The 57671-nt window shown below is 64.9% G+C and carries 53 protein-coding genes, 1 tRNA gene and 1 pseudogene (1 of these 55 running past the window's edge); 24 read left to right on the forward strand and 31 right to left on the reverse strand.

The annotated features are described in order from the left end of the window. From QX073_RS24145 to QX073_RS24155, 3 genes are all read right to left on the reverse strand, one after another. Positions 1-904 (reverse strand): hypothetical protein (locus tag QX073_RS24145; RefSeq protein ID WP_410052386.1); only part of this gene is annotated, 904 nt, incomplete at its 3' end. A gap of 490 nt (positions 905-1394) precedes the next feature. Further along, the gene (locus QX073_RS24150) at positions 1395-2753 is read right to left on the reverse strand and encodes a cytochrome c3 family protein (RefSeq protein ID WP_316226495.1); all 1359 of its coding nucleotides are present in this window, start codon (positions 2751-2753) and stop codon (positions 1395-1397) included. A 12-nt stretch (positions 2754-2765) separates the two neighbouring features. Beyond that, on the reverse strand, positions 2766-3644 hold the full coding sequence (locus tag QX073_RS24155; RefSeq protein ID WP_316165079.1) for a pyridine nucleotide-disulfide oxidoreductase: 879 nt from the start codon (positions 3642-3644) through the stop codon (positions 2766-2768). Between the two features lie 358 nt (positions 3645-4002). On the opposite strand from QX073_RS24155, the gene QX073_RS24160 reads away from it, so the two are divergent. The 8 genes from QX073_RS24160 (at position 4003) to QX073_RS24195 (ending at position 13546) form a co-directional block, all read left to right on the forward strand. Next, positions 4003-5304, forward strand: coding sequence for an NAD(P)-binding domain-containing protein (locus QX073_RS24160; RefSeq protein ID WP_316226496.1), 1302 nt, complete (start codon positions 4003-4005; stop codon positions 5302-5304). 46 nt (positions 5305-5350) lie between these two features. Further along, entirely contained in the window at positions 5351-6793 is a 1443-nt protein-coding gene (locus QX073_RS24165) for an ankyrin repeat domain-containing protein (RefSeq protein WP_316226497.1), read from the forward strand. Between the two features lie 299 nt (positions 6794-7092). After that, a complete protein-coding gene (locus QX073_RS24170; protein ID WP_315717736.1) occupies positions 7093-9081 on the forward strand; it encodes a heme lyase CcmF/NrfE family subunit in 1989 nt (662 codons plus the stop codon). Positions 9082-9089: 8 nt separating this feature from the next. Continuing rightward, on the forward strand, positions 9090-9626 hold the full coding sequence (locus QX073_RS24175; RefSeq protein ID WP_315717735.1) for a DsbE family thiol:disulfide interchange protein: 537 nt from the start codon (positions 9090-9092) through the stop codon (positions 9624-9626). Further along, complete coding sequence (locus QX073_RS24180; RefSeq protein WP_315769962.1) at positions 9623-10135, forward strand: cytochrome c-type biogenesis protein; 513 nt, start codon at positions 9623-9625, stop codon at positions 10133-10135. The genes QX073_RS24175 and QX073_RS24180 overlap by 4 nt, the downstream gene beginning before the upstream one ends. Further along, positions 10132-11451 (forward strand): c-type cytochrome biogenesis protein CcmI, encoded by a 1320-nt coding sequence (ccmI, locus tag QX073_RS24185; protein ID WP_316188485.1) that lies wholly within the window; start codon positions 10132-10134, stop codon positions 11449-11451. The genes QX073_RS24180 and ccmI overlap by 4 nt, the downstream gene beginning before the upstream one ends. 63 nt (positions 11452-11514) lie before the next feature. Beyond that, on the forward strand, positions 11515-12168 hold the full coding sequence (locus QX073_RS24190) for a response regulator transcription factor (protein ID WP_315717732.1): 654 nt from the start codon (positions 11515-11517) through the stop codon (positions 12166-12168). Between the two features lie 4 nt (positions 12169-12172). Then, the gene (locus tag QX073_RS24195; protein WP_315754755.1) at positions 12173-13546 is read left to right on the forward strand and encodes a HAMP domain-containing sensor histidine kinase; all 1374 of its coding nucleotides are present in this window, start codon (positions 12173-12175) and stop codon (positions 13544-13546) included. 180 nt (positions 13547-13726) lie between these two features. On the opposite strand, the gene QX073_RS24200 is transcribed toward QX073_RS24195, so the two are convergent. Further along, positions 13727-14098 carry a c-type cytochrome gene (locus QX073_RS24200; protein WP_315717730.1) on the reverse strand — a complete coding sequence of 124 codons (372 nt, stop codon included), beginning with the start codon at positions 14096-14098 and terminating at the stop codon, positions 13727-13729. 213 nt (positions 14099-14311) lie between these two features. On the opposite strand from QX073_RS24200, the gene QX073_RS24205 reads away from it, so the two are divergent. Beyond that, positions 14312-15484 (forward strand): FIST N-terminal domain-containing protein, encoded by a 1173-nt coding sequence (locus tag QX073_RS24205; RefSeq protein ID WP_315827882.1) that lies wholly within the window; start codon positions 14312-14314, stop codon positions 15482-15484. Further along, positions 15481-16833, forward strand: coding sequence for a hybrid sensor histidine kinase/response regulator (locus QX073_RS24210; protein ID WP_315717728.1), 1353 nt, complete (start codon positions 15481-15483; stop codon positions 16831-16833). Before QX073_RS24205 ends, QX073_RS24210 begins: the two co-directional genes overlap by 4 nt. Here the strand turns inward: QX073_RS24210 and QX073_RS24215 are convergent. From QX073_RS24215 to QX073_RS24240, 6 genes are all read right to left on the reverse strand, one after another. After that, positions 16787-17521, reverse strand: coding sequence for a response regulator transcription factor (locus QX073_RS24215; RefSeq protein ID WP_316226498.1), 735 nt, complete (start codon positions 17519-17521; stop codon positions 16787-16789). The genes QX073_RS24210 and QX073_RS24215 overlap by 47 nt on opposite strands. 207 nt (positions 17522-17728) lie before the next feature. Beyond that, on the reverse strand, positions 17729-18418 hold the full coding sequence (locus tag QX073_RS24220; RefSeq protein WP_315769973.1) for a response regulator transcription factor: 690 nt from the start codon (positions 18416-18418) through the stop codon (positions 17729-17731). A gap of 70 nt (positions 18419-18488) precedes the next feature. Then, positions 18489-19700 carry a c-type cytochrome gene (locus tag QX073_RS24225; RefSeq protein WP_316226499.1) on the reverse strand — a complete coding sequence of 404 codons (1212 nt, stop codon included), beginning with the start codon at positions 19698-19700 and terminating at the stop codon, positions 18489-18491. A gap of 142 nt (positions 19701-19842) precedes the next feature. Next, entirely contained in the window at positions 19843-21534 is a 1692-nt protein-coding gene (locus tag QX073_RS24230; protein ID WP_316226565.1) for a PQQ-dependent methanol/ethanol family dehydrogenase, read from the reverse strand. Between the two features lie 466 nt (positions 21535-22000). Then, the gene (locus tag QX073_RS24235; RefSeq protein ID WP_316226500.1) at positions 22001-22705 is read right to left on the reverse strand and encodes a Crp/Fnr family transcriptional regulator; all 705 of its coding nucleotides are present in this window, start codon (positions 22703-22705) and stop codon (positions 22001-22003) included. Positions 22706-22876: 171 nt separating this feature from the next. After that, positions 22877-23173 (reverse strand): putative quinol monooxygenase, encoded by a 297-nt coding sequence (locus QX073_RS24240; protein WP_315717722.1) that lies wholly within the window; start codon positions 23171-23173, stop codon positions 22877-22879. Positions 23174-23525: 352 nt separating this feature from the next. Between QX073_RS24240 and QX073_RS24245 the strand changes: the two genes are divergently transcribed. Genes QX073_RS24245 through QX073_RS24255 form a run of 3 tightly spaced genes read left to right on the forward strand, consistent with a single transcriptional unit; the run spans position 23526 to position 25659 of the window. After that, entirely contained in the window at positions 23526-24314 is a 789-nt protein-coding gene (locus QX073_RS24245; RefSeq protein ID WP_316226501.1) for an SDR family NAD(P)-dependent oxidoreductase, read from the forward strand. Then, entirely contained in the window at positions 24311-25165 is an 855-nt protein-coding gene (locus tag QX073_RS24250) for an SDR family NAD(P)-dependent oxidoreductase (protein ID WP_316188482.1), read from the forward strand. The genes QX073_RS24245 and QX073_RS24250 overlap by 4 nt, the downstream gene beginning before the upstream one ends. Continuing rightward, positions 25162-25659 carry a nuclear transport factor 2 family protein gene (locus QX073_RS24255; RefSeq protein ID WP_316226502.1) on the forward strand — a complete coding sequence of 166 codons (498 nt, stop codon included), beginning with the start codon at positions 25162-25164 and terminating at the stop codon, positions 25657-25659. Before QX073_RS24250 ends, QX073_RS24255 begins: the two co-directional genes overlap by 4 nt. Before the next feature lie 1071 nt (positions 25660-26730). Here QX073_RS24255 and QX073_RS24260 read toward each other — a convergent pair. The 9 genes from QX073_RS24260 to QX073_RS24300 form a co-directional block, all read right to left on the reverse strand. Next, complete coding sequence (locus QX073_RS24260) at positions 26731-27222, reverse strand: GlcG/HbpS family heme-binding protein (protein ID WP_172109395.1); 492 nt, start codon at positions 27220-27222, stop codon at positions 26731-26733. After that, positions 27219-28418 (reverse strand): amidase, encoded by a 1200-nt coding sequence (locus QX073_RS24265; RefSeq protein ID WP_316192203.1) that lies wholly within the window; start codon positions 28416-28418, stop codon positions 27219-27221. The genes QX073_RS24260 and QX073_RS24265 overlap by 4 nt, the downstream gene beginning before the upstream one ends. 65 nt (positions 28419-28483) lie before the next feature. Next, positions 28484-30097: an ABC transporter substrate-binding protein gene (locus QX073_RS24270; RefSeq protein ID WP_316192205.1), complete on the reverse strand. Its 1614-nt coding sequence runs from the start codon at positions 30095-30097 to the stop codon at positions 28484-28486. Positions 30098-30134: 37 nt separating this feature from the next. After that, the gene (locus QX073_RS24275) at positions 30135-31589 is read right to left on the reverse strand and encodes an amidase (protein ID WP_316192206.1); all 1455 of its coding nucleotides are present in this window, start codon (positions 31587-31589) and stop codon (positions 30135-30137) included. Next, positions 31579-32571 (reverse strand): ABC transporter ATP-binding protein, encoded by a 993-nt coding sequence (locus QX073_RS24280; RefSeq protein ID WP_316192207.1) that lies wholly within the window; start codon positions 32569-32571, stop codon positions 31579-31581. Before QX073_RS24280 ends, QX073_RS24275 begins: the two co-directional genes overlap by 11 nt. Further along, positions 32568-33530: an ABC transporter ATP-binding protein gene (locus QX073_RS24285; RefSeq protein ID WP_316192208.1), complete on the reverse strand. Its 963-nt coding sequence runs from the start codon at positions 33528-33530 to the stop codon at positions 32568-32570. The genes QX073_RS24280 and QX073_RS24285 overlap by 4 nt, the downstream gene beginning before the upstream one ends. After that, positions 33530-34381, reverse strand: a complete 852-nt coding sequence (locus QX073_RS24290; RefSeq protein WP_316192209.1) for an ABC transporter permease — start codon at positions 34379-34381, stop codon at positions 33530-33532. The genes QX073_RS24285 and QX073_RS24290 overlap by 1 nt, the downstream gene beginning before the upstream one ends. Positions 34382-34384: 3 nt before the next feature. Next, positions 34385-35401, reverse strand: coding sequence for an ABC transporter permease (locus QX073_RS24295; protein WP_316192212.1), 1017 nt, complete (start codon positions 35399-35401; stop codon positions 34385-34387). Between the two features lie 332 nt (positions 35402-35733). Next, entirely contained in the window at positions 35734-36309 is a 576-nt protein-coding gene (locus tag QX073_RS24300; protein WP_316192210.1) for a cupin domain-containing protein, read from the reverse strand. A 480-nt stretch (positions 36310-36789) separates the two neighbouring features. Between QX073_RS24300 and QX073_RS24305 the strand changes: the two are divergent. Then, positions 36790-37049 (forward strand): annotated as a pseudogene (locus tag QX073_RS24305) (IS110 family transposase); the annotation flags it as partial. Here QX073_RS24305 and QX073_RS24310 read toward each other — a convergent pair. Continuing rightward, positions 36974-37393 carry a hypothetical protein gene (locus QX073_RS24310; RefSeq protein WP_316217526.1) on the reverse strand — a complete coding sequence of 140 codons (420 nt, stop codon included), beginning with the start codon at positions 37391-37393 and terminating at the stop codon, positions 36974-36976. The pseudogene QX073_RS24305 and the gene QX073_RS24310 overlap by 76 nt on opposite strands. A gap of 861 nt (positions 37394-38254) precedes the next feature. Between QX073_RS24310 and QX073_RS24315 the strand changes: the two genes are divergently transcribed. From QX073_RS24315 to QX073_RS24325, 3 genes are all read left to right on the forward strand, one after another. After that, a complete protein-coding gene (locus tag QX073_RS24315; RefSeq protein ID WP_316192107.1) occupies positions 38255-38983 on the forward strand; it encodes a hypothetical protein in 729 nt (242 codons plus the stop codon). 239 nt (positions 38984-39222) lie between these two features. Further along, positions 39223-39447 (forward strand): hypothetical protein, encoded by a 225-nt coding sequence (locus tag QX073_RS24320; RefSeq protein ID WP_316192106.1) that lies wholly within the window; start codon positions 39223-39225, stop codon positions 39445-39447. Positions 39448-39567: 120 nt separating this feature from the next. Next, positions 39568-41028, forward strand: a complete 1461-nt coding sequence (locus QX073_RS24325; protein ID WP_316192104.1) for a hypothetical protein — start codon at positions 39568-39570, stop codon at positions 41026-41028. A gap of 26 nt (positions 41029-41054) precedes the next feature. Here QX073_RS24325 and QX073_RS24330 read toward each other — a convergent pair. After that, positions 41055-41139, reverse strand: a tRNA-Leu gene (locus QX073_RS24330). A gap of 135 nt (positions 41140-41274) precedes the next feature. Further along, positions 41275-41523 carry a FliM/FliN family flagellar motor switch protein gene (locus QX073_RS24335; RefSeq protein ID WP_315717718.1) on the reverse strand — a complete coding sequence of 83 codons (249 nt, stop codon included), beginning with the start codon at positions 41521-41523 and terminating at the stop codon, positions 41275-41277. A gap of 65 nt (positions 41524-41588) precedes the next feature. On the opposite strand from QX073_RS24335, the gene lipB reads away from it, so the two are divergent. Continuing rightward, complete coding sequence (gene lipB, locus QX073_RS24340; protein ID WP_315717717.1) at positions 41589-42311, forward strand: lipoyl(octanoyl) transferase LipB; 723 nt, start codon at positions 41589-41591, stop codon at positions 42309-42311. Positions 42312-42313: 2 nt separating this feature from the next. On the opposite strand, the gene QX073_RS24345 is transcribed toward lipB, so the two are convergent. After that, the gene (locus QX073_RS24345) at positions 42314-42742 is read right to left on the reverse strand and encodes a 4-oxalocrotonate tautomerase family protein (protein ID WP_315717716.1); all 429 of its coding nucleotides are present in this window, start codon (positions 42740-42742) and stop codon (positions 42314-42316) included. A 108-nt stretch (positions 42743-42850) separates the two neighbouring features. Here QX073_RS24345 and QX073_RS24350 point away from each other — a divergent pair, with 108 nt between their 5' ends. Both QX073_RS24350 and QX073_RS24355 read left to right on the forward strand, forming a co-directional pair. After that, entirely contained in the window at positions 42851-43708 is an 858-nt protein-coding gene (locus QX073_RS24350) for a LysR family transcriptional regulator (protein ID WP_315717715.1), read from the forward strand. Between the two features lie 59 nt (positions 43709-43767). Further along, positions 43768-44814, forward strand: coding sequence for an AraC family transcriptional regulator (locus QX073_RS24355; protein ID WP_316226503.1), 1047 nt, complete (start codon positions 43768-43770; stop codon positions 44812-44814). A gap of 16 nt (positions 44815-44830) precedes the next feature. Here QX073_RS24355 and QX073_RS24360 read toward each other — a convergent pair whose 3' ends face one another. The 3 genes from QX073_RS24360 to QX073_RS24370 are packed head-to-tail and all read right to left on the reverse strand — an operon-like array spanning position 44831 to position 47500. Beyond that, entirely contained in the window at positions 44831-46267 is a 1437-nt protein-coding gene (locus QX073_RS24360) for a TIGR01777 family oxidoreductase (protein ID WP_316226504.1), read from the reverse strand. Beyond that, entirely contained in the window at positions 46264-46923 is a 660-nt protein-coding gene (locus QX073_RS24365) for a DUF4166 domain-containing protein (RefSeq protein ID WP_316226505.1), read from the reverse strand. Before QX073_RS24365 ends, QX073_RS24360 begins: the two co-directional genes overlap by 4 nt. Positions 46924-46939: 16 nt before the next feature. Then, positions 46940-47500 (reverse strand): GbsR/MarR family transcriptional regulator, encoded by a 561-nt coding sequence (locus QX073_RS24370; RefSeq protein WP_315717711.1) that lies wholly within the window; start codon positions 47498-47500, stop codon positions 46940-46942. Positions 47501-47649: 149 nt separating this feature from the next. Here QX073_RS24370 and QX073_RS24375 point away from each other — a divergent pair, with 149 nt between their 5' ends. Beyond that, positions 47650-48459, forward strand: coding sequence for a class I SAM-dependent methyltransferase (locus tag QX073_RS24375; protein WP_316226506.1), 810 nt, complete (start codon positions 47650-47652; stop codon positions 48457-48459). A 24-nt stretch (positions 48460-48483) separates the two neighbouring features. Here the strand turns inward: QX073_RS24375 and QX073_RS24380 are convergent, their stop codons facing one another. The 5 genes from QX073_RS24380 to QX073_RS24400 all read right to left on the reverse strand — a co-directional run bounded on the left by QX073_RS24380 (position 48484) and on the right by QX073_RS24400 (position 53426). Further along, positions 48484-48786: an acylphosphatase gene (locus tag QX073_RS24380; protein ID WP_315717709.1), complete on the reverse strand. Its 303-nt coding sequence runs from the start codon at positions 48784-48786 to the stop codon at positions 48484-48486. Continuing rightward, a complete protein-coding gene (locus QX073_RS24385) occupies positions 48783-49649 on the reverse strand; it encodes an isocitrate lyase/PEP mutase family protein (protein ID WP_316170834.1) in 867 nt (288 codons plus the stop codon). Before QX073_RS24385 ends, QX073_RS24380 begins: the two co-directional genes overlap by 4 nt. Positions 49650-49830: 181 nt before the next feature. Continuing rightward, positions 49831-51846: an acetyl/propionyl/methylcrotonyl-CoA carboxylase subunit alpha gene (locus QX073_RS24390; protein WP_315717707.1), complete on the reverse strand. Its 2016-nt coding sequence runs from the start codon at positions 51844-51846 to the stop codon at positions 49831-49833. A 156-nt stretch (positions 51847-52002) separates the two neighbouring features. Next, entirely contained in the window at positions 52003-52230 is a 228-nt protein-coding gene (locus QX073_RS24395; protein WP_315754780.1) for a hypothetical protein, read from the reverse strand. A 68-nt stretch (positions 52231-52298) separates the two neighbouring features. Continuing rightward, positions 52299-53426 carry a putative zinc-binding peptidase gene (locus tag QX073_RS24400; RefSeq protein ID WP_316165053.1) on the reverse strand — a complete coding sequence of 376 codons (1128 nt, stop codon included), beginning with the start codon at positions 53424-53426 and terminating at the stop codon, positions 52299-52301. A gap of 226 nt (positions 53427-53652) precedes the next feature. Between QX073_RS24400 and QX073_RS24405 the strand changes: the two genes are divergently transcribed. The 3 genes from QX073_RS24405 to QX073_RS24415 form a co-directional block, all read left to right on the forward strand. Beyond that, positions 53653-56118 carry a PAS domain S-box protein gene (locus tag QX073_RS24405; RefSeq protein ID WP_315827871.1) on the forward strand — a complete coding sequence of 822 codons (2466 nt, stop codon included), beginning with the start codon at positions 53653-53655 and terminating at the stop codon, positions 56116-56118. A gap of 116 nt (positions 56119-56234) precedes the next feature. Further along, complete coding sequence (locus QX073_RS24410) at positions 56235-57515, forward strand: MFS transporter (RefSeq protein ID WP_316203026.1); 1281 nt, start codon at positions 56235-56237, stop codon at positions 57513-57515. Between the two features lie 22 nt (positions 57516-57537). After that, positions 57538-57671, forward strand: partial view of an arsenic transporter gene (locus QX073_RS24415; RefSeq protein ID WP_316226507.1) — the 5' end (the start) only. It continues 1117 nt past the right edge of the window; 134 of the gene's 1251 nt are visible here — the first part of the coding sequence; its start codon is at positions 57538-57540; its stop codon lies beyond the right edge, outside the window.

Raw genomic sequence — 57671 nt, forward strand, 5'->3', positions numbered from 1 at the left:
AGTCGGCGCCGCCGGTGGCGACGTGGTTCGGGTACGACGCCGTGCCCATGGCGCCCTTGGTGCCCTGGCCGGTGTAGTTGCCGTTGTGACAGCTGTCGCAGCGCGCCGTCGCCACCGCGGCGTGGTTCATGGTGTAGGTGGCGAAGCTCGCCGCGGTGTTGCTGTGACAGTTCGAGCACTGCAGCGTCCCGGTCGGGATGTGCGGCGGCGTCGTCATGCCCTGTGCGGTCTTGCCGTTGTGGCAGGTGGCGCAATTGGTGTCGGTCGCCGCGTGCTTGAACGCCGCGCCGCCGAAGCTCGCCGTGCTGGTGTGACAGGACTCGCACGGCAGATTGGTCTGGAGATGGTTGCTGGACTTGCCGCGCGCCGTCGTCCCGTTGTGGCAGTTGGCGCAACCGGCGACAATGCCGGCGTGGTCCATCTTCATTCTGATGCGAAAGCTCGCCGTCGACCTGTGGCACACATCGCATGGCGCCGTCGTCGTGATGTGATTCTTCGACTTGCCTCGTGCCATCACGCCGTTATGGCAGGTCGTACATGACGCCTTCGCCTGGGTATGATCGATCGCCCGAACGTCCTTCCATGTCGAGGTCTGGTGGCAGCTCTCACATCGCCTCGTGGACATCGGGTGGTTGACCGACATGCCCGCCGTCTGCGCGCCGTTGTGGCAACTGGCGCACTGCGTCTGCGTGCCCTTGAACCGCCCGCCGACGTGACAGGACGAGCACTCCACCCCGACATGGCTTCCGGTCAGCGGAAAACCTGTCGAGGCATGGTCGAATGAGCTCTGCGCGGCAGCATGCCCTGCCAACACGAGAGCGAGCAGCATACAGGCGAGCAGCCACTGCACCATACGGTGCGAGGCTCGCGCCACCAGCCCCAGCTTGCTGTAGCAGCTGCTCAACTCCAACTCCGCTCTTCACTCTCGACTCGATCGCCAGCCGGACATCCGACGGAGACCGGCCGACCCCAACCCAGCCGAGACCGTTGAGCGTCCGCTGCTCGGCGGTCGCCCCGACAAATCCAAGACACCCTTGCGGATTTCCCCTACGGCCCGGCGGCACGTCTTCCCCAGCCACCGAATACTCGGAACGCTCCGTGCTCCCTTGATCGAGCGCTGCATCGATCGGGCGACGACGGAGTCATCGGCCAGATCACGCAGCCTTCGCTACGCCTACGACAGGGCTTCCAGAGACGCGCAAAGCTGGCCCAAAACTGGGCCAAGCTGAACTCAAGCTGAATGGAGGTTAAGGTTTCTGACGTCGCGCGCGCGCAATGGTCCCGCAAGCTCATCACGCAAGCCATTGATCTGCATGCGAACTGATAGCCGCTGCGAGCCGATGTCAGCTCGACACGATCTCAGACGCTGTGTGCGGCCAACGCAGCCGTTCGAATCAGTTCCTGATCTGAACGTTGCGCCATCCCGTTGCGACATGGCAGCGCTCGCACGTCTGACCGAAGGTGCCATTGTGCACGTCCGAGCTGCGATGACAGCTGAAGCAATCCATCGGCAACTTCAGATCCGGCGGCGACTTGGCCTTGTGACAGGCCTCGCACGTGATCTTCTGGTGGACACCGACCAGCGGGAATCGTGTCTGCCGCGCGTGATCGAAACGCCAAAGCCGCCACCCATTCGGATTGTGACAGCTGGCGCACCGCCCTCCAAGCTTCCCCTGGTGGAAATCCTTGTGGCAGCTTTCGCAGGCCATCGGCGTATTCTTGTAGGTCGGCGTCCGGTGGCACTCCTCGCAAGGCACCGACTTGTGCAGACCTATCAACGGAAAACGCGTAATCTCGTGATCGAAGGTGAGCTTCTTCCGCCAGCCCGTATCGCTGTGGCACGTCTCGCAGCGTTCGCCGAGCTTGCCCTGATGCGGATCCTGCTTGCGGTGACAGGACACGCATGACGTCGCGAGTTTGTCCCGATAGAGATCACCCGTATGGCAGCTCTCACACTTCACCTTGGCATGAGCATTTCGCAGCGGGAAGCGGGTCTTGTCGTGATTGAAGCGGACCGTCTTCCATTTCTCCTGATCGTGACACGTCTCGCACTTGTCGCCGAAGCGGCCGCCGTGGACGTCCTGAAGACGGTGGCATGAGCCGCACGACGTCTGCAGATCCTTGTATTGCTCGCCGGAGTGGCACGTCGCACAAGCGACCGACTTGTGGGCGCCCACGAGGGGAAACCGGGTCTTCGTGTGGTCGAACTCCTTGGTCGCGCGCCATTTCACCGCCGTGTGGCAGTTCTCGCAGCGTTCACCAAGCCGGCCGCGATGCGGATCGAGCGCCTTGTGACACTCGAAGCAGGTCGAGGGCGTGTTGCGGAACTTCACCTTCGCGACGTGACATCCCGCACAAGGCACGGTCTTGTGCGCATCGACCAGCCGGTAGTTCGTCACGTCGTGGTTGAAGGTTTCCTTGTCGAGTTGGACGATGTCGGTTCCACGCCCCTTGTGGTCGGAGTGACACTGCCTGCACTCCTGGCTCAGCGCCGCCTGGTCGCGTCCGTGCAGGCGCTCACGCTGCCTGCGATCGACGGCAATCTCCTTGTGGCAATCGAGGCAGAGGCCCGACTGTGCCTTCCGGGTATAGGCTTCGTGGCACTTTCCGCACTCGCTCTCGAGCTTGGCATGCTTCTCGGCCAGCGGGCCGGGCATGACCAGCTTTTCCAGCAACGTCTGTGCTCGAACTCCGGCCGATAGCATGGCAACGCCGGCCAGGACGGCGACAACGACCGCAACACGCCACCGCATCACGCAACTCCGTCAATAGTGATGGACGGCCCAGACATGAACGACGCCCGCCAGCAGCATGAGAAAAAACAGCGGCAGATGAAGCACATGCCACAGCGAAAACAATCGTTCGAAGAACGTCAGCTCAGCGGCCTTGCGCACTGCGGCGGCGTAACGCCGCACCACCTCCTCGATTCGCTTCTCGCGACGCCGTCGCTCGGACCACGACCATCGCGCGCGCTTGGCTTCGGCGCGAATGAGCCGGCGCGCTTCCGCAACCACATTGGCGCGCAGCCGTCTCGTCCGCGCTGCGATGACCGCGCCGGTCCGCAGGCTGCCCAACGCAGTTCGCGGCACCTTGTTGTCGAGCCCCTTGCTGAAGGCAGCCAGCTCCCGCGACACGAACGAGACGGCCTGCATCTCCTCACCGAGCTCCGTTCGCATTGCCTCGGCCTCGGCGAGCAGCTCCTTGACACGCGCTCTCCCGCCATGGAGGCCCATATGGATCTTGCCATAGATGTAACGGCCGATCACGCCGCTGATCGCCACGATCAGCATGGTGAAGAATGCCACGTTGCTGTTGAGCGCCCCCAGTTGGAAATTCGCATGGAATAGGATGAGCACGGGACCAATGACCCCGAGCAGCATGTGGGTCCTGAACCAGAACGGCACCGAGCCGATGCCGCGCAGCGACTTGAAGCGCTTACGCATCGAATAGGCCAGCAGCGACAGCATGGCGACGCTGCCGTAGATCCCGAGCCAGTATCCGGTGCCGGAGCCCGGCGTAATATACTCCTCCTCCTTCTGCAGCCACCCGACGGCAATCGCTCCGAGGACGATGACCGTGATGACGACCGGAATGGTTCCTCGAAGAGGATTGCCGCTCGCGCGAGCGACCGCTGCTCTGCTCATGACCTCGACGTTTCCTGTGAATCCCGAATGCCGGATCGGCGGAAGCCAGACCCGTTCGCGGAGCCCCGGATCTCAGTCGAGAGAGAACTTAGTGATAACCACTTGCAACAACCCTCTCCGTCTTCCGACACCGACGTCATTAGTCCGAAATCAGTGCGAGCCATATTTCCGCCGACGGCATCTGTTCAACGAATGATCCAATCCTGGTCTCCAAGACGTCAGATCATTCTGGAATTTCTATGTCGGCATCTCTTGAGAGGAATTTGCATCTAGCACCGCATCCGACCTTTTCACGCGGAGTTCGCGGTCGGCGACTCTCTATCTTCCGCTGTTAGTTCGTAAGAAAGAGAGAGACGACATGGCGATCGATCTCCTGATTGTCTACGCCGCGCCAATGCTCGGCGTCTGGGCCACTTACATGGCCGTGCGCAAGCGGAAGGAAATAAAGAGCGTCGCGAAGCTCTCGGCCGCCAAGGACGCCGGTCTTCTCGAGCCGGCATCGCTCCATCCCATCATCGATCCTGCCTTGTGCATCGGCTGTGGCTCATGCGTCAGGGCGTGTCCGGAGGGCGACATTCTCGGCCTGATCGGCGGCAAGGCGTCGCTGGTCGAGCCTTCGCATTGCATCGGACACGGCGCCTGCAAGGCGGTGTGCCCCGTGAACGCCATCACGCTGGTGTTCGGCACCGAAACGCGCGGCATCGACATTCCGAACGTGGACGAGGCGTTCCAGACCAACGTGCCCGGCATCTTCATCGCCGGAGAGCTCGGCGGGATGGGGCTGGTCCGCAACGCCATCGAGCAGGGACGCCAGGCGATCGACTCCGTCCGCAAGGTCAAGAACATCGGCAAGTCCGATATGCTCGACGTCGTGGTCGTCGGCTGCGGTCCGGCCGGACTCTCCGCCAGTCTCGCCTGCCTGCAGCATCGGCTGCGCTTCGTCACGCTCGAGCAGGACTCGCTCGGCGGCACCGTCGCGCACTTTCCCCGCGGCAAGCTGGTGATGACGGCACCTTTCACGCTGCCGCTCGCGGGCAAGTTCAACTTCAGAGAGCTCAGCAAGGAGCAGTTGATCGCCTTCTTCATGAGCATCGTGCGCAAATCCCGCCTCAAGGTGAACGTCGGCGAACGCGTCGAGGCCGTCACGCGAGTCGGAGAAGGCTTCGACGTCAGGACGAACCGCGGCAGCTACAGAACGCATGCCGTGCTCCTGGCGATCGGGCGCCGCGGAACGCCGCGCAAGCTGGAGGCTCCAGGCGAAGAGCAGACCAAGGTCGTCTATCGACTGGTCGACCCCGAGCAGTATCGCGGCCAGCACGTGCTCGTCGTCGGCGGCGGCGACGCTGCATTGGAAGCCGCATGCTCCATCGCCGATGAGCCTGGAACGACGGTGACCCTGTCGCATCGCAGCGAGTCGTTCGGTCGCGCCAAGCTGAAGAACCGTCAACGGACGGAAGCAGCCGCGCAATCGGGCCGGCTCCGCGTCATCTACAATTCGTCAGTCAAACGGATCGGCGATGACGACGTCGAGATCGATGCCAATGGCAGCACGAGCACGATCCGAAACGATGCCGTCATCGTGTGCGTCGGCGGCATTCTGCCCACCGCATTCCTGAAGAGCATGGGTATCGAGGTCGAGACGAAATATGGCACGGCTTAAGTCCTCTTACGTCATCATCCCCCTGATCTGTCTCGTCGGCTCGACCGTGCCGTCGGTCGCCCCGGCCGGCGAAACGCCGGCCGGCGTGAGCTCCGAAGCATCCGCGAGCCAGGCGGCCGATGCCGCGATCCGCGCCGGACATCCCGAGGACGCACTGAAGCTGCTCGAGCGCGCCGCCAGCGCCGGCAATCCGGAGGCGCAGTACCGACTTGCATCACTTTACCGCGCCGGTCTCGGCACCAGAGCAGACGACACGCTGGCGTTCAAATGGATGGAGGCAAGCGCAAGGAAGGGACACGTCAAGGCGCAGTATAATGTCGCAGCGATGTGGCTTGCGGGCCGTGGAACGCCGGCCGATCCCGACCGGGCGCGGGACTGGCTACGCAAGTCGGCGGCGGCCGGCTATCAGCCCGCCGAGCAGTTGCTGGCCGACATGGTCAACCGAAATGCGCGCCCGCGCGCCGGGGAGCCGGCGCGCGAAGCTGCGCGCAGGCCGCCCCCGACGCTCGATGCGCAGGCCGCCATGCGAAACGGCCATCCGGCCATCATCGACGCCGCGCTGCGCGGCCAGTTCGATCCGATGCGCCAGCTCATCGCTGCGAAGGCTGACGTCAACGCGGTCAACGAGGACGGCGATACGCCTCTGGCGATCGCCGCGGCCGCCGGGCATCTTCGGCTGGTGGAGCTCCTGCTCGCCTCGGGAGCCAATCCGAACACCAGCAATCGGCGCGGCGACACGCCATTGATGCTGGCAGCGGACAAGGATCATGGAGACATCATCAAACTGCTGCTGACCAAGGCGGCCGACCCGTCTGCAGCGCGTGGAGATGGCGCGACCGCACTACTGATGGCGCTCAGCCGCTGCAACGGCGCCGCTATCGCCGCGCTCCTCGACGGCGCCTCCGGCAGTCTGCCCGCGTTGGCAGACGGCCGGACCCCACTCATGATCGCGGTCGCGTCGTGCCCAAATGGCCCGCTCGATCGGCAACTCGTTCAGAGATCCGACCTCAACGCCGCCGATGGGCGGGGCCGCACCGCACTCTGGCACGCGGCCGGCAATGGCAATACGCACGCGATCGGACAACTGATCCGCGCAGGTGCGGACGTCAACCGCGCGGACACCGACGACAAGACGCCGTTGCTGAATGCCATCGAGGGCCGCAGCGCCGCGGCCTCGCTGCTTCTGTTGGACCATGGGGCCGACCCGAAACGCGCGACAAGAGGCGGAAATACCGCTCTCATCCTCGCCGCGCGCGCCGGGCTTGCGGATGTCGTCAGTGAGCTTCTCAGGCGCAAGGCCGACCCGAACATGCGCAACGGCCAGGGCATGAGCGCGCTGATGATGGCGGCCCATGAGGGGAATATCGGCATTGCGCACAGCCTTCTCGCCGCCGGTGCCGAAAAGCAGTTGAGGAACAAGCGCCGCGAACGTGCCACGGACATCGCCGCTGCCAGCGGTCACGGCGATATCGCCAAGCTTCTGGAATAGCGGACGATTTCGTTTCGCCACCCTGCCTATCATGCGGTCGACGTCGCGTTCGTTGCTCGACGGCGCGGCAGATGATTCGGGCGCTATATCTCAATAAATATAACACTAAGTACCAAGACGCCCCGATGATACCGTTCTCCGGCCGTGAGTGCGAATGAGTTGCAGTTACACTACGATGCACGTCGATGGATCATCATCATTCCGTACGAATGATGCCTCATTCGGCGCATTGATTGTCGGCGCATCACAGACACTTGATAGTTAGCTGCAGGAATATCCGCTGCAGTCGGAGATACCACATGACAGCGGAGGTCGGATCGTTTGCGCTCATTCTCGCGCTCCTCGTATCGCTGGTGCAGTCGATCGTTCCGTTCGCAGCGCTGCGCCGCCAATCCGCGATGATCGCCGGCTTCGTTCGTCACGCTGCCTTGACTCAGTTTCTGTTCGTCGCGATCGCATTCGCATGCCTGACGTCGCTGTTCGTCCACTCCGACTTTTCAGTCCAGGTCGTCGCAGCGAATTCGCACACGCTGAAGCCGCTGCTCTACAAGGTCTCCGGAGTCTGGGGAAACCATGAGGGATCCATGCTGCTGTGGGTCCTGATCCTCTCCTTGTTCGGCGCGGCAGTTGCATTGTTCGGAACGAACCTTCCGGAGCGGCTGCAGAGCAACGTTCTCGGCGTGCACGGCATGATCGGCCTCGGCTTTCTGGCGTTCATCGTCTCGACGTCGAATCCGTTCGCGCGGCTGGTCGATGCTCCCCTCGAAGGCAACGGACTGAATCCGATTTTGCAGGATCCTGGCCTCGCCTTTCATCCACCGTTTCTGTATCTGGGTTACGTCGGCTTCTCGATGGCGTTCTCGTTCTCGGTCGCCGCGCTGATCGAGGGAAAGGTCGATGCCAGCTGGGCCCGCTGGGTCCGACCGTGGGTGCTCGCGGCCTGGTGCTTTCTCACGATTGGAATCACGCTGGGCAGCGCATGGGCGTACTACACGCTCGGCTGGGGCGGCTGGTGGTTCTGGGACCCCGTCGAGAACGCCTCCTTCATGCCGTGGCTTGCGGGGACTGCGCTCCTGCATTCCGCCCTGGTGGTCGAACGACGGAGCGCCCTCCAGAGCTGGACGATCCTGCTGGGGATCGTGACCTTCTCATTGAGCCTGATCGGGACTTTCCTGGTGAGGTCCGGCGTGCTCACCAGCGTTCATGCCTTCGCACAGGACCCGTCGCGTGGCGCATTCATCCTGGCGCTCATCCTGGTGGCGACCGGCGGGGCGTTGACGCTGTATGCGATCAGGGCCCCAAGCCTGAAGCACGGTGCGCTGTTCGCAGCCGTCAGCCGCGAGAGCGGCCTCGTCCTCAACAATGTGCTGCTCACGGCAGCCGTGGCCACCGTGTTTCTCGGCACGTTCTACCCGCTCCTCGTCGACATGCTTGGAAACGACAAGATCTCCGTCGGTCCTCCCTACTACAACTTGACGTTCGTTCCGATCATGGTTCCGCTGCTGCTTGCCATGGTGATCGGCCCGGTTCTGAAATGGAAGCGCGATCTCCTCGTTGCGGCCCTGCAACGACTCCGCCTGGCCGGGGGACTTGCGGCATTCATTGCCGTCGCGATCCTCGTCGCGACGTTCGGACAGCGTTTCCTGGTTGCGTTCTTCTTCGGCATCGCCGTCTGGCTCGTGATCGGCTCGCTGATGGTGCTGGCTCATCGCGTCCGCCTCGGCATGACGACTCCCTTGGCGACCTCGCTCAACCTCGCGCGCACCACCCCGCTCGCGGTCTACGGCCTGGTGCTGGCCCATGCGGGAATGGGCGTCACCGTCGCAGGCATTACCGGGATGACCGCGTGGGCCAGCGAGAAGGTGCAGATGCTGCGGCCGGGCCAGAGCCTGCAGCTCGCGGGCTACGACATCAAGCTGCGCTCGATCGGAAAATTTCCAGGCCCCAACTACGAAGCCGAGCGTGGCACGTTCGACATCACGCGGAACGGCAAGCCGTTCACGCAGCTTTCCAGCGAGCGCCGCTTCTATCCCGTCAGACAGCAGCAGACGACCGCCGCTGGCATTCGAACCAACCTGATCTGGAACGTCTACGTGACGCTCGGTGATCCCGACGACAAGGGCGCGTGGGCGGTGCGCTGCTACTATCACCCTCTGGTGCCGCTGGTCTGGATCGGCGCACTGATGATGGCTTTCGGCGGCTTCATCTCGCTGGCCGACCGGAGATTTCGTGTCGGTGCTCCGCGACGGGCGATGCGGGCCGTACCGACTGCCGTTCCTGCTGAATAGGACGAGATATGCCGCGCCTCCCCTATCTCATACCTCTCGTGGCTTTCGCCGCACTGGCCGCTGGACTGGCTTTCAGCCTGACCAACGATCCGCAGCGAATGCCCTCGACCCTGATCGACAAGCCGACGCCGCGTTTCCAGCTCGCGTCGCTCGACGGCAAGGGCGGCGGTCTTGCCAATACCGACCTGCAGGGCGACGTGGTCCTGCTCAACGTTTTCGCATCCTGGTGCCCTGGATGCCGCGTCGAGCATCCCATGCTGCTCAAGCTCGCAGAGAGCTCCGCGATCCCGATCTATGGGCTGAACTGGAAGGACGATCGGAACGACGGCAAACGTTGGCTTGCCAAGCATGGCAGTCCCTATGCCCGTGTCGGCTCCGATGAGTCCGGCCGGGCCGGCATCGATCTTGGCGTGACCGGCGTTCCCGAAACCTTCGTGATCGATCGGGCCGGCCGCATCCGCTTCCGCTATCCCGGCCCGCTGACCGAAGATGTATGGCGTGACGATTTCGAACCTCTGCTGAAGGCACTCAGGAGCGAGTCATGAACTGCCGGCGGATCAAGCGCGCGGCCGAAGCGCTGCTCGTCAGCTCGCTCGTGCTGACGGCGACATGGTCGCCATCTCGTGCGGTGCTTCCCGACGAAATGTTGCGCGACGAGGGACTGGAGGCCCGCGCGCGCGCGCTGGGCCAGGAGCTGCGCTGCGTCGTTTGTCAAAATCAGAGCATTGACGACTCCAACGCTCCATTGGCGCATGATCTGAGGGTGCTGCTGCGCGATCGCCTGCAGGCCGGCGACAGCGACCGGCAGGCGGTGGACTTCCTGGTCGCACGCTACGGCAACTTCGTCCTGCTCAAGCCTCCCTTGCAGTGGAATACCATCGCGCTGTGGATCGGTCCCCTGCTCGCCCTGCTCACGGCCGCCGTCGGCTTCGGCCGCTACGTGCGCCGGGCGGCAGCCAATGCGAGTGCGCCCGAGGCGGAGCACGTCGCTCCGCTCAGCGCCGACGAACTCGAAGCCATCGAGGCGATCCTCGATCGACGGAGCCTTTCATGATGCTGTGGCTGATCCTGACGGCGATGATTTCCGTGGCCGCCGTGCTCATATCGACGCCATTCATCCGCAGCTACGAGCGGAGACGGTTGGCTTCGGCTCAGGGACTTGCCGTCCACCACGACCAGCTCCGCGAGATCGAGAACGAAACCGCACGCGGCCTGATCGACAAGTCGGATGGCGAGAACGCGGCCAGCGAGATCAAGCGGCGCATTCTCGCCGCAGCGGCCGCCGAACAGCCGCCGGCGCCCTCCCTCGCCAGCTCCGAACGAAAATTTGCGCTCAGTGTCGTCACGCTGACGGTGGTGTTCGGCTCCGTCGGTCTGTATGCGGTTGTCGGAAATCCGGATGTCCCCGCGGCCGGACCGGGCCAGACCGCCAGCAGCACCACGGCGAGGTCGGTTGGCGAGGCGCGATCCGACGCCGGCACCCAGGCCATTGCCTCGCTGGAGCAGATGACCAGCCAGGACGGTCGCGACCGACCGCAGCAGAGCAGCGGACTGCCGCCGGTCGAAGAGATGATCCAGCGTGTGCAGACGAGACTGGAGCGGAATCCCAAGGATGCCGACGGATGGCGGCTGCTGGGCTGGTCGCTGTTCAACATCGAGCGCTTTGCAGAGGCGGCACAGGCCTATGCGCGCGCAATGGAGCTGCGGCCAAGCTCGGCAGAATACCGCAGCGCACGCGGCGAAGCGCTGGTGCGGGCGGCGGACGGCACCGTCACGTCCGAAGCCCGCGCGGACTTCGACGAAGCACTCAAACTGGATCCCAAGGACGCGCGCGCCCGCTTCTTCATCGGCGTCGTGAAAGAACAGGAGGGAGACAAACGGGGTGCGATGGCCGACTGGGCGGCGATCGTATCGGAGGCCGATCCGAACGAGCCGTGGCTGCCCGATCTCAAGCAGCGGCTCGGCGCGCTTCGTCGCGAGCTCGGAGAGGACGGCGGCTCGCCATCGCCTGCCCGGCCGAACCTGTCCGCCGAGCGCATGCAGGAACTCCTGCGCTCCGGCAAGACCTCCGCGACCGAGCCGGCGGAGCCGCGCGGCCCCCGCGCCGAGGACATCCGCAAGGCGGAAAGCATGTCCACACAGGACCGCAACCTCATGATCCGGGGCATGGTGGATGGCCTTGCGAGCCGACTCGAGCAATCACCGCGCGATGCAGAAGGCTGGATCAAGTTGATCCGCTCGCGGGTGGTGTTGGGCGATGTCGAGGCGGCGAAACAGTCGCTGCAACGCGCACTGTCGGTCTTTGCGGAGGACGTCCCGGAGCGCACGCGCATCGCTGACGCAGCCAGAGAGCTCGGGATCAATCCATAGCGTTCGAGGCCCGATCAGCGTGTCCGCATCGTCGGAACCCGTTCGGCAACCGGAGGAATGGCAATGCGCATTCTGCTCATAGAGGACGAGCCCATCTACGCGGAGCGCATCAGGGAAAGCCTGGCCGATGCCGGTTTCGAGGCGGATCTCGCCACCGATGGCAAGCAGGGCTGGATGCTGGGCAACAGCCAGCCCTATGATGCCGCGGTGCTCGACCTCGGCCTGCCGTGCATTTCGGGCCTCGACGTGCTGCAACGCTGGCGTCATACCGGGCACACGCTGCCGGTGCTGATCCTGTCCGCCCGCAGCGGCTGGGTCGAGCGTGTGAACGGCCTGAACGCAGGCGCGGACGACTATCTCGAAAAGCCCTTCAAGGCGCAGGAGCTCGTCGCGCGGGTCAAATCGCTGCTCCGTCGGGTCTCCAGCAGACCGGACGCCGTGCTCCGCCTCCGGCAGATCGAATTCAACGCGGCGGCCGGCCTGGTCAAGAAGGACGGGGAGATCGTCGACCTGACTGCACTCGAGTTGCGCGTTCTCGAACTCCTCATGCGCCGCGCCGATCATATCGTGTCGCAGACCGAGCTGCTGGAGCACATCTATCCGAGCAGCGACCATCGCGACTCCAATACGGTCGAAGTCTACATTGCCCGGCTCAGGAGGAAGCTGGGGCGTGACTGCATTCGCACCGTCAGAGGCATGGGATATCGCTTCGGGTAGAGCAATGTTCAGCCGCAACTTCCGAGCCCGGATGCTCGCGGTCGCCGCGATCTGGATTTCCATCGTCTTGTTCGCCAGCGGGCTCGGGCTCTCGATCGTCATTCGCCGTGTCGTCGAGGCCCACTTCGATCATGACCTGCTGGATCACGCCCGCGAGCTCGCCGATCTCGTGGAACTCGACGCCACGCAGCGGCTGTTCATCGCCCGCGATCTGAGCGATCCGCGTTTCTCCCCTGCCCGGTCCGGAATGTATTGGCAGGTCATCCTGCAGAACGGCGAAAGCGCGCGCTCGCCGTCGTTGCAGGATGACCTTTTCCTTTCATTCACGCCCGACCAGAGTCGCGAGGGTTCCCTGCCCTCCTCCACGGCGCTTAGTGTGGAGGGACCGACTGGGCCGATGCGCATGGTCCGAAACATCAGCGAGCCGTCTCGCCTCGGGCAACCCGTCGAAATCCGTGTCGGTGCAGACGAGCGACTGATTAGTGACGAGATGCAGCACCTCAATCTGACGCTGATAGCGACGCTTGGTATCATGGCCCTCGCCATGGTTGGCACCGCCTACGCTCAGGTCGTTTACGGCCTGCGGCCGCTCCAGCGCATGAGTCGCGCCATCGTGGACGTGCGTAGCGGCAAGACCTCAAGGCTGCCTGAGGACCTGCCGGAGGAAATCATGCCGCTCGTCACCGAGCTGAACGGAATGATTGCGGCAAATCTCAACATGGTCGATCGCGCTCGCGTACTCGCAGGAAGTTTTGCACACGCGCTGAAGACACCTCTGGCAATTCTCGACGAGGAGGCAGCACGGCTGAAAGCGTCCGGTCAGGAGATCCACGCTCAGATTCTGTCGGAGCAGTGCTCGCGAATGGCGCTGCTCATCGACTACCAGACGGCGCGCGCAAAGGCCTCCACGATCGCGAATGCAGGTGCGTTTGCGGTCGTCGCAGACGTCTTGAGGAGCGTCATCAATACCTACTCGCGATTCAGCCCAGGGCACGACCGGCGGTTCGAAGTCGAAGGAGCAGCGGACGTCGTCGTTGCCTGCGACACCAACGATCTGACCGAACTCATCGGCAACCTGCTCGACAATGCGGCAAAATGGGCACGTGACCGCGTCGTGATTTCGATCGAGGATCTCGACAGCACCGTCTTGATCACGGTTGAGGACGACGGGCCCGGCATTCCAGTGGAACACCGAATGCGCGTGTTCGACGTGGGCACGAGACTTGACGACGCGAAGCCCGGCACTGGGCTCGGTCTGGCGATCGCCCGCGACCTGACCAGCCTCTATGATGGCCGACTGTGGATCGAGGATTCGAGAATTGGGGGCGTCGCCCTGAAGCTTTCGCTTCGAAAGAAGGGTGATCCAAGCTCATCGTGACATGCCTGGTACCCGCAGCCTCAAAACCGCTTGCAGAAAACGCTGGCCCGACACCCAACCCGCTCATAGCGATGATGCCCTGGGCCAGCGCGCCAACGATGCCAGTCGGAATCGGCGAACGGCTCTTTTCCAACGGCGCGGCCTGCAGCGTCGGCAAAATCGCCAGCTTCCCCGGCTACGCTATTTCAGAGTCGAGAGATAGGCGACGACGTCGGCCCGCTCCTTCGCGTCCGCCAATCCTTTGAAATACATCTTGACGCCGTGAACGTCCCCGCGAGGATCGGCGATATAGGCATCCAGTGCCGTCGCGGTCCAGGGCGCATTGTTCTTTTTCATGCTCTCCGAATAGGCGTAGTCCGGCACAGCCGCTGGCTGCCGTCCAACGATGTTCCAGAGGCTCGGGCCGACCTTGTTGACGCCGATCTCGGCAGAGTGGCAGTTCTGGCAGATGCGCTGGAAGATGCTTTTCCCGGCGGCCGGATTTCCGTCGAGCGCGCGGGCGCTCGGTGCCAGGCAGGCGAGAACGGCGACAAGAGCGATGCGGCGGAGCATGCGAAATCTTTCCCTTTTCGATCCGGAGCGGGCGCGGGCCAGCCCCCCGCGACAGGCCGGTGAGCAGATCCGCGCGGATGATCGGACGACAGCCCGGTCCGAGTCCTTGTCCTGGATCAAGCCGCGCGGTTGCCGTTGCTGCTCAATTGGCCTAATCTTCTAAAAAAACGAACGATCGCCAACAGCCCAAAGTGTCGTTCTGGGAGGTGCCCGATGGGAGACGCCGATCCTCGGCCCCCGCGTCCGTCTGGCGTGACTGCTGCAAAGTCCAAGGCTGCGACGGAGGCCGCTGCGGCGGCCGACATCTGCGGCCAGTTGCCGGCCGACGGGTTGGCGATGGTGCTGATCTTCCTGTCGCCCCACTACGATCCAAACGAGTTCATGGTGGAGGTGACGACCCGTCTTGCGGACGTCCCCGTATACGGCTGTACGACGGCCGGAGAGCTGTCGCCCGATGGCTGGGACGACAACAGCGTCGTCGCTCTCGGATTTGCCGCCGAGGATTTCACGGTATTCGCACAGCCCATCTTCGGGTTGTCGGGCTTTCGCGTCGATGAAGGACGTCGCCTCGGCAACCAGATGAGGCAGGACCTGTCGCGGCACGGTGGTCGCGACGACGACGGCGTGTTCGGGCTCGTCCTGATCGACGGCATGTGCCAGCGCGAAGAGGCGATCATGTCGGCGATCTACGCCTCGCTCGACAATATTCCCCTGGTTGGCGGATCGGCCGGCGATGGTCTGCGGTTCGAGCGCACCTGGGTCTTTCACGACGGCAAGGCCCACACGGACATGGCCGTGCTGATCCTGATCAGGACGTCATTGCCGTTCCGGCTGTTCAAATGCGACAATTTCGAGCCGACCTCGACCAAGATGGTGGTGACGGAGGCCGATCTCGAGCAGCGTATCGTCAAGCAGCTCAATGCCGAGCCGGCGGCGGAGGAATATTGTCGCGCGATCGGAATAGCCGATTCCGAGCTCGACCCGTTCCTGTTTGCGGCCCATCCGGTCCTGGTGCGCGTGGGAGGCTCCTATTTCGCGCGCTCGATTCAGCGCGTCAGCCCTGACGGCTCGCTCCGGTTCTTCTGCGCGATCGACGAAGGAATGGTGCTGACGGCGGCGAGGTCACGCAACTCCGTGGCGGCCGCCCGCGAGATGCTGGCCGAGGTCCGCGACGAGATCGGCGAGGTCTCGATCTTCATCGGTTTCGAGTGCATCCTCAGGCGTCTTGACGCAGAGCAGCATCAGTTTGCGCGGGAAATGTCCGATCTCTATCGCGACAACCGGATCGTCGGATTCCATACCTATGGCGAGCAGTACGGTTCAATGCACGTCAATCAGACGCTGACCGGGGTCGCGATCGGCAAACGTGGAGCGGCGCAGCCATGACCGCCGCGGGGTCTCCGGAAGACCTGCAGCGCGAGGCGGCCAAGCTCAGGAAGATCAACGCCGCGCTGATGTCCCGGGTCGAACGCTCGATGGACCAGCAGTTCAATGCGTTCTCGCTGTTCGAAACGGCGATCGCGCTCGATCAGCAGGTGCGCGAGCGGACGCGCCAGCTGCGTGATGCGCTGCGTTCGATCGAAACCGCCAACAAGGACCTCTTTCGGGCCAAGCAGCAGGCTGAAGCGGCCAGCTCCCTGAAATCCTCGGTTCTCATCTCCGTTACGCATGATCTGCTTCAGCCGCTCAACGCCGCGCGGCTCACGCTCTCGACCTTGGCGGACGAAGTCTCGTCTGATCGCGGAACGGCCATGGTCGGCCAGGTCGACCATTCGCTGGCCATGCTCGAGGATCTGCTGCGGTCCCTGCTGGAGATTGCCAAGCTCGATGCCGGAGCCCTGCGCCCCGATGTCAGGCCCGTTCTGCTCTCGACCCTGTTCGAGCCGCTCGAACGCGAATTCGCCCCGATCGCGGCCAAACGCGGGTTGTCCCTGCGCATTTGTCCGTGCTCGATCGCCGTGGTCTCGGATGCCATGATGTTGCGGCGCATCTTGCAGAACCTCCTCGCCAACTCTCTGCGCTACACGCGGCGAGGCGGCGTCGTCATGGGATGCCGGCCGGGGCCGGGAGCAGGCCGGGTTCGCATCGAGGTCCACGACACCGGTCCGGGCATTCCCAAACCGCAACAAGAAGCGATCTTTCTCGAATTCCAGCGCGGTCAGCCGAGCGCCGAGGATCAAGCCGGCTTCGGGCTGGGCCTGTCGATCGTCCGTCGCTTCGCCAAAGCATTGGACCATGAGGTCGGGCTGGCTTCGCGGGTTGGACATGGGTCCACATTCAAGCTCGAGCTCGACCGCGCCGACCCGGCAGCCGTACTGCCGGATCCGCATCCTGCGGATCACGTCGACCACGACTATGGCGGGCTCGAAGGCGCCAAGATCCTGCTGATCGAAAACGACCTGGCCACCGCCGAGGCCATGGTCAGTCTGTTGGAAAAATGGGGCTGCGACGTCGTGGCGACGGCGTCGTTGAATGACGCTTTGCAGCGTTTGAGTGCGCTCGGGGCGGTCCCCGAGACGATCATCGCGGATCTCCACCTGGATGGCGACGAGAGCGGGCTTGCCGCCATCCGGGACATCAGGCAATTCCTCGGCCGAGATGTTGCGGCCATGATCGTGACCGCCGACTATTCCGAGGACGCAGCCAGGGAAGCAAGCCAATACGGGCTCGAGATCTTGACCAAGCCGGTCAGGCCTGCGGAGCTTCGCGCGCTGTTGTCGTTCTTGCTGTCATGAGCGCCTCAGCGCCGTTTGCCCGAGCCGGCGTGCGCGGCTCGCCGATGAGGTTCACGAAGTCGATCTTTTCCATCTCGATGATGGCCTTGGTCCTGCTCATGACGCGAAGCTTTCGCAGGATCTCCGAGACGTGGACCTTCACCGTCGTCTCGCAGATCCCGAGCTCATAGGCGATCTGCTTGTTCTGCAGTCCGCGGCGGATCAGGTCGAGCACGCGCAGTTGCTGCGGCGTCAGCTCGTGAAGACGCTTCAGGAGGTCCTGAGCAGGAAGTCGGCCACGGCGCGCGCTGGCGCAGAGGGAGCCGCCTTCAACATGGACCTCGCCCCCCAGCACGGCCTTGATCGCGTCGGCAAGTTGCTGCTTCGAAGTCGATTTCGAGATGTAGCCGGAGACACCCAGCGCGAGAACATGGGCGACGAGGTCCGGGTCCCGATGCGCGGAAACCACCAGGATCGGTGTGCGCGGCGCGGTCTTGCGGATGCGGATGACGCCGGAGAGTCCGGTCGTTCCGGGTGTCGAGAGGTCGAGCAGGATCAGGTCGAATCTCGGCGGAGATGAAAGAAGCCCGACGGCCATGTCGACGGACGTCGCCTCGCGCATCTCGGCATCAGCCAGAGCGGCGCGGATCGCGCTCTCCAGCGCCTCCCGAAACAGCGGATGGTCCTCGACGATGAGCAATCGAGCCACGTGCCTGCCTCCCCCGGCCGGATCGAAGATCCGGATCATTCAGTGTCGCGGATCCGACATTCAACCAGCGTGCGGGCTGCGTCTTCGAAGGAACGTCAGAACCGGAGCATCAGCGATACCGCGTTGGTTGGCATCAATCAACGACCAAGACGCCATCGACGTCGCCACGCCTGCGGTGGCCGTGGAGTCGTGCGGCGCAACAATTCGCTACGGGTGCTTTCGACTCGAAGCGGTGCGCGATCCCTGCCGGTCGGCCGGCACGTTCAGCGCGATCTTGCCGATCTCGATGACGGCCTTGTTGCGGCTGAACAGACGGAGTTTTCTCAGGATCTCGGTGATGTGCGCCTTGACGGTCGACTCCGCAAGCTGAAGCTCGCCGGCGATTTCCCGGTTCTGATAGCCACGCCTGATCAGGTCGAGGACGCGAAGCTGTTGTGGCGTCAGCTCCTCGAGACGCGCCTGCAGCGCGCGAGATGACCCCTTCCCGGGGCGCTCGACGACGGGCACGAAGTCTTTCGGGACCGAGATCGAGCCGCTGAGCACGCGCTCGATCGCCGACGTCAGCTCGCGCTTCGAGGTCGACTTCGGCAGATAGCCGGCCGCGCCGAGCGAAAGCGCCTCGCGCACGACGTTCTGGTCCTCTTCACTCGAGACGATCGCGACCGGAAGCCGCGGATACGCGGCGCGAAGCCGCTGGAATCCCGAGAAGCCCATGGCATCGGGCAGCGTCAGGTCGAGCAGCGCCAGGTCGATGTCGGGTTTCATTGCGAGGGTGGTGAGCGCATCGGCAATCGACAGCGCCTCGAAGATCTCGGCGTCGGGATGCGCCAGACGCACCGCATTGCCGAGAGCTTCGCGAAACAGCGGATGATCGTCGATGATCAGAAAGCGCGTCATGTCCGACCTTCACTCGCCGCCAGCACGTGCCGGGTGGATCCGGCAGATCGTGTCGGCCGGTGCCCCTCCTTCAATTTGCCGTTTCTGACGACTGCACGGTCAGCAGGAACGTATAGATGCTCTCGAACTGGTCGTCGGTAAAGACCTCCTTCCAGGCGGGCATGCCCTTGGAGGGACGGCCTTCATGCACGGTGGTCCAAAATTTGTCGCGCATGTCCTCGCCGTAGCGGGTCCGCAGCCGTCGCAGGTCGATGCGCCGTTCCGCCTGCACGGCGTCGGGTCCGTGACAATGCGCGCAGGTGCCGTTGAAGATCTCTTTGCCCAGCGTCACCGCCTCGGTCTTCGACTCGCTCGCAGTCGAGTCCGAAACCCTCATCACGGCGGCCTCGGCGACCGGCTGGCGGAGAAGCTGAGCAGGGTCAGTCGCCGACGCCAGCTTGATCGGGCGCGGCACGGCGCCGAGCCTGATCGACGGCTCGCTCGGCAGCCCGTATTTGACCGCCAGCTCGGCGATCCGCGGTGCGAGCTGCGGCAGCGCGGCGTCGATCTGATCGCGCAATTGCGTGGAGCTCTTGGCAAGGCCGATCGCGGCATCCCAGGACAGACCGTCGCCCTCGACCGGCTGGATCCGGAAACTGCTCTGGTAGATCGTCTTGTTCAGCCAGCCTGCAACCGGCCCCCAGATGAAGGCGATGTCGGCCTTGCCGTGGGCCAGCGCCGCCAAGCCTTCGTTCGGTGTCAGCACCGTCACCTTCTCGATGTCGTCGCGCTGGGCCAGCAGATTTTGCGGCGTGGTCTGGTATTGCACCGCAACCCGCTTGCCTCGGAGGTCGTCGATGCCATGGACGAGCAACGTTCCGCGGCTGACGAGCGCGTAGGTTTCGGTTGCGATCTTCTGCGAGAAGATCACGGCCGGTCCCATGAAGTCCGCTGACAGCGGCAGGCCGATCATCGCGTCGCACTGCTTGCCCAGCAGCGTCACGCGCACGGTGCGCTTGCCGAAATAGGATTTGTACCAATCATACGTCACGGGGCGGCCGAGCTCACGCGACAGCGCCTGGCCGACCTCGACATAGAATCCCGGCTGCGTTGGATTGTCGCTCGAGAACGGAAGATTGGTCGGGTCCGCGCAGAGTCGCAGCGGCTCCGCCTCGTTGGCCCGGCCCGCCGCCGACGCGGCCAGCACGGTGGAGGCCACCAAGGCGACGAGAGCCGTCGCGCTTGCTGCCAGTTCGGCGGTGGCCCGCCAATTCGAGCCAGTCTGACGGCGATTCAGGCGCATCCTCGATCCCTCAGGTCTTGTCTATCTGCTTGTACGGCTCGGTCTCGCGGCCGGGCCGTCTTCGTCCGCTTGATGCGGATTGGCTGAACGCCGCGCGTGTCCCCGCGGCCGGGGCCACGCGCAGCCGTCGCGAGCGTTGCGGTTATTGGACCGCGAACACGAACAGAGCGCCGCCCTCGGGAGCTGCGTTCGTCATCTTCTTGCCGATCTCGCCCAGGAACGCCGGGATCGAGGCGGTGCGGCCGACGACGACGGCAACGTACTGCTTGCCGTCCACCGAGTAGGTCACCGGACCGGCACCGATGCCGGAGCCGAGATTCTTCTTCCACAGGATCTTGCCGGTCTTGGCGTCGATGGCGCGGAAGTCGCCGTGAAGATTGCCGGAGAATACCAAGCCGCCGGCGGTGCTCAGCGTGCCGCCGTTGAACGGAAGGTCTTCCTGGATCGACCAGACCTTCTTGTTGTTCACGGGATCCCAGGCGATGAGTTCACCGAGGAACCCGCCGGGGCCTTCCTTGGTCGGGAATTCCGCACCGAGATAGAACACGCCGCGCTTGTACGAGACGTCGCTGACCGACCAGTCCATGCAGACATTGTTCGCCGGGATGTAGACCAGGCCGGTGTCCGGATTGTACGACATCGGCTGCCAGTTCTTGCCGCCGATCAGGTTCGGGCAGACGTCCTTGACGGGATGTCCGGGGCCCGGCCGTTTGTCCGGATCCTCGACCGCGCGCAACGTCGAGGTGTCCCATTTCTGCGCCCAGTTGGCGAAGACGTATTTCTCGGCCGAGATCACCTTGCCGGTCTCGCGGTTGGCCACGAAGAAGAAGCCATTGCGGTCGGCCTTCATCAGCGTCGGGACAGCCGCACCGCCAACCTTGAGATCGGCGAGAATAGCCTCGTTGACGCCGTCATAGTCCCAGGCATCGGCAGGCGTGGTCTGGATGTGCCACTTGATCTTGCCGGTGTTCGGATCGAGCGCCAGCGTGGACGCCGTATACAGATTGGTCAGCTTGCCGAAATCGCCATTGCCGGTCGAGCGCACGGCGGTGTTCCAGGGACCTGGATTGCTGGTGCCCCAATAGACCGTGTCGCTCTTCGGATCGTAGGAGCCGACCAGCCAGGCCGCGCCGCCACCATGCAGGCCGGTGTCACCCTTCCAGGTCTCGCTGCCGGGCTCGCCGGGCGCAGGCACCGTGTAGGTCTGCCAGACCATCTTGCCGGAGTTGATGTCGTAGGCCTGCAGCGAGCCGCGCACGCCGTACTCGCCGCCGCCGAAGCCGGTGATGACCTTGTCGCGCACGACCAGCGGCGGCGAGGTGATCACCGAGCCCTGCTTGTAGTCCACCACCTTGGACGTCCACAGCTCCTTGCCGGTGGCGGCATCGAGCGCGGTCAGCTTGCCGTCGAGCCGGCCGACGAACAGCTTGCCGTCGGCATACGAGATGCCGCGGCTGTTCACGTCGCAGCAGGCATATTGCAGCGTATCGTCCGGAATGTCCGGCTCATAGGTCCATTTGCGCGCGCCGGTCGCGGCATCCAGCGCATAGACGTATTTCGGCCCCCACGACGTCGAGACGTAGAGCGTGTTGCCGATCACGATCGGCGAGGCCTCGTTCGAGCGTAGCGAGGCCAGCGAGAACGAATAGACCAGCGACAGCTTGCCGGCGTTCTCGGTGTTGATCTCCTTGAGCGGGCTGAACCGGGTGTTGCCGTAGTCATGCCCGGCCATCGCCCAGGCGCCGGGCTCGCTGGCGGCCTTCAGCGCCGAGTCGTTGGCGCGGACGCCCAGCGTGCCGGCGACAAGGAAGGCAACCGTCGAGATGCCAGCCAAGAATCTCCTGCTCGTGAAGTTCATCAGTTCCCTCCGCTTATGTCTTTGTTGTGGTCGTATGGCGCGTGCGCCAGCCCCAAGATGAGCAGTCGCGCTGCAAGCAACGGGGCGATTACAGCATCAGCTCCGCCCGGCTCTCATAGGCGGAAGGTAGTAGGCGCAGTGGATCGGGGTTGAACGCCGATTATCGCGCCCTTTCAGCGACTTACCGGAATTCCATGACCTGCGGGCGGAAGGATCGTTATCGCCATGATGAACGAGGCGCGCTTCTACTGTGCGGTCTCGTGGCCGCCCGGCGTCCTCGCGGTCGCCACAGCGAGGGAAGCCGTCGCTCTCGAGATGACGCCTTGAACAACCCGGACCGAACGGCGGCATCTTTTAGTTCAGACGCGCCGCCCGCTGGAATACGCAGGGCTCGGCGCCAGACAGGACCCGAGCGCAAAGCTCGCCTTTGGCCTGGTGATGCCTAGCTCTCCGCGGGGTCGCTCGAACTGAGACGTTCGATCGCCTCCAGGTCGTGAATCGTGACCGACGCGTACTTTGCCGTCGCAATTCCATCCTGCTCGAGACTCTTGAGCAGTCGATTGATCGTCTGCCGGCCGACCCCGATCATCACCGCGAGGTCCTCCTGCGACAATCGCAAATCGATGATCATCCCCTTCTCGGTCTGGCGCCCGTGACTCTCTGCGAGCCTCTGCAATTCCTGCGCAAGCCGGTGAAGTGGACGCCGATTGCGCAGAATGATCCGGTTCTGCATCGAGACGCGCAGATGATCGCAGACCATTCGGACGAACGCAGAATAATACTCATTGCTCTCGCTGATGAGCGCCTCGAACCGCTCCTGGCTCACGTGAAACAGCACCGCCCTGCCAACGGCGAACGCATCGTAGCCATAGGGGCGCCCGTCGAGGGCCGAGGTGACGCCGATCCAAGATCCAGGCGAAGAGATCAGCAGGAAGGAGGGATTGCCGGACAGCGAAAAGCTGGTCAGTCGCACCTGCCCCGACACCAGGGCAATCAATCCGTCCCGGGAGTCGCTCGCGGAATAGATCAGGGAGTTGTCCACGTTTCGGATGCGACCCAGACGAAGAATGCTGTCCGCCAATGACGAAGGAAGGCCGGCAAACCACTTGTTCCTGCGCAGAACAGCCTTGAGCACCGCTTTGTTCATTCGTCGCCACACATGAAGACGGGCTTTGTCGCTGTCGCGACATCTGTGATCCCATATCAGTCTAGCGGAGATCAATCGAGGTGGTCGGGTTCGCTGCGGTGCAGGCCCACCCCAGCGCGAGTCGCCGGGTGGGGTAAAATGATGCGCGTCAGACCTGTGGGCCGGCTGGCGCTAGAACGATTTTTCCTCGGCCTCATAGATGGTCATGACTGGCGGTCTCGCGCACAGCTTGGCGACCTCCTGCACGAACGCCCGTGACTCGGGTCGGGCGAAATGCGCCTTGAGCGCGACGGCGTCACGCCAGCGCTCGAAGAAGCGCAGACGGAGGGAGTTTTCGCAATCAACCTGCACGGTGTGCTCCACGCAGCCGTCTTCCGCACGCGAACGATGCACATGCGCCAGGCAGATCTTCATCAGACGATCAAAGCTTTCGCCAAGCCCATCCACAGATCCCACAACGATGATCATCGGCTCTCATCCTCTCACTTTGTCTTCTTCAGCAGGCGCCGGGTGGCTGTCCTCGGCGAATGGCATGAGCGGGATCGTCCGGACGTCGAGACCTCGACGCCTGGGATGGACACCACAACATTCGTTGCCTCGGTTGTCATGGACCGCCCGTCCCCCTCGAAATTGTTGATGTTCTTGCGCGCGGCGACCTGCGTCCCGGCCCCCTCGCCGGCTCAAAGCTAGGGTGATTTCGTGCATCGATTGTCGCGATTGCGACAGTCTCGGCCATGATCTGCGCTTGTCTCTTGGCGGCGTCACGACGCGGCTCGGCCGGAGGCGCAACGGGCGGCCATGTCGAAACGAGGAGCCCCTCATGTCGCTGACGGCCGAACGCCTCTTCGCAGTCAACGGCCTCGTCACCATTGTGACCGGGGCCGCGAGCGGACTTGGCCTGGCCATTTCCCGGACCATGGCGGCCAACGGCGCCGATTTGATCCTGGTTGACAGGAACGAGAAGGAACTGAGGCGGATCGGCGAGGAGATCATCCCGGGGGCAGATATCGCGACGGTCGATGTCGCAGATCCAGACGCCATCCGGCGGACGGTCGATGACGTCGTCACGCGCAAGGGCCGGCTCGACGTGATGTTCGCGAACGCCGGAATCAGCGGGGGAGCCGGAATTCGATTGCCGCAGGGCCACATCGAGAACGTCGATTTCGCTGCATGGAGCGAGGTTCTCGCCATCAACCAGACCGGTGCATTCGCGACCATCCAGGCTGCGGCGCGACACATGAAGGTGCAGCGCAGCGGCCGGATCGTGGTCACGGCATGGGTCGGAGGATTGCGAGGCTCGGCAGCGACCGCCTATGCGTATGCGGCCGCCAAGGCCGCGGTCGTGAACCTGGTCAGGCAAGCCGCGCTCGAGCTCGCCACATTCGACGTCAAGGTCAATGCCATTGCGCCCGGCTTCTTCCGGACAGGGCTCGGCGGTGGCCGCCTGCTGGACGAGGCCGCGACAGCGCCGCTCCAGGCCATGGTGCCGATGAACCGGCTTGGGATGCCCGACGAGATTGCCGGCGTCAGCCTGCTGCTGGCATCGCCGGCCGCGAGCTATATCACCGGATCGGTGTTCACCGTGGACGGCGGAATCAGCGCGGCATGAAGCAGCTCGGGGGCAAGGTCGCGGTGATCACGGGAGCTGCGAGCGGCATCGGCCGCGAGCTGGCTGCGGCCTGCGCCGCGCAAGGAATGAAGCTCGTTGTCGCCGACGTCGATCGCGACGGACTATCAGCCACGAAAGACCTGATGCCGAGCGGGATCGCCGTGCGCACCGCACAGTGCGACGTGTCCAGCGTCGAGGCGGTTCAGCGCCTCGCCGACCTTGCATTTGAGGAGTTCGGCAACGTTCACCTGCTCTTCAACAACGCCGGTGTCGCGGCGCTTGGCCCGCTCTGGTCCGCAACTCCCGAGGATTGGAAATGGGTGCTCGGAGTCAACCTCCTGGGCGTCGCCAACGGCATTCGCAGCTTCGTGCCGCGCATGATGGCTGCAGGCGACGAGGGCCACATCGTCAACACGGCGTCAGCCGCGGGGTTGACCGCCGTTGCGGGCTCCGGCGTCTACTGCGCCAGCAAGCACGCGGTCGTCGCCTTGTCCGAGTGCCTCTTGAAGGACCTTCAGCTCGCCGGCTCTCCTCTCAAGGTCAACGTGCTGTGCCCCTCGCTCGTCAAGACTGCCATCGCCGACTCAGGCCGACATCGCCCCATACATCTGGCTTCAACAAACCCCGACACTGCAGCGTATGATCTGCGCGTCAGAGCGGGAATGGCGGCATCCGAGGTCAGCGCCGCCGATGTGGCCCGGATGACGATCCAGGCCATCCACGACGACGAATTCTACGTCCTTCCGCATCCAGCGGTACGGCTCCGCGTCGAGGAGCGGCTCCGCAACATCATCGGTGATCACCAGCACCTCCAGCCAGACGGCCTCCCTGCCGAGACGGATGAACCATGAGCAACTCAGACGACAACGTCGATCTCAGAGCCAGGATCGAGGCGCTCGAGAAGCGCCTCGCCGAACATGACGATCGCGAGGCGATCCGGACACTGCGCTGCACGTACCACGAATACGTCAACCAGGAGCGCGTCGCCGATCTGGCCGATCTTTTCGCGGAGAACGCCACGGTGTCCTATGGCGGACGGCCACCGGTCACCGGCCGCGAGGCGATCCGCGACTTCTTCCTCAATTTCCCGATCAAATGGGCGCGCCAGTTCATCCACGCGCACGTCGTCGAAATCGATGGCGACCGCGGCAGAGGCTACAGCCATCTCGACGGCCGTCCCGTTCTCAACGGCAAGAGCCTCATGGTCGGCGGCCGGTTCGATGATGAATATGTCAGAGAAAGCGGCCGTTGGCTGTTCTCGAAAGTCGTGCTGACGACCTGGTACATGGTCCCGGTCGAGCCCGGCTGGGAAGCTGCGGCCGCAACCAAGCCGGCCCAGTCGTGAGCTGCACGAACTCAGGCTTGCTGATTTGACGGCCGAACTCCGTCAGACGTGATAGCGGCACGCCCCCGCTCATCTGGCGATCATGGTTGAGCGATGACGCCACGCAGGCGCCGCAGGGCGGGCAAAGGCGCGCCAACAGCGATGGCGTCATGCACGATCTCTCATGGGCCGTGCCCACCGCCCCCACTGGCGCCAATGGTGGGCACGCGTCGCCTTCGGCGTCGCTTTGCCATCCCATGGCAGCGTCACGTGCGGCGGAGTCGGGGTGCACGACGCGACAGGCTCCATCAGCGTCATCAAGCTGATTTGGCCCGTCCAGACCTTCTGAAGAAAATAATCTTGTTGCTATTTTTCCGAATACGTGTTTGTGTATCACCATCCTGGACCCGCCGAGAGGGGCGCTTCGCGATCGTCACGAGACGTGGGGTCTGGGGATGCGGTGGCCGCAGGCGTGCTGCAGCGGGCTCACGGGCTCGCCGACGAACGGCAGGTTTGCGGACGTGAAGACGCGTGGTCCTGGCGCCCCGATGCTGGCGCCAAGTCGTCGGGCGATGATCCCGAGGGCGACGGTGGCTAAAGAGCCGGACACCGGGGAGATCGCGACATAAGCGTGAAAACCATCGCGCGGGGAATGCCGGGATGTCTCGGCTGAACCTGTGGTTCCTGCCGCCTGCATTTTTTTCGCAGGCGGGCCATGGGTGCGGCCAGCGCCCGGCATTCCCTGCGCCCTCTCATTCTCGAGGGCGGAACGACCGGCACAACTCGGACGCCATCGCGCCGCGGGATCGCAGCCCATCGCCCGAACAAAGGGCGCGAGGACGGAACAAACCGCAAACAGATTTGAAGTTTTGGGGAGAGAGGGATGGTGCGCTCGGAGGGCGGAGACGTCGGTTGCGATTTCAATGGCTTATCTCGCAAGCGGACCGAAACGGTGCTTATCGAACGGAGATGGGCACTTTCTGGCGCCAGTATTCTTCAGCATAACCGCCGTCTTCAGACCGCCAATTCCCACATAACCGCACCTTGGTTTCGAGCTAATCGCCAGGCATTTTCACGCAGGAGATTGGGTGGTCAGACCTGCCCCTGGTGCGTCGTCCCCCTGATGATCCCTGTATCTTCTGCCCCCATGGGTTTGAAGTCGATGTACATGTCGGCGCCGGGGATGGCGGCCGCGCCAGCGCGGGCGACGGCGAGATCCTGCGCACCAGACCCGGAGCCCGCCGACACTGCGCCGAGGATGAAGCCGTCGACGCAAATCGGCAGCCCGCCGATCAGGTTGGTCCAGCGGCTCTCATGCGCCAGGGTGACCTGGATTTCCACGTCCGCATGAGCCCCGCCCGTCGGCGTCCCCGACAGCGCCGAGGTCCGCGCCTTGTTGATCGACGAGGTCACGCTCAGTCCCTTCGCACCGTCCATGCGCCCAAACGCCAGCAGGTTGCCGCCACTATCGACAACAGCAATGCACATGGGCTGTCCGATCCGCGTCGCCTCCGCGATGGCCGCGTTCAGCACCTTGAGCCCACCTGGAAGCGTCAGCGTCCTCGTGTCCTTGACGTCGGTCATGGTTGCTCCTCGAACAGGCCAATGGAGAAGTCCCGGGCCAGCGTGCGCGCTGCAGCGATCAGCGGCGCATCGCCGCCGCGCCAGCCGATCAAAGACAGCCCAACCGGAATCGGGCCGGATGTCGCCACAGGCAGGCTCACCTGCGGAAGCCCCGTCAGTCCGGCGATGCAGGTGAGATCGACGATCCGGTGCACGGCAGCGCGGATCTCCGACAGACGCGCATTGCGCGCGATCGGCAGAATGGGCGAGGTCGGCAGACACAGCACGCGCCGCCCGTCCAGGAGATCGTCGAGACGCTTCGCGGCGGCCGCGCGGAACGCCTTGGCGGCAGCGAGTTCGTCCACCGTGATGCGGCCGTCATCAGCGAAGGCGCCGGCCACCTCCGAGGAGAAGCGCGGGTTCACCCGATCGATCCAGTCGCGAAACGTCGCGTGGAATTCGCTCTTCTGCAGGACGCGCTGATGGCGTGCCCAGTCGAGCAGCTCACCGTCAGCCAGAGGCAACGAATGGGTTGCCGTCGCATTGCCGAGCCGGCCGACAACCGGTTGCAGCGCGTCCCAGGCCGGCGCATCGGCGAGCGCGAAACAGTCAGATGCAATGACGATCTCCGGGAGCAAGGCGTCCGCGATCGGCTCGCCGAGAAGCACGGCGCCGACCCGGCTGAACGTCTGCGCGTCCCTCGTAAAATAGCCCACCGTGTCGAACGACGGCGCCTGAGTCATCAGGCCGGCGACCGAGATACGGCCGTGCGTCGGGCGCAGGCCGTAGATCCCGCAGAAGCTCGCGGGCGTGCGCACGGACCCGCCGGAGTCGGTCCCCAGGGCGACATCGACCAGGCCACCGGCAACGGCCGAGGCCGAGCCGCTCGACGAGCCGCCGGGGACGCGATTCGGCGCGCGCGGGTTGAGCGGCGTTCCGTCAAACCTGTTAATGCCGAGCAGCCCGAGCGAGATCTCATCGGTGATGGTCTTGCCGGTCAGCGCGGCGCCGGCGCCCAGCAGCGCGTCGACAGCCCAGGCGTCCGCCTCCGCGGCGTCATGCGTGGCGGCCCAGTCGGGATTGCCGCAACCGGTCACCTCGCCGGCAACATCGAACAGATCCTTGACCGCAAAGGTCAGGCCAGACAACGGGCCCGACCGGTGCGGTGCCCGCCGAATGATGGCGCCAGGAATGAAGGCCCCGAGAGTGTCCTGCACGAGATGTCCCCGATGAAAAGCAGGCGCGCCCGACGCGAGCGCGCCTGCCGTCCTCTCATCCCGCATCACTCCTTGTAGAGCTTGCGGAAGTCCGGATGCGTGTGGAACCAGTACTCGAAGCCCTTGACGTTCTTCTGCATCGCATAGTCGGCAAAGCGCGTGTAGAGCGGGATACGCGGCAGATCGGTCATCACGATGTCGACCATCTTGTTCAGGCTGGTCTTGTAGATCTCGGGATCCCGGGTGAAGCGCGCCTCGTCGATCACCTTGTCGAGGCTGGGATTGACGTAGTTGGCGGTGTTGAACACCGAATTGTTACCGCCATGGAAGGTCCAGAAGAAGAAGTAGTCGGGGTAGTCGAGCCAGCCATAGAACTCGGCGATGACCATCGGCATCGTCTTGCTGGCCATCTGGGCGAACCAGTTCGAGCCCGGGACCTTTTCGATCGTGAGTTCGACGCCGATCGACTTCAGCGCTTCCTGGATCAGGATCGCGGTCGGCTCACGCACGGTGGACTCGCTGAGATCGATCGACAGCGTGGTCTTGAAGCCATTCGGGAAGCCGGCCTCGGTGAGCAGCTGCTTGGCTTTCGCGAGATCCTGGCCATGCTTGATCGGGACCGGCCAGGTCGCATCAGGATAGGGCTTGGCCGGGTCGCCGTCGAACATCGGCTTGGCGCGGTTGTAGAGCGCGGAGCTGACGATCTCCTTGTAGGGGATGGCGTAGGAGATCGCTTCACGCACCTTCGGATTGTCGAACGGGGCGATCTTCACGTTCATGTCGACGAACACGAGGTCGTTCTGCACGGGCACGCCGATGATCGTGACCTTGCCCTGCTCTGCCAGTTCGGCGTAGTCCTTCGGCGGGAGACCGACCGACATGTCGACGTCGCCCTTCTCCAGCAGCGCACGGCGCGTGCCGGCCGAGGCGATCTGCCGGTAGACGACGCGCTTGAGCTTGGGTAGCGGACCGGACTTCCAGGCGTCGAACCGCGTGAAGACGGTCTGCTGTCCCGGCGACCAGGACTCCACCTTGTAGGCACCGCCGCCGCAATCATTGCGTGACACCCAGTCGAATGCCCACGGGTCCTGCGCCGTCGCGTGCTTCTTGGCCAGCTCGGAATTGATGATGACCGGCACCGGCACCACGAGGTCAGGCATCGTCAGCTTGTTGAACTGATCGAACGTCGCCTTGAAGGTGTGATCGTCGACCACCGTGAACTGTTCGGGCTTGACGAGCGATCCCGCGGCCATCTGCACCGCCGGAAAGCCGCCGGCGGCGATGGCGCGGTCGAACGACCATTTGACGTCCTTGGCGGTGACCGGAGTGCCGTCGTGGAACGTCGCATCTTTGCGGAGGTGGAAGATGTAGGTCTTGCCATCCTCGCTGGCTTCCCAGCTCTCGGCCAGCTCCGGAGTCATGATCTTGGCGTCGTAGGACACCGTGCCGTCCGCCAGCGTCTTCTCGCCATGGCTGACGAGCCGGTCATAGGCCTGCCACACCACCATGCGGCTGTGATCGTTGGCGGTCGGCACCATCGTGTCCAGGCCGTTGGGGCCCATCTCCGAGACGATCACCAGGGTATCCTTGGCGATCTCGGCCGCATGCGCGGCGGCGCCGGGCAGCACAGCGGACGCTGTGAGCAACGCCGCTGCAACGAGACTGCGATAGAGCTTCATATCGTGCGTCCTTTCTGGGTGGTTGGCGGAGGCAGTGTCAGAGGCCGAGTTCGCTCAGCAGCTTCGGCCATTTGTGCGCCCACGGACACGCTTGTTCGAAGGCGCCGGAGGCGGCGAGCACGGTACGGTCCGCCAGATGGCGGCCGATGATCTGCATCCCGACAGGAAGACCCGTCTTGGTGAATCCAGCGGGAATGGTCGCCGCGGGCTGGCCGGTCAGGTTGCAGATGAAGGTGAAGCAGAGCCAGTCGCCGGTCGTGACCATCTTGTCTTCGATGATCTCCGGCCCCTGCATGTAGAGTGGGAAGGCCGGCACCGCGAGCGTCGGCGTGATCAGGAGATCGTAGTTGGCCATGAACCGCCACATGCGGTTGCAGACCATCTGGCGGATCATCTTGGCGTCGGTGAACTCCTCGGCCGTCCACTGCCGCTGCAGCAGCGCGACGAGATGGGGCGACATCTCCTTCTCGCGCCCCTTCATCATCCGGCGCATGCCGGTGAGATCGGTGTCGCCGGCGACGATGGTCCAGAAATGCGGGAACGGATCGTCCCAGCCGGGATTGGCACGCTCGACCGTGCAGCCCAGATCGGTCTCGAACACGCGCACCGCCTCGGAGACGACACGCCTGACTTCCGGATCGACCGGCGCATAGCCCCAGTCTTCGCTGTAGGCGATGCGCAGGCCCTTGATGCTCTCCTTCGTCGCCTCGACGTAGTCGAAATCAGCCGACGGGATGGAGTAGCGATCGCGTGGATCGGGCCCGGTGATCACCTTGAGCATCAGCGCGGAGTCGGCCACGGTGCGGCTCATCGGTCCGACATGTTCGAGCGACTCCCAGCTCGACACGCCGGGATAGCGCTCGTCGCGGCAGCCCGGATACAGCGGCACACGACCCATCGATGCCTTGATGCCGTAGAGGCCGCACAGCGCAGAGGGAATGCGGATCGAGCCGCCGCCGTCGGAGCCGATCGCGAACGGCGCGACGCCTGACGCGACCGAGGCGCCGGAGCCGGCGCTCGATCCGCCAGACGTCATGTCGAGATTCCAGGGATTGCGGGTCGCGGGAAATACCGGATTATGGCCGACGCCGCTGTAGCCGAACTCCGGCACGTTGGTCTTGCCGATGATGACGGCGCCGGCCGCCTTCAGGCGCTCGACGACGATGTCGTCCTCATCCGGCACGAAGTCGCGGTAGAGCGGCGACCCCATCACGGTGAGGATGTCCTTGGTCGCGACCAGATCCTTGATGCCGATCGGCACGCCGGCGAGCAGGCCGGGATCCTCGCCAGCCGCGATCTTCGCGTCGACGGCGGCGGCCGCAGCACGCGCAACGTCGGGGGTCGGCGTGCAGAAGGCATGGATGTGCGGCTCGAGCTTGTCCATGCGGCGCAGGACCGCCTCGGTGACCTCAGTGGCCGAGAGAGTCTTGTCCTTGACCTTCGCCGCAACGGTGACGGCGTCCATGCGGCAGATTTCGTTGTCAGCGCTCATCGTTTCCTCCAGCGGGTGAAACAGCGAAGTGGCAGGCGGCGAAATGATCCGGTCCCACCGCGCGCAGCGGCGGCATGGCGCTGGCGCAGAGGTCGGCCGCCTTCGGACAGCGTCCGTAGAAGCGGCAGACGTTGGGATCGGGATTGATCGGGCTGGCCGGGCTGCCGTCGAGCCGGGGCCGCGCTTCGCCACGCCGCGCCGGATCTGGAATCGCGGCAACCAATGCCTGCGTGTAGGGATGACGTGGTGCGGTGAACAGCGCCTCCGCCGGCGCAATCTCGACGATCTTGCCGAGATACATCACGACCACGCGGGAGCAGAGCAGCCGCACGACGTTGAGATCGTGCGACACGAACAGATAGCTCATCGACAGCCGCGCGCGCAAATCGGCGAGCAGCCGCAGGATCACGGCCTGCACGGAGACGTCGAGCGCCGAGGTCGGCTCGTCCAGGATCAGCAGCGAGGGCTCGACGGCGACCGCGCGCGCGATGCCGACGCGCGCGCGCTGACCGCCCGAGAGCTGATGCGGATAGCGCTGCAGCAGTTCGTCCGGCAGCCCGACCAGGGCGGCGGTGGCGTGAACGCGGCGCGCGATCTCGGCGCTGTCGCTGAGGCCGATCAGCCGCTTCAAGGGATCGGCGATCGCCTGAAAGGCGCGGAAGGAGGGGTTGAGGCTCTCGGTCGCATCCTGGAAGACGACCTGGATGCGCCGCCGGTTCGGCGAGGCGGCAAACTTCGCCTGCGCGATCGCGGTGAGATCCTCGCCATCCATCAGGACCTGGCCCGCGGTGGGATCGATCAGCCGGCCAAGGAGGCGCACCATAGTGGACTTGCCGCAGCCGGACTCACCGACGAGACCGACGCTTTCTCCGGCTGATATCATCAGGCTGACATCGTCCACCGCATGAAGGTTCGCCCCCTTCCCCGCCCGCTTGATCGGGTACAACTTGGACAGTGACCTGACCTCGAGCAGCGCCGTCATGACAGCGGAAACCGGCAACGCACGAGGTGCTGGGGCGACAACTCGGTCCAGGGCAGCTCCGCCTCGTCACAGATGGGCTGCCTCAGCTCGCAGCGTCCGCTGAAGCGGCACGGCGGCAGCGCGCCGCGCAGATCGGGCAGATGGCCCGGAATGGCATTGAGATCGTCGAGCCGCGAATCCGGAACCGGCGTGGCCGCCAGCAGCCGGCGCGTGTACGGATGCGCCGGACGCTCCAGCAGCGGTTCGGTCGGCGCAATCTCGACGATGTGCCCGGCATGCATCACCGCGATCCGGTCGCAATATTCCCCGGCAAGGCCCAGATCGTGGGTGATCAGCAGGGTCGACATCTGCGTCGCGCGGCTCATCTCACGGATCAGATCCATGATGACGGCCTGGGTCGTCACATCGAGCCCGGTCGTCGGCTCGTCCGCGATCAGCACGGACGGCGTGCAGGCCAGCGCCATCGCGATCATCACGCGCTGGCACATGCCGCCGGAGAGCTCGAACGGATAGGCCTCCGCGCGGCGTTCGGGATCGGGAATGCGCACCCGCGCCAGCGCCGCAATCGCAGCTGCCTTGAGATCGCGCCTCGGAAGCGCGGCATGCTCCTGCAGGACGTCCTCGATCTGCTTGCCGACCTTGCGGATCGGGTTGAGCGCGGTGCGCGGGCTCTGAAAGATCATCGCCATCTCGCGTCCACGCAGCTCTCGCATCGCCTCCGGCCGCGCCGCGAGCAGATCGATGCCGCCCATCGTGATCGCACCCTTCGTGATCCTTGCGGCCTCATCGTTGAGGCCCATCACAGTGTAGGCGGTGACGGATTTTCCCGAGCCGCTTTCGCCGACCACGCCGACGATCTCGCCGCGAAAGACCGACAGGCTGACGCCGTCCAGCGCCCGCACCACGCCGTGCCGGGTGCGGAATTCCACCGAGAGATCGTCGATCTCGAGCTGCGCCATCACACGCGCTTCCTCGGATCGAGCAGATCGCGCAGTCCGTCCCCCAGCATGTTGAAGGAGAACACCGCAAGCACGAGTGCGCCGCCCGGGAACATGAAGGCCCACCACTCGCCGGAGATGATGTAGCTCGCGCCTTCCGAAACCATGATGCCCCATTCCGGGGTCGGCGGCCGGACCCCGAGCCCGATGAAGGACAGGCCGGCGGCATTGAGGATCGCCCATCCCATGTTGAGCGAGGCCTGCACCATCATCGGCGGCAAGATGTTCGGGACGATATGGTTGATCAGGACGCGCAGCGAACCGTTGCCGCCCATCCGCGCCGCCTCGACATAGCCGAGTTCGCGCCGCACGTTCACCTCGGCACGGGCGAAGCGGCAGTAGAACGGCAGGTTGATGATCATGGTGGCGATGATGATGTTGGCGACGCTGTTGCCGAGCGCCACCACGATGCCCATCGCCAGCACGAACAGCGGGAACGCCATGATGGTGTCCATCGCCCGGCCGATGATGCGGTCGGTCCAGCCGCCGAAATAGCCGGCGAGCGCACCGAGCGCGAGGCCGACCACGAACGACAGCGCCACCGCCGAGACGGCCATGCCGAGATCGAGGCGAGTTGCGACGATGACCCGGCTCAGGATGTCGCGCCCGAGCGCATCGGTGCCGAACGGATGCGCGAGGCTGGGCCGGGCGAGCTTGGCGGCGGCCGAGGTGAGCAAGGGATCATAGGGCGCGATGGACGGACCGAAGATCGCGCACAGCGCCAGCAGCGCCAGGATGAGCGCAGCCACCAGCGTCAGACGATTTTCGCCGAACGCGTAGCCGGTGTTGCGAGCGAGCGCGATCAGACTCATGGCTCAGCCCTCGAACCGCACGCGGGGATCGACCAGGGTCGCGAACACGTCGACCGCGAGATTCAGCAGCACGTAGAGCACGGCCATCATCAGCACGAAGCCCTGGACCGCCGCATAGTCGGAGGCGATGACCGCGGCCACTGCATAGGCACCGACGCCCTGCCAGCCGAAGACCTGCTCGATTAGCACGTTGGAGCCGAGCAGGAAGGAGAACACCATGCCGAGCACGCTCGAGACCGGCAGCAGCACGTTGCGGAAGGCGTAGGTCATCAGGATCTTGCGCACCGGCAGGCCGCTGGCACGCGCGGTGCGGATGAAATCGCTGCTCAGCGCCTCCAGCATCGCGGCCCGCGTGATGCGCGCGATCGGCGCCAGCGCGAAAAGGCCGAGCGAGATCGACGGCAATATCAGTTGGGCCAGGGCCGCGCGGAGCACCGGCCAGTCGCCGGCGATGGCAGCGTCGATGGTGTAGGCGCCGGTGACGCGGGGCGGCGGCGAGAAGGCGATTTCGTCAAGGCGGCCGAGCGGCTGCGGCGCCCAGCCGAGCATGAAGTAGAACAGGTAGACGAAAAGCAGGCCGACGAAGAAGGTCGGAAAGGCGGCACTTACTGTGACCAGTGCGCGGCAGGCATGATCGACCCGGCCATTGATGCGGGTCGCCGCCCAGACCCCCATCGGAATGGCGATGCCTATCGCGAAAAGCAGCGCAAAGGACGACAATTCCAGCGATGCGGGAAGCCGTTCGAGCAGATCGGTCAGCACCGGCTGCCCGGTCGTGAGCGAGCGGCCGAGATTGCCCTGCGCGAGGTCGGCGATGTAGCTCACGAACTGCACCGGCAGCGGACGGTCAAGGCCGAGCGTCGTGCGGATGCTGGCGATCGACGCGGCATTCGCGGCAGGCCCGGCGAAGAAGGCCGCGGGATCTCCCGGGAGTGCGCGCGAGATGAAGAAGGTGAGAACGACGACGCCCACCAGGCTCGGGATGGTGCCGAGCAGTCGTTTCCAAACGAAAGCCATCAGCGGTGCGCCTGCCATCATTCGCTGCTGCGGCGGCTTTCGCCGCCCGGGTCAGCTGGTGAGGCCCCATCGACAGTCAGACGCAGCCAGGGGCAGTTGGCATGCATCACAGTCATGTCGACGATTAAGCAAGCACTATGCCACCACTGGCGCAGCCCCCTTGAAATACAGGAGATACGAAATACAGGCCGTTTCTCGCCGAGACGGCCCCGCCTCGAGGTTGAGGAACTCCGCGGCTTCAGACGCCACTGCATTCCTTCATATCACGTGCATGAAATTCATGCAGCGATCCGATCATCACTGGGCTGCCCTGCCCCCCCCCGAGGAACCGGATCCTAGTGAACCTGCGGGGTGTTGACCCAGACGATCCGCGCTTCGTCCGGTCCAACGTTACGATAGCTGTTGGTCAGATACGCCTTGAAGAAGAAGGAGTCGCCGGCGGTCATCAGATAGGTAGTGTCGTCGATGGTAAGCTCGATCGTGCCCGACACGAGATACCCGACGGCTTCGCCCTGGTGGGTGATGAGATCGACCTTCTCGCCACCAGGCGCCACGACGTGAACGTTGGCTTCGAGCAGATTCCCAGCAGCCACCGGCACCAGACGCTCATAGACGACGCCTTTGCCGCCGCGCAGCGCATCGACATGCACCTTGAGCCGATCCTCGGGCTTCTGCACCAGCTTGTAGTCGTCGACCCTCAGGCCGAAGAACGAGGCCATGTCGCGGTCGAGCGCGCGGACCATCTTGTCGAGCATCGGCAGCGACGGCATGACCTTGCCGGCCTCGATCTTGGAGATCATGCTCTCGTCGCAACCGACGATTTGCGCCAGGTCGCGCATGCGCATGCCCTTAGCCAACCGGGCCCGCCGCAGGCGCAGGCCAATGTTCAATGTGCCGTTGTCCGAGCTCACAGGACCGTTTCCAGCGATTTCAACGGGAACGTATATGCATAACAATCACGTGATTTGCCAGCATGTTATGTCAAGTCCGCGGGTAAAATGAGGACGCCAGACCCTGCGCCGCGCAAGGCAAAGCCGAGCCGACGGGCCATCGGCGCCTGGCTTTGACATGCGGCAGCTTGGCGACATGCCGTCCCTGTCGGCCAACTTGCGGCGCTCCCGGCAGAACGCGCCGATCAGAGGGAGTGCTTCTGGACGCCGACCGGACATCCCGGTCCTGGCGCCATCGGCAACGATGAGGCAAGACCGCACCGATCAGCGTCGCCCTGCGCAACGCCGGCGCGGGGCATCGTCACAGGAAGCTTTCTGCACGTTTCGAACAGCAGGCATGGCTCGGCCATCTCGCGGCGGCCTCCGCCCGAGCGTTGCTTTCGTTCGACCTCTCCTCCCGAAGAAGAGGCGCAGGGAAGACCGGGTATCGACTGATACCCGCGGTCCGCGTACAGCAAAGCGGCGAGCGCGCTGCTGACGCGCTTCAAGCGTCGGGACAAGGTCAAGACCTGGGACCGGCGGTCGCCAAGCGCTCTGGACACCGCAAGGCGGTGGTCGCGGTGGCGTGCAAACTCGCCGTGATCATGCACGCGATGTGGTGCGACGGCACGGTGTATTGCGGCGATCAGGCCGTCAGCGCCGCCGACGTTGCCGCGCATGCCAAACGCAAGAACCGCAGGCTGCTGGGAGCCCTGGCATGAACCAAAGCAGCAATCCTGCAGCAACGAATAGGCGTCGAGAACGACGCGCGAAGTGATGGAGCTCCGCTGTCAGCGGATGAGGACCGGTGCAGATCGAAGACGACGGAACGCACGCTATCTTGCCTGCGAAGCGGTAGCGCGATCGCGCCAAATTGCCTGTGACGTGGCTCCGTCAGACCGATGGAAAATTGCGCCGCGACGGCTATGCTGCTGCCATCGTGCAGCGGCGCGATGCCGTCGCTGAGCGCGGAAAGCTGCACGGCGAACTGGGACTCCTCGCTGTCAAAGAGCTGCAGATCAGGCTGCGCTGCAGACGTTTTCTTGACGATGAGGATGGAGAGCACCGATGGCGAAAGCGACGAAGACGATCGTGGCCAACAAGGTCGTGGCAGAGACGCAGAACATCCGACCGATTAAAGCTGCAAGATAAAAACGCCTCTCCGCGTCGTAGGTTGGACGGTCGTAAGCGCTTGTTTTGACTACCAGCGCTTTGGCACTCACAAAGATCATTGTTGCTGTTCAAATTAACATGGTGAGGTGGATCAATCCTCCGAACGGCACTATTCGCACCATAGCGTATGTCTGCGTGGGATCGGCGGAATTGAACACTCGACGGATGAACGTGCTTTCGTTGGTGATCCGAGACTGCACAGAATTGGCCCTGGTGGATCAACACACCGGATCGCCGGGGTGACGAGCGATGGCTGCTCTAGAGGGGCGCATTTTTTCCATCCGGGACATGACCGGCACATAATCGAAACATGAGCAACTTTGTCGAAGCGGATCGCAGGATCGGCATGATGATCGCTCGCGTTTGCCATGGCATGTTCGCTCATGCGCCACCGCAATCCTCTCTCCCAACAACCACGTCCTGTTACGGAAGCTAATCCAACTGCAGCCGGCGAGAGCGCGTCCCCAGGCATTCTCGATTGGCCTGCGATCAAATTGACCTGCCCGGGATCGGGCTCAGGATCAGCCGAGGCTGGCGCACGGGGGTCTCCCCGTGGGCTTCCACTGCAGCCGACCCTGGTCAACGACCTTCAGCAACCTCTTCCATACGGCCGCCCTGCTCTCCGGCCGCCGCGGCTGAGAGAGGCCGTGAACGCTCCCAAGCTCGCAACGCTCATGAGCGGCGCTGCTGGTCTTCCCGCATCTCGGTCCCGGTCGATTGCGCTGACAACGGCCGATGAATTGGGGGCGCACGCTTGACCATCGTTCGCCGCGAGCATAGGGCGCATTTCACGATCGTGCCGAATGCCGTGTTCACCGATGAACGGCTTTCGGTCGAAGCCAAGGGCGTGCTCGGTTTCCTGCTGTCACGCCCACACAAGTGGCGCGTCCGTCTCGATCATATCGGGCGAACGCTTCTGGTCGGCCGCAAGAAACTGCAACGCATTTTCCGTGAATTGATCGCGGCCGGCTACGTCACTCGCGAGCAGCAGCGGCTCGCGGACGGACAACGGTTCGGTGAGATCGACTATGTCGTCCGCGACGTGCCGGTACCTGCCAACGTCGCTGGTCCGCCGCGGGGCCGAAACGGACCTGCGGCTCCGCGGGTCCAAAAGGGACCTGCGTATAAAGAAGCACCGCGGGGCCCTAAGGGACCTGCTTATAAAGAAACAGATAAAAACAGATCACGGCCCTCGGCGAACCATCTGCTTCGGGCGTCCCGCAGACATCTGGAGGCCAAGCCGATCGAGGCAGTCCATGACGACGATGATGCCGCGCGGCTCGATCTGCGGATCGTCGAGCTGTTCCCGGACAGGGGCGAAGGCTGGGGATTCCTGATCGCCCTGTCGGCGGAGGATCGTGCTATTCTGCGCGACCGTCAGCGACGAGGTGAGCTCGACCGAATTGCGGTGGACGAATTGCGCAAGAGGTACCGTGCCCTGCGGGACGACGGCCCCGTCAAACCGACGACAAAAGGCCAATAGCGCCGGTTCGGGTGCCGTCGGAAGCGGATCTGCCGCAACGGCGCCTCATGCCGTCAATCGTCGGACTCGGCACCGACTGGCCGTTTCACGCGCAATCCCCGCCAAACGTTCTCCACCGAGAGACCCAGCACTGTTTCAATGGCGCATTTCGGCGTTTCTTGCCGGCGATCGCCCTCGGCGTTTCGTAGAGCCGGACAAGCACAGTCCGACGGCGATCATAGATCGGATGGAGATCCTCGATGCCCCGCCGCCCAGCCAGGGTCACACAGGCCGATATTGCGCGCGCGATCCGCGCCGCAAAGGAAGCTGGCGCCACCGAGGTCGTGGTCGATACGGACGGCGTGATCAGGATCGCTCTTACCTCGAGCGCGCCATCCACCCCTCAGCCAAAGATCAATTTCGACGAATTCTGGACGCCGTCCGAAGCTCTTGCGCGCCGCCTCAATGGCACCGAAAGCGGGTGAAACGCACCTTTCACCGTTGATGCCGAATCGGAGGATTCGTAGACTCCAGGCATTGGTTCACGGAGCCGACCAATGCCTGAGACCGAACGTCCCGATCCCCGCGCGCCCGGGGATCGTCGCATGTACCTCTATTTCAACTATTCCGAATCCGGATCGTTGCGCTGGTACGTCAAGGTCAGCCGGAAGGGACGCCGGATCGGGATCGCCGAAGACTACGGTACGAGAGCGTTCGATGCTGCCTATGAGGCGGCGGTCGCCGCACTCGGAGGAGTGTTGCGGATGCGGCGCGTCAAAGGAACCAACAAGCCCGGTCAACCGGAGCGCCGCTATCTCTACGTCGATGTCAGCCAGCGCGGTCAGTTGCGTTACTACGTGCAGCTTCGCAACAAATTGCCAAAGATCCGGATCAAGGCCGCGTACGGTTCTTCAGAATTCGATGCGGAGGTCGATGCCGCCATCGCCTCCCAGATAGCGCTCTATGGACAGGAGAGCGACTACCTCAACGCTCAGAAGCAGCGCAACGACCCCTGCCCTGCGCGGCCTCCTTCGCCGCCGAAGCCCGGGACACTGCGCTGGTATTGGCACGGATACAGGCAGAGCGACCATTGGCGGGGCGATCTCAGTGTCGGCCATGCCGGTCTTGCCGAGACAACGCGGCTCCAGCGGACGGGGCTGATCGAAAGCCTTCTGATCGAGAATGGCGAGAAGCCATTTGCGGTCCTCACGCGCAACGTCATCAAGGCGGAGATGAAGGCGCGCACCCCCTCCCAGGCCGGCAATCTGTTATCGGCTCTGCGCGGCATGATGCGCTGGATGATTGATGAGGGCCACCTGGACGAGGACGACGATCCGACCATCGGCCTGCGCTCCGGGAAGGCGCGGGCGTCGCGAGAGAGCGGCGGCTTTCTGCCCTGGACCGAGGAGGACATGGCCCAATACCGGGCCAAATGGCCGCTCGGCACCGAGGCGCGGCTGATGTTCGACATCCTCCATTACACGTTCCTGCGGCTTGGGGACGCGCATCGCTTCGGGCCGCCGCACCTGCGCCAGATCGTGCGCAAGATGGCCGTCCAGATCACCACCGAAAAAAGCCGGGGCAATACGATGGTGACCGTTCCGGTGCACCCGGAGTTCGCCAAGAGCCTGCGGGCCGCAAGAGCGGCCGGAATCGTCGGCGCCGACGTCTTTACGGGGAAGCGCGTAAAGGGGCGCGTGCTGCCGATGAACAAGAAGGCGTGGGCGATGAAGTTCAAAAAATATGCCATTCTCGCCGGCGTCAACGAGGCGAAGAAGAGTTGCCATGGCGTGCGCAAGGCGCGCGCCGAAGTGGCCGCCTACGCCGAGTGCACCGAGAGCCAGATGATGGCGATGTTCGGCTGGACCGACCCGAAGATGCCGGCGCACTACATCGCCCAGGCCAACCGCGAGAAGCTCGGCATCAGCGGGATGGACAAGGTGGTCGCGTTCGACCAGGGCCAGTCACTGGATGATTTTCTGCGGCCTGTCGCGGAAAACAGGACGGGAACGTTGAGCGGGAACGAAGTGGTAACATTCCCGGGTAACATCCGGAAAAAACTGTAAGGATTTCAAGGGAAAACGTGGGTTTATGGTGCGCTCGGAGGGACTCGAACCCCCACGGTGTTACCCACTGCCACCTCAAGGCAGCGCGTCTACCAATTCCGCCACGAGCGCGAAGAAGAAGCCGGAGCCAGAGGAAGGGCGGCACCGGATCAGTGGCGCCCGTGTATCAAATCGATGTCGGGGGGACAAGGCCCGCCCTGCCCTAAAATACCGGATTGTGGACGGTTTTGGCTTGGCCGGGGCGCGCTATCGCGACGTCGGCGTCGGCGAGCGCGGCAGCATCTGCTTGACCTCGACCGCGATGCGGTTGCGGTCGACCAGCACCACCCCATTTGCGATCGGCAGATTGTTGGCGAGCACCTTGACGTCGTCGGCCTCGGTGGCGTCCAGCTCGATGATGGCGCCGCGGGACAGGCGCAGAACCTGGTGGATGGGCATGGAGCAGGTGCCGAGAACGACCATCAGGTCGACTGTCACTTTATCGAGGGTTGACACTGCAGGACCACCGAAGTCACGACTGGATTTTCGTTGCCCAGACATCACCATGTTGTGGTTAGCCAATGGTTAACAGCCGCGAAACACTCGACCTGACCACCTTTGCTGGCCCCCCCGGCAACGCCGTGGCGTGGCGCATCTCCGATTCGCTGATCGACTACGCCCAGGCCACCGAGTTCATGGAGGCACGGGCGGCCGCGATCGCCGCTCACGAGGCCGCGGAGATGGTCTGGCTGCTCGAGCACCCGCCGGTCTACACCTCCGGTACGTCGGGCAAGGCCGAAGACCTGCGCGATCCGCGCTTTCCGCTGGTGCCGACCGGGCGCGGCGGCCAGGTCACCTATCATGGGCCCGGCCAGCGGGTGGCCTATGTCATGCTCGACCTCAAGCGGCGCCGGCCGGATGTGCGAGCCTATGTCGCGGCGCTCGAGGAGACCATCATCCGCACCCTCGATGCCTTCAACGTGCACGGCGAGCGGCGCGAGGATCGCGTCGGCGTCTGGGTCAAACGGCCCGACAAGGGCGAGGGCCATGAGGACAAGATCGCCGCGATCGGCGTGCGGCTGAAGCGCTGGGTCACCTTTCACGGCATCGCCATCAATGTCGAGCCGGACCTGTCGCACTTTCAAGCCATCGTGCCCTGCGGCGTGACCGATCCGCGCTACGGCGTCACCAGCCTGGTCGATCTCGGCCTGCCGGTGACGCTCGCCGATGTCGACATCGCGTTCCGGCAGGCGTTCGAGAGCGTCTTCGGCGCCGTCAGCGTCGCGCAGCCGGAGACGGCATGAGCTCACGCGGCGCCCTGCTGCGGCGGCACGTCGAGCTTCGCCGCGACATAGCGGCGCTCCTGGCTCAAGCCACCGAAGCCGTAGGCATCCGCCTTGACCTCGTCGACATGAAGGTAGGTCTCGTGATGCAGCGGGCCGATCAGCTCGGCCATGCGCGCGAACACCGCGGCCAGATAGGCGGCCTTCTCGTCCTTGGTGTTGGTGCCCTCGCTGACGTGAACGTCGATCCAGTAGCTGGCAAGCCCCTGCTCCGCCAGCGAGGCGCCGCCGGCGAACCAGTCCGCGGCATCCGCTTCCGAGACGATGACGGCGGTGACCTTGGGATCCTTGCGCAGGATCCGCGCCGTCAATTCGGTGACGGCGTCCGCGATGGCCTTCTTCAGCGACGGCGAGCGGCGCTGGCTGGCATAGACAATGTTGATCAACGGCATGGTTGGCTCCCGGTATCCAGCGCGTGACTGCGCCTCGACAGCAAAGCTAGCCGCGCGCCTGTCATTTTGGTATCTTATCGGGATGGATATCAATGATAACGATCGCATATGACAGCCACGCTCGACATCGCGACCGTCCGCGCCTTTCTGCTGGTGAGCGAGCTGCACAGCTTCACCCGGGCGGCCGAGACGCTCGGCACCACGCAGGCCGCGGTCAGCCTGAAGCTGCAGCGCCTGGAAGCGCTGCTCGGAAAGCGGCTGGTCGAACGCTCGCCGCGCGCGGTCCGGCTCACCGCCGACGGCGCGGCCTTCGCCGAGAACGCCCGCGCGCTGGTTGCCGCACATGACCTCGCGCTGACCGGCGCTCCTCGTGCCCGGCCGCTGTTGTCGCTGGGGATCAGCGATCACGTCGCCGGCCCCGAGCTGGTGCCGATGCTCGAGCAGTTGCATGCTGCCATGGCGGACCTCGTCCTGTCGGTCAGCATCGGCTTCTCGCGCGACCTGCTCGACCGCTACGATGCCGGCAAGCTCGACGCCGTGATCGTCCGCCAGGAGGCGAGCCGCCGCGGTGGCGAGGCGTTGATCACGGACGAGTTCGGCTGGTTCGCAGCTCCCAGATTTCGTCTGCCGGCGGCCGGCACGCTGCCGCTCGCCACGCTCGCGCCGCCCTGTGGCGTGCGCAGCATCGCGGTCCGCGCGCTCGAGCGCGCCCGAATCAGCTTCAGCGAGACGTTCGTCGGCGGCGGAGTGACGGCCGTTGCGGCCGCCGCGCGGGCCGGTCTTGCGATTGCGCCGCTGGCCCGCCGGATCGCACCCAGCGGACTGATCGATGTCGGAACGGATCTCGGCCTGCCCAAGCTCGGCCGCTCCAAGGTGATGCTGCATGCGAAGGCGGGCGATGCGGCCAAGCGCGCGGCCTTGCGCACGCTGGCCGCAGCATTCCGAAGCGCCGCGATCTCGAAGTAATTGACGCCCGCGGAGCCTGATGTAGCATGGATTAATCATCCGAGTTCAGGAGCAGCGGCTTGAACCGTCTCTTGACCGCAGCTGACCTCGTCAGCGCCCCAGCAAAGCCGAGCCCGGCCTCGACCGGCGCGACCGGCCTCGAACCATTGCATCGCCACGCGCTGATCCGAACCTCGAACGCCGACGTGCTGCGCGACCTCGCGGGGCGCCGGCTCGGCGCCGAGCGCGTCGACTTCAGGAACGCCGAGCGCTTCGAGGCGATCGTCAACCTGATCGAGCTCGAGACCATCGGCCTCGCGTTCGGCACCACGACCTGCGACATGGTCTGCGACCATCGCGCCGCCGATTTCATGAGAGTGCAGATCGCCCTGAAGGGACGCGCGGTCAGTTGCACTCCCGGCGAGGCGACCGACGTCAATGAGCATCAGTTCGCAGTCGCGCCGGCCGGCGTGCCATGGCAGATGGCGTGCCAGGGTGGCCATCGGCGACTGACTCTGCGGCTCGATCCCCAGGCGCTGCGACGGCGCCTGACGGCGCTGGTCGGCGTACAGCCGCGCGCCGACTTTGCGATCGACCCTGCCATTCCGGCCGCCGATCCGCAGGCCCGCAACCTGATGCGGCTGCTGGATTTCCTGACGACCCAGCTCAACGAGCAGGATGCGGCGTTCCCCGCCGCGGTCTATCGCGAGCTGGAGGATGCGGTGCATGTCGCCTTCCTCTGCGCCAGCCGTCATCGTTTCCGCGACACGCTCCTGGGTCCCTCTCCGATGCCGGATTTCGGCCTGGTCAAGCGGCTCGAAGATTACATCGAGGCCAACTGGCGCGAGCCGATCACGATCGAGCGCCTGGCGCGCGAAGCCGGCGTCAGCGCCCGCTCGATCTTCCGTCTGTTCGAGCGCGTGCGCGGCTATTCGCCGATGGCCTTTGCCAAATCGGTGCGCCTGCGGCGCGCCCACGAGATGCTGCGCTCCGGCGACCCCGAAATCACGGTGGCAGCGGCCGCTGCCGCCTGCAACTTTGCCAATGCCGGGCACTTCGCCCGCTACTACCGCGCCACGTTCGGCGAGCTGCCATCGGCGACGATGGCACGCGCCGAGCAATCGTGACGCTTTTTTCGACCGCTCACAGGATGGCTTCGAGCGCGCTACGCAGGCTCTGATGCCGGAACACGAAGCCGCTCGACAGCGCCTTGTTCGGCACCACGCGCTGGCCGCCGAGCAAAAGCTCCTCGGCGAAGTCGCCGCCGATCCGGCGCAGCAGGCCGGCGGGGACGCGCAGCAGCGCCGGACGCCGCAGGCAGCGCGCGAGTTCGGCGGTGAAGGCGAGATTGCGCACCGGCAGCGGCGCCGTCGCATTGACCGGCCCGGTGATGGCCTCCGTCGCGATCACATGCGCGATCAGCCGAACGAGATCGTCGCGCTCGATCCAGGACATCCATTGCAGACCGGAGCCGAATGGCCCGCCGAGGCCGAATTCGAACGGCGTCAGCATCCGCGCCAGGAAGCCGCCGTCGCGGCCGACCACGAGCCCGATCCTCAGCAGTGCGACGCGGACGCCGTGCGCTTCGGCACCGCGAGCCGCTTGCTCCCAGGCGTCGCAGAGGTCATGGCTGAAGCAGCCATGCGACTTGGCGGATTCGGTCAGCGGCTGGTCCTGCCACAGGCCGTACCAGCCGATCGCCGAACCGTTGACCAAGACCTTCGGCTTACGGTCGAGCCGCGCAATCAGGGATAAGACGGCTTCCGTCGTAGCCAGCCGGGACTGCAGGATCGTCGCGCGCCTGGCCGCGGTCCACGGCGCATTGCCGATCGGTTCACCGGCAAGATTGACGATCGCGTCGACACGGGTGTCGGACGCGAGCTGATCGAGACTGGTGATCAAGGTCAGCGGCGCCGGCAACATGGCGGCCTTGGCCGGGTCGCGGACCAGGGCGACGACGTGATGGCCGGCCGCGGTGAGACCGGCCGTCAGCCGCGCGCCGATGAAGCCGGTCGCGCCGGTGATGAGGATGGTCTGCGCCGGCGGCAGCGCCGCGACCAGCCCGGCCGCATCCGGCTGCGACATCCGCGCAAGGCGCCGTGCCGCGGTGAAGTCGCGCAGGCCGCACAGGGCAGCGCCAACCGCGGCGGCAGCCGCAATCCAGCTCAGCAAGCCGGCAAAGGCCGGCACGATCGCCGAGGGCTGCATCGCCCAGCCGATCAGCAGCGGCACCAGCAGCATGAGGATCGCGCCGTAGTTGATGGCGAGCAGCGTGTGATTCACGCGTTCGCTCGGCGGCAGCTTGCGCGTCAGATCCTCCTCGACGAAATCGGTCAAGGTGATGCCGATCTCGGCCACGAGCACCGCGAGCACGAGGATTGCGAACAATCCATGCACCTCGCACCAGCCGATGACGGCGAACAGCAGCGCATAGAGCATATTGCGGACGCCGTGCAGCTTGAGCTCGCCCCGCTGTGACGGGCGCCAGGCCAGGCGCTCGGTGAACTCATGGTGATAGACGGTGTCGAACACGCCCATCACGATCTGAAGCGCAATCAGGGACCAGAGCAGCGGCGTCATGGTGCGGACTCCCGGAATACGGCGCTCTGGCGGATGATGCGCCCGAAGCGCGGATGGATGATCTCGAGCGAGAAGCGAAAGACGCCGCTGCCGAGATCGGAATGGGTGACGGTGAGGTCGCCGGGCGTGAGCCATGCCGGCAGCGCCCAGCGCCGGCCCGCGAAGTCGAACGTGTAGCCGGCGCTATAAAAATGAAGCGCGCCATCGGCGACGCCGACGCGCAGGCTCATGCTAAGGCCCCAGCCGAGATATTCCTCGAGCCCCGTCGGACCGGCGAAGCGCTTGGCGGAATGGATCACCTGAGGGAAGCCATGCGGGCGTCCGCAGATGCGCGTCCAGATCTGGCCGCCTCTCGCCGCGTCCTCCGTCACCGCGACGATCATCGGCACACCGATGTCTGCGTGCGTCGGCAGCGGCCCGCCGATCAGCCGCGCCAGATGCGCGAACCAGAAGCCGGCACGACTGATCTCGGCCTGATCGACCTCGCCGACATAGACGACGGTCGCGCCGTCGGCGAGTTTCTTGGAGAAGCGGCGCCAGATCGATACCGGCAGCCGTCCCCAATCCTCGGCGGACAACAGCGCACGAAACCTGTGATCGTCATGAAGCCGGGCGTTGGAGGGCGTTGAAAGTCCGAGATGTCCCATGGTCACCATGACGCCCTCCGCTCATCTACGACCTTGATCTTCCCGACGGCAGCAGATTTGCGATCTTCTCGCCGAGCTTGATCAGCGCGACGAGACGCGGCCGCGGCACCTTCAGCATCTGCACGTACCAGCGGTCGACCAGCTCGGTGAACGCCAGCATGTCTTTCAGCCGCCTGGCTGCGACCGTGCTGATCGCGGGATCGCCGGTCGCTTCCGCGACGCAGGCGCGCAGCGCAGCGATCGCGGGATCGATCTCGCGCTCCTTGCGGCCGGCCGCGATCCGCTGTGCGACCTCCCAGATGTCGGTCTCGGCCTCGAAATGATCGCGGCGGTCGCCGAGGATCGGCACGCGCCGGATCAAGCCCCAGGCGAGCAGCTCCTTCAGCGAGTTCGAGACATTGGAGCGGGCCATGCCGAGCGTGTCGGCGATGTCCTCCGCCGTCATCGGCTTCTCGGCGAGGTACAGCAGCCCGTGAATCTGGCTCACCGAGCGGTTCACGCCCCACCGGTCGCCCATATCGCCCCAGTTGAGGATGAAACGCTCGACGGCGGGCGGAAGTTTTCGATGACCTGTAATTTCTGTCATAACAGAAATATCTGACGGGCGAGGATGAATGTCAAGAGACCCGGCTTTGAACCGGGCTGGGAGCTGGCCCGACGGATGTTACGGCGCACATTTTGCGCCTGCCGACCCGCCCGGTTCCCCGCCTGCCCCCTCTGCAACAGGAGCAAGCCATGACGGCATCCGACAAGGCGTTCACTGGATCGATCCCACAGATCTACGATCAACTGATGGTCCCCTTGATCTTCGTGCCCTATGCGCTGGACCTCGCGCGGCGCATCGCGGCGTACCTGCCGCGCGACGTGCTGGAGACGGCGGCGGGCACCGGCGTGGTTACGCGGGCCCTGCATGCTCAACTGCCGCCGGAGGTCCGGATCGCCGCCACCGACCTCAACGAGCCGATGCTGGCGCAGGCGAAGACCCATCTCGCCGCTGCGGACCGCATCGCATTTCATCAAGCCGATGCGCTGGCCCTGCCCTTTGCCGATGCGAGCTTCGATGCCGTCGCATGTCAGTTCGGCGCGATGTTCTTCCCCGATCGCGTCAAGGGCTATGCGGAGGCCCGCCGCGTGCTCAGGCCCGGCGGACGTTTCGTCTTCAACGTCTGGGACCGGATCGAGGAGAATGAAATCCCTCACGTCGTTCACGAGACGTTGCAGCAGGTCTTCCCCGAAAGCCCGCCGCAGTTCTTCACCCGGACTCCGCACGGCTATTTCGATGCCGGGCGGATCGAGGCCGATCTGACCGCAGCGGGCTTCACCGACATCGCGATCGAGACGGTGACGCATCGCAGCCGCGCGGCGTCGCCTCAGGACCCGGCCACGGCATTTTGCCAGGGCACACCGATGCGCGGCGAGATCGAAGCACGCGGCACGCCCGGCCTCGCCGCCGTGACGCAGGCGACCGCGGACGCGCTGGCGCGCCGGTTCGGCAACGGACCGATCGAGGGCCGCATCCAGGCGCTGGTGATCTCGGCGGGGTGAGCGGCGGGCTCGCGCGCCGTGTCGTTAGAGCGTCGGCAACACGGAGAACGCCTCGCCCGGCCGGCGCGGTTTGAGCTGATCGGCCGTCGCCGGGTTTTCCATCACGGCATCGACATGCGCTGCTGGCGGTCCCTCGCGGCAGGCTGCCAACACGGCGGCAACGTCGTCCGAGGGACCCGCGAACAACGCCTCGACACTGCCATCGGTGCGGTTGCGGACCCAGCCTTCGAGGCCGTTCAGGATGGCCTGGTCCTCGACCCAGGCACGATAACCCACTCCCTGGACGCGGCCGCGCACCAAGACGTGGACGATGGCGCGATCGATCATGATCCGAGCCCCAGAAAATCGCGCAGGCGCTTCTTCACATCCGCCTCGCGCATCACGCGTGCCGTCAGCTCCGCCGACGGCAGCCCCTTGAGCTGCTTCGGCGAGGCGCCGTCGCGGAGCGCCTTCAGCGTCTCATACACCGCCTGCGTCGCCGCGGCGATCGGCGCATGGCCCTGTAGCGCGACGCGGACACGGCGCGAGGCGAGATAGCCGAGATCGGACATCTCCTCCGGCGCGCCGCCGAGCACGATCGGCAGCGTCGTCGCCGCCGCGACCGCATCGAGTTGGTCGCGCGCGGTAATGCCGGTGAAGAACAGGCCGTCGACGCCGCAGGCCTCATACGCCCTGGCTCGCGCGATCGCGTCGTCGAGCGAGGTTATGGAAACGGCGCCCGTCCGTCCCAGGATGACCAGCGCGGGATCGTCGCGGCCATCGAGCGCGGCCTTCACCTTGCCGACCCCTTCGGCAAGCGAGATCAGTTGCGGCTTCGCTTCGCCGAAAGCCTGCGGCAGCAGGGTATCCTCGATGGTGAGACCCGCGGCACCGGCCGCTTCCAGTTCCTGCACCGTGCGGCGCACGTTCATCGCGTTGCCGTAGCCGTGATCGGCATCGACCAGCACCGGCAGCGCGGCAGCGCGCGACATTCGCCGCATCTGCTCGGCCAACTCCGTCAGCGTGATCAGCGCGATGTCGGGGTCGCCGAGCACGGCGAGCGAAGCAGCCGAGCCGCCGAACATGCCGAGCTCGAAGCCGAGGTCCTCTGCGATCCGGATCGAAATCGCGTCGTATACCGATCCCGGATGGATGCAGCGATCGCCGGCGAGGATCGCACGGAGCGCCTCTCGACGTGCACGGAAAGTCATCCTCGCCTCCTCTCTCCCGTCATTGCGAGGAGCCAACGGGTCCGCACAAAGCGCGGCCCGATGACAGGCTCCGCGACCAGGCAATCCGGAGTCGTCTCCCGAGCCCCGGATTGCTTCCGCCTTCGCCTACAGGCTTCGGCGGACAAAGTCGCTTCGTTCGCAACGACGTCGACTTCTGAGCTTACGCAAACTCCAGGATCAGCGCGTCCACCGCGAGCGTAGCGCCGGCTGTCGCGTGGATCTTCTTCACCGTACCGTCCTGCTCGGCGCGCAGCACGTTTTGCATCTTCATGGCTTCGACCACGGCGAGCGTCTCGCCGGCCTTGACCTCCTGCCCTTCGGTCACGGCGATCGAGACCACGAGGCCGGGCATCGGGCACAGGAGCTTCTTGCCGCTATCACCTGCGGTGACGACCGGCATCAGCCGCGCCGCGGTCGCCTCGGCTTCCGTGTAGACGTAGACCGGCGCTTCGACGCCCTGATGCGCGAGCCGCACACCGTTCGCAATGAGGCGCGTCTGCACGGCGATGGCCGCGCCATCGATGGTGCCGTGCCAGACCGCATCGCCCGGTTTCCAGTCCGACACCAACTGATGCGCCGGGCCGACCTTGCCGTCGGCCCCGACGAAGCGGACCGTGATCGCGCCGTTCTCCCTGGTGATGTCGAGCAGGATCTCGTCACGCCCGAGCCACACCGCGCGGCGGCCCTGTCGCTTCACCGGCCGGCCGATCATCTGCTGCGAGATCTGCCGCTTGCGCTCGCCGAGCACGTGGTCGATCGCAGCGCCCACCGCCGCCAGCCGGCGCGCGATCTCGCCTTCCGGCGCACGCGCGGCAAAGCCCTTGGGAAACTCCTCGGCGATGAAGCCGGTGGACAGCCTGCCCTCGCGCCAGCGCGGATGGTTCATCAGCGCCGACAGGAACGGGATGTTGTGGCGGATGCCATCGACATAGAACGCATCGAGCGCGGTCGACTGCGCCTCGATCGCGGCAGCCCGCGACTCCGCATGGGTGACGAGCTTGGCGATCATCGGATCGTAATAGATCGAGATCTCGCCGCCCTCCTGCACGCCGGTGTCGTTGCGTACGGTGATGCCGTCAGCCTTGCTCTCGGCCGGCGGGCGATACTTCACGAGGCGGCCGATCGACGGCAGGAAGCTGCGGAACGGATCTTCCGCATAGACGCGCGATTCCACCGCCCAGCCGGTCAGCGTCACGTCCTTCTGCGCAAGCGAAAGCTTCTCGCCGGCGGCGACGCGGATCATCTGCTCGACGAGATCGATACCGGTGACGAGCTCGGTCACGGGATGCTCGACCTGCAGGCGGGTGTTCATCTCAAGGAAGTAGAAGCTCTTGTCCTGGCCGGCGACGAACTCGACGGTGCCGGCGGAGTCGTAGTTCACGGCCTTGGCGAGCGCGACCGCCTGCTCGCCCATCTTGCGCCGCGTCTCCTCATCGAGCAGCGGCGACGGCGCCTCCTCGATGACCTTCTGGTTGCGGCGCTGGATCGAGCATTCGCGCTCGCCGAGATAGATCACGTTGCCATGCTTGTCGCCGAGCACCTGGATCTCGATGTGGCGGGGATCGACGATGAACTTCTCGATGAAGACGCGATCGTCGCCGAACGAAGCCTTGGCCTCGGCCTTGGCGAGATTGAAACCCTCGGCGACCTCGGCGGTCGAACGCGCGATGCGCATGCCCTTGCCGCCGCCGCCGGCGGAGGCCTTGATCATCACGGGGTAGCCGATCTCGTCGGCGATGCGCACGGCGTGCTTGTCGTCCTCGATGACGCCGAGGAAGCCGGGCACGGTCGAGACCTTGGCCTTGGCGGCCGCCTTCTTGGATTCGATCTTGTCGCCCATGGCGGCGATGGCGCCGGGATTGGGGCCGATGAAGACGATGCCGGCCTCGGCCAATGCCCGCGGGAAAGCCTCGCGCTCGGACAGGAAGCCGTAGCCCGGATGCACCGCCTCGGCGCCGGTCTTGCGGCAGGCCTCGACGATGCGGTCGATCAGGAGATAGCTCTCGGCGGCGGCGGGCGGGCCGATCAGCACGGCGTCATCGGCCATCTCGACATGAAGCGCATCGCGGTCGGCTTCCGAATAGACCGCAACGGTTCGGATTCCCATGCGGCGGGCGGTCTTGATGACCCGGCAGGCGATCTCGCCGCGGTTCGCGATCAGAATGGTTTTGAACATTTCTTGCTTGATACCTTTGGGCGGGCTCCCCGCTCGTGGCACAGGCGTAACACCGCGAGCTTGACCGGTTCGTCTATACCAAAATCGCCCGCGCGCAACCCGCCTCTCGTTCCGCCCCTGCCGTCCGGCGAGGCATGCCAGCCGTGTCCCCTGCCGTCAGCCGGAATAGCTGTGGAAACGTCCGCGGGCATAGGCGTGCGACACCGCCTTCATCAGCTCGCCGACCTCGGTCTCAAGGAAATCGTTCGCAACGATCAGGGCACGAATGGCCGCCCGCGGATCGCCTTCGCAGGCAGCGATGGCCTCGTCCACGGCGGCCTCCAGCGCGAGGTCTTCGCTGTCCGCGGCTTGAGCATTGGTCTTGGATTGCGATCTGGGCTGCATGCGCGATGACGGTCCTCGCTCCGGTCACGCCTTCATGTTCACTTTATGTTCTCAAGAGTCAAGGCGGATCACGCCGCCCCGATCTCTTCCTGCTGCGGCTCGGCCTGTGGCTTTTCGGGAGCCAGAGCGACAGACTCTTGCTGTGCACCCTGCCGCACCAGGCGGTGGATGAAGCCCAGCTTGCCGATGACCGGCGGCGTCAGGATGAAAGGATAGAGATCCCGCGCGCCCATCGCTCGCGCGACGCTGTTCATCGCAAAGGTGAACGGCAGCCAGGCGTTGACGATGGTGTCGAAGTCCTCCGCGACGTACGGATCGAAGGTGACGCGCGCCGTCAGCCCGCCGATCTGGTCGGCGGGCGGATCGATCTCGATACCGAACTCGGAGGCCATCTCCAGCGTATCGACGATGTGGAGGTAGTGCGCCCAGGTCTCGGCAAAATCCTCCCACGGATGTGTGGTGGCGTAGGCCGAAACGAAATTGTCCTGCCAGTCCACCGGCGGCCCCTGATCGTAATGCCGCCTCAGCGCCGCGCCGTAGTCCTGGGTATCGTCGCCGAACATGGCCCGGCATTCCTCGAGCCTGCCGGCATCGCGCACCAGCACGTCCCAGAAGTAGTGCCCGACCTCGTGGCGAAAATGACCGAGCAAGGTCCGGTACGGCTCGCCCATTTCGAGCCGGCGCCGCTCGCGCTCGAAATCGTCGGCCTCGGCCAGAGCGATGGTGATGAGGCCGTTGTCGTGGCCGGTCAGGACCCTCTGCTGACCGGCGGGGTCATCGGCAAGGAAGTTGAAGATCAACCCGTGCCCGGGATCCTCGATCCGTGTCTTCACAGGGAGTTTCCAGCGGATCAGCGAATAGAACAGCCGGTGCTTGGCCACCTCCAGCTCTCGCCATCCGGCGAGTTGCGCGGGATCAGACAGATTGGGAATCGTACCGTTGTGCCGGCAGGCGCGGCAGAAGCCCGAAGTCTCGCCGATCTCGAGCAGCCAGTTGCAGGCGTCGTGCTCGGCATTGGCGCAGAAGAAGCGCCCCGTCCCGTGGTCGGCGAGCGTCCGAAAGCCCTCCTCCGCCGGCTCGATCGCCGACAGGATCTGGCGCTCCGGCATGAAGGCGAGCTGATGGCCGCAGCGCCCGCAGCTGCGATTCTCGAAATACAGGATGTTCTTGCAGGCCTGACAGACGAAGAGCTTCACAGCGTGGACCTTCGTGTTGCGGTGTTCAGGGCCTGACGACGCACGACAGTAACAGTCCGTTCCGGGAGCACGGAACTTTTTATCTGCCCTCACGTTCACGTCATGCCGGCGTTTGCCCGCCATAATCTCTGGTCAGTTTGCTTTCCTTGGTCCCAATGTCGCCACGCTTCCGAACACCCGCGATGGAATGCTCGGGCGACTGCTCGCCACATCAGTGCAGGTCAGCATGAACAGCGCGGATGCGCCCAGAGACGAAGTGAGGCCGGAGGCTGCCGCCGATGCGCTGCGCCAGCATATCGAGGAGATAGCGCGCGATCGCGATGAGGCCTATCGCGCGCTGCAGGAACGCGAGGCGGAGCTCGCGCGCATCCAGCGGATCGCCCGGGTCGGCGGCGTCGAGGTCGACCTGCGCGAAGGCTACCGCAACCGCCGCTCCCCCGAATACCTGATCATTCACGGCCTGCCGCCGGAGGCTGTCCACGAGACTCACGAAGACTGGGTCAGACGCGTGCATCCCGACGACCGCGTCAAGGCCGAGCAGGACTTCATTGCTGCAGTCAAGAGTAAGCAGGAGGACTACACCACCGAATACCGCATCATCCGTCCCAGCGACGGCGAGATCCGCTGGGTCCGCGTCATCGCCCGCATCGAGCGTGACTGGAACGGCCGCGCGATCCGTCTGGTCGGCGCGCATATCGATGTCACCGACCAGATGCTGGCGCAAGCCAAGCTGCGCGAGAGCGAGGAACGCTTCCGGCTGATCGCCGACAGCGCGCCGGTGCCGATCTGGGTGACGAAGCTCGACCGCACCCGCTCCTTCGTCAATCGCGCCTATATCGATTTCCTCGGCATGTCCCCTGACGAGGCGCTGGCCTTCGACTGGCGCAAGGTGCTGCATCCCGAGGACCTTCCGCGCATCCTCGAGCAGCAGCAGTCGGGAGAGCGCTCGCTGAAGCCGTTCTTCCTCGAGGCACGCTACCGGCGCGCCGACGGGGAATGGCGCTGGCTGCGATCGGAATCGCAGCCGCGCTGGGATGCGAACGGCAAACATGTCGGTTTCATCGGCGTAGCTCACGACGTCACGGCCGCCAAGCAGGCCGAGATCGAGCTGCGCCGCATCAACGAGACCCTCGAAGAGCGGATCAGGGAGCGCACCGCCCAGCTCGAGGCCAATGAAGCGCGCATGCGCGCGATCTTCGACACCAGCAATCAGTATCAGGCCATCCTCGACGTCGAGGGCCGCGTGATGCATGCCAACCGCATCGCGGTCGCCGGCATGCGCGCCGGTGAAGTGAACGTCATCGGCCAGCCGCTCTGGGATGCGCCCTGGTTCACCCATACGCCGGGCGTGACCGAGATGCTGCGCAAGGCGTTCGCCCGCGTTCTCGCCGGCGAGAGCTTTCGGACCGAGATGCGGCTCGACTTCGCCAGCGGCCAGCGGCATTTCGAGCTTTCGATGCGGCCGCTGTTCGACCAGCATGATGTCGTGACCGGCGCGGTCGCCGAGGCGATCGACGTGACCGAGCGCATCCAGGGTGAGGAGCTGTTGCGGCAGTCGCAGAAGATGGAGGCGATCGGCCAGCTCACCGGCGGCGTCGCACACGACTTCAACAACCTGCTCACCATCATCCGCTCGGCCACCGACTTCCTGCGCCGCCGCGATCTTCCCGAGGAGCGGCGCCGGCGCTATGTCGATGCGATCTCGGAGACGGTGGAGCGCGCCTCGAAGCTGACCGCGCAGCTCCTGGCCTTCGCGCGGCGACAACCCTTGACGCCGCAGGTGTTCAATGTTGGCGAGCAGGTCGAGAGCGTCGTGCAACTGATCCGTCCTCTCGTCGGCAGCCGCATCCAGATCGAGCTCGCGGTCACGGACAGCGGGCTGTTCACCCTCGCCGACGTCGCGCAATTCCAGACCGCGCTCATCAATCTCGCCGTCAATGCGCGCGACGCCATGAACGGTGAAGGACATCTGAAGATCGGCGTGCAGCGGACCGAGAGCATCCCGGCCTTGCGTGGCCAGAGCACCCGGCCCGGTGCCTTCATCGCGATTTCGGTCGCCGACACCGGGGGCGGCATCGCGCCTCAACATCTCAACGCAATCTTCGAACCCTTCTTCACCACCAAGGAGGTCGGCAAGGGCACGGGTCTCGGCCTCAGCCAGGCGTTCGGCTTCGCCAAGCAGTCCGAAGGCGACATCGCGGTCGACAGCCGCATCGGCGACGGCGCGACCTTCACGATCTATCTGCCGCAGGCCACGGCTCCGCAATCCGGCACGGAAGCCGGCTCCGCGCGCATCGAGCCGGCGACCATCGGGCGCGGCTACCGCGTGCTCGTGGTCGAGGACAATGACGAGGTGGGGCAGTTCTCGACCGAGCTGCTCGAGGATCTCGGCTATGTGACGCGCCGCGTCGCCAATGCCGCCGATGCGCTGGCAATCCTGGCGAACGACGAATTCGCGGTCGACCTCGTGTTCTCCGACGTCATCATGCCCGGCATCAACGGCCTGGAGCTCGCCGGCATCATCCGCGACCGCTATCCCGGCCTGCCGGTGGTGCTGACATCCGGCTACAGCCACGTGCTCGCGGAGAACGCCCATCACGGCTTCGAGCTGATCAAGAAGCCCTATTCGGTGGAGTCGCTGTCGCGCATCCTGCGCAAGGCGATGGCCGAGAAGGCGCCGCTGCCGCGCTGAGTAGTGCGCGCTCCGCGCCCCGGAATGCCACGTGGACGGAGTGGGTCACACCGAGGGCCCTGCGGAACCAAATGGCGTACACCGCTGTTGCGATGGATCACGCGCAACGAGGCGGCATGGCGGACTTCGATAGCGGCAAGGACCTGGCCCGCGCCGGCCATGCGCTCGACGCCACCAATTTCTTCCTGGCCGATGTGCGTGACGGGCTCGGCCCTTATCTCGCGATCTATCTCCTGACCGAGCAGAAATGGGACGAGGCCTCGATCGGCGTCGTGATGTCGCTCGCGACGATCGCGGGCATCGTCGCGCAGACGCCCGCCGGCGCGCTGGTCGACGCCACCAGGGCAAAACGGCTGGTCATGATATCAGCCGCGATCGTCGTCACGGCCGCTTCGCTGCTGTTACCTCTCATGACCAGCTTCTGGCCGGTCGCGATCTCACAGAGCATCGCCAATGCCGCCGGCGTGATCTTCGCGCCGGCGATCGCGGCGGTGTCGCTCGGGATCGTCGGCGCCAAAGCCTTCACCGCGCGGGTCGGCCGCAATGAGACCTTCAACCATGCCGGCAACACGGTCGGCGCCGTCATCGCCGGCGCTGCCGCCTATGCGCTTGGACCGTCGGCGGTGTTCTATCTGATGGCGGTGACGTCGGCCGGCAGCCTCATCAGCGTGCTCGCCATCCCCGAGCGCGCCATCGACCATGACGTCGCGCGCGGACTGGCGCATCAGGCGGAGGGCAATCGCCCGAAGCGGGGCGAGCAGCCCTCGGGCCTCAGCATTCTCCTGACCTGCCGTCCGCTGCTGATCTTCGCGGTCTGCGTCGCGCTGTTTCACCTCGCCAACGCCGCCATGCTGCCGCTGGTCGGCCAGAAGCTGGCGCTGCAGGACAAGAATCTCGGCACCAGCCTGATGTCGGCCTGCATCGCCGCGGCCCAGCTCGTGATGGTACCGATGGCGCTGCTGGTCGGCGCCCGCGCCGACCGCTGGGGCCACAAGCGCTTCTTCCTGACGGCGCTGCTGATCCTGCCGCTGCGCGCGATGCTCTATACGCTATCGGACGACAAGGCGTGGCTGGTCGGCGTGCAGCTACTGGACGGCGTCGGCGCCGGCATCTTCGGCGCGATCATGCCGGTGATCGTCGCGGACCTGATGCGCGGCACCGGACGCTTCAACATTGCGCAGGGCGCTGTGATCACAGCGCAGAGCATTGGCGCGGCGCTGTCGACCGCGCTGGCGGGCCTGGTCGTCGTCCATGGCGGCTACAGCGCCGCATTCCTGGTGCTCGGCGCGGCGGCCGCGCTCGCCGTGATCGTATGCTGGCTGCTGCTTCCCGAGACCGGTGGAGCAGAGGCCGCGCACCCGAATGCGGCGCCCTCGCCCGCTATCCCCGCCGAATGATTTGCTCTATCGATCCCTGATCATGTCCCTGCACGATACCTGGCTCGCCTACGCCATCATCATTCCCGCCACCGCTGGCGTCATCATCCGCCCCTTCCGGCTGCCCGAGGCCGTGTGGGCCGTCGCCGGCGCGATCCTGCTGGTCGCGCTCGGCCT

The sequence above is a fragment of the Bradyrhizobium sp. SZCCHNS3052 genome, from assembly GCF_032484495.1.
In the GTDB taxonomy this organism is placed as follows: domain Bacteria; phylum Pseudomonadota; class Alphaproteobacteria; order Rhizobiales; family Xanthobacteraceae; genus Bradyrhizobium.

Coding starts and splice junctions, on each gene's coding strand:
- QX073_RS24320 (WP_316192106.1), top strand. CDS start 39,223: ATGCCCCGCCGCCCAGCCAGGGTCACACAGGCCGATATTGCGCGCGCG.
- QX073_RS24350 (WP_315717715.1), top strand. CDS start 42,851: ATGACAGCCACGCTCGACATCGCGACCGTCCGCGCCTTTCTGCTGGTG.
- QX073_RS24220 (WP_315769973.1), bottom strand. CDS start 18,418: ATGACGCGCTTTCTGATCATCGACGATCATCCGCTGTTTCGCGAAGCT.
- QX073_RS24275 (WP_316192206.1), bottom strand. CDS start 31,589: ATGAGCGCTGACAACGAAATCTGCCGCATGGACGCCGTCACCGTTGCG.
- QX073_RS24150 (WP_316226495.1), bottom strand. CDS start 2,753: ATGCGGTGGCGTGTTGCGGTCGTTGTCGCCGTCCTGGCCGGCGTTGCC.
- QX073_RS24395 (WP_315754780.1), bottom strand. CDS start 52,230: ATGCAGCCCAGATCGCAATCCAAGACCAATGCTCAAGCCGCGGACAGC.
- QX073_RS24250 (WP_316188482.1), top strand. CDS start 24,311: ATGAAGCAGCTCGGGGGCAAGGTCGCGGTGATCACGGGAGCTGCGAGC.
- QX073_RS24225 (WP_316226499.1), bottom strand. CDS start 19,700: ATGCGCCTGAATCGCCGTCAGACTGGCTCGAATTGGCGGGCCACCGCC.
- QX073_RS24260 (WP_172109395.1), bottom strand. CDS start 27,222: ATGACCGACGTCAAGGACACGAGGACGCTGACGCTTCCAGGTGGGCTC.
- QX073_RS24380 (WP_315717709.1), bottom strand. CDS start 48,786: ATGATCGATCGCGCCATCGTCCACGTCTTGGTGCGCGGCCGCGTCCAG.
- QX073_RS24385 (WP_316170834.1), bottom strand. CDS start 49,649: ATGACTTTCCGTGCACGTCGAGAGGCGCTCCGTGCGATCCTCGCCGGC.
- QX073_RS24155 (WP_316165079.1), bottom strand. CDS start 3,644: ATGAGCAGAGCAGCGGTCGCTCGCGCGAGCGGCAATCCTCTTCGAGGA.
- QX073_RS24345 (WP_315717716.1), bottom strand. CDS start 42,742: ATGCCGTTGATCAACATTGTCTATGCCAGCCAGCGCCGCTCGCCGTCG.
- QX073_RS24290 (WP_316192209.1), bottom strand. CDS start 34,381: ATGAGTCTGATCGCGCTCGCTCGCAACACCGGCTACGCGTTCGGCGAA.
- QX073_RS24285 (WP_316192208.1), bottom strand. CDS start 33,530: ATGGCGCAGCTCGAGATCGACGATCTCTCGGTGGAATTCCGCACCCGG.
- QX073_RS24170 (WP_315717736.1), top strand. CDS start 7,093: ATGACAGCGGAGGTCGGATCGTTTGCGCTCATTCTCGCGCTCCTCGTA.
- QX073_RS24270 (WP_316192205.1), bottom strand. CDS start 30,097: ATGAAGCTCTATCGCAGTCTCGTTGCAGCGGCGTTGCTCACAGCGTCC.
- QX073_RS24210 (WP_315717728.1), top strand. CDS start 15,481: ATGACCGCCGCGGGGTCTCCGGAAGACCTGCAGCGCGAGGCGGCCAAG.
- QX073_RS24370 (WP_315717711.1), bottom strand. CDS start 47,500: ATGACAGAAATTACAGGTCATCGAAAACTTCCGCCCGCCGTCGAGCGT.
- QX073_RS24405 (WP_315827871.1), top strand. CDS start 53,653: ATGAACAGCGCGGATGCGCCCAGAGACGAAGTGAGGCCGGAGGCTGCC.
- QX073_RS24190 (WP_315717732.1), top strand. CDS start 11,515: ATGCGCATTCTGCTCATAGAGGACGAGCCCATCTACGCGGAGCGCATC.
- QX073_RS24280 (WP_316192207.1), bottom strand. CDS start 32,571: ATGACGGCGCTGCTCGAGGTCAGGTCACTGTCCAAGTTGTACCCGATC.
- QX073_RS24240 (WP_315717722.1), bottom strand. CDS start 23,173: ATGATCATCGTTGTGGGATCTGTGGATGGGCTTGGCGAAAGCTTTGAT.
- QX073_RS24390 (WP_315717707.1), bottom strand. CDS start 51,846: ATGTTCAAAACCATTCTGATCGCGAACCGCGGCGAGATCGCCTGCCGG.
- ccmI (WP_316188485.1), top strand. CDS start 10,132: ATGATGCTGTGGCTGATCCTGACGGCGATGATTTCCGTGGCCGCCGTG.
- lipB (WP_315717717.1), top strand. CDS start 41,589: ATGGTTAACAGCCGCGAAACACTCGACCTGACCACCTTTGCTGGCCCC.
- QX073_RS24235 (WP_316226500.1), bottom strand. CDS start 22,705: ATGAACAAAGCGGTGCTCAAGGCTGTTCTGCGCAGGAACAAGTGGTTT.
- QX073_RS24245 (WP_316226501.1), top strand. CDS start 23,526: ATGTCGCTGACGGCCGAACGCCTCTTCGCAGTCAACGGCCTCGTCACC.
- QX073_RS24205 (WP_315827882.1), top strand. CDS start 14,312: ATGGGAGACGCCGATCCTCGGCCCCCGCGTCCGTCTGGCGTGACTGCT.
- QX073_RS24375 (WP_316226506.1), top strand. CDS start 47,650: ATGACGGCATCCGACAAGGCGTTCACTGGATCGATCCCACAGATCTAC.
- QX073_RS24410 (WP_316203026.1), top strand. CDS start 56,235: ATGGCGGACTTCGATAGCGGCAAGGACCTGGCCCGCGCCGGCCATGCG.
- QX073_RS24160 (WP_316226496.1), top strand. CDS start 4,003: ATGGCGATCGATCTCCTGATTGTCTACGCCGCGCCAATGCTCGGCGTC.
- QX073_RS24175 (WP_315717735.1), top strand. CDS start 9,090: ATGCCGCGCCTCCCCTATCTCATACCTCTCGTGGCTTTCGCCGCACTG.
- QX073_RS24180 (WP_315769962.1), top strand. CDS start 9,623: ATGAACTGCCGGCGGATCAAGCGCGCGGCCGAAGCGCTGCTCGTCAGC.
- QX073_RS24365 (WP_316226505.1), bottom strand. CDS start 46,923: ATGGTGACCATGGGACATCTCGGACTTTCAACGCCCTCCAACGCCCGG.
- QX073_RS24255 (WP_316226502.1), top strand. CDS start 25,162: ATGAGCAACTCAGACGACAACGTCGATCTCAGAGCCAGGATCGAGGCG.
- QX073_RS24200 (WP_315717730.1), bottom strand. CDS start 14,098: ATGCTCCGCCGCATCGCTCTTGTCGCCGTTCTCGCCTGCCTGGCACCG.
- QX073_RS24195 (WP_315754755.1), top strand. CDS start 12,173: ATGTTCAGCCGCAACTTCCGAGCCCGGATGCTCGCGGTCGCCGCGATC.
- QX073_RS24325 (WP_316192104.1), top strand. CDS start 39,568: ATGTACCTCTATTTCAACTATTCCGAATCCGGATCGTTGCGCTGGTAC.
- QX073_RS24360 (WP_316226504.1), bottom strand. CDS start 46,267: ATGACGCCGCTGCTCTGGTCCCTGATTGCGCTTCAGATCGTGATGGGC.